This window comes from Sphingomonas sp. LY29, assembly GCF_035593985.1.
In the GTDB taxonomy this organism is placed as follows: domain Bacteria; phylum Pseudomonadota; class Alphaproteobacteria; order Sphingomonadales; family Sphingomonadaceae; genus Sphingomicrobium.
In genome coordinates, this window is sequence record NZ_CP141587.1 from 1778102 (window position 1) to 1833700 (window position 55599).

Annotated in this window: 57 protein-coding genes and 1 tRNA gene (2 of these 58 only partly in view); 32 read left to right on the forward strand and 26 right to left on the reverse strand. The window is 66.6% G+C overall.

Annotated elements, in window-relative coordinates; genetic code table 11:
- Positions 1-275: the final stretch of an ABC-type transport auxiliary lipoprotein family protein gene (locus SH584_RS09010; protein ID WP_324806446.1), read on the forward strand. It extends 310 nt beyond the left edge of the window; only the last 275 of its 585 coding nucleotides appear in the window; the start codon falls outside the window, past its left edge; the stop codon is at positions 273-275.
- A 113-nt stretch (positions 276-388) separates the two neighbouring features.
- Here SH584_RS09010 and pepN read toward each other — a convergent pair whose 3' ends face one another.
- The 3 genes from pepN to SH584_RS09025 all read right to left on the reverse strand — a co-directional run bounded on the left by pepN (position 389) and on the right by SH584_RS09025 (position 3483).
- Positions 389-2989, reverse strand: a complete 2601-nt coding sequence (pepN, locus tag SH584_RS09015) for an aminopeptidase N (RefSeq protein WP_324806448.1) — start codon at positions 2987-2989, stop codon at positions 389-391.
- Between the two features lie 33 nt (positions 2990-3022).
- Positions 3023-3169, reverse strand: a complete 147-nt coding sequence (locus SH584_RS09020) for a hypothetical protein (protein ID WP_322841546.1) — start codon at positions 3167-3169, stop codon at positions 3023-3025.
- Positions 3170-3234: 65 nt separating this feature from the next.
- Positions 3235-3483 (reverse strand): excalibur calcium-binding domain-containing protein, encoded by a 249-nt coding sequence (locus SH584_RS09025; protein ID WP_324806450.1) that lies wholly within the window; start codon positions 3481-3483, stop codon positions 3235-3237.
- Between the two features lie 200 nt (positions 3484-3683).
- Between SH584_RS09025 and SH584_RS09030 the strand changes: the two genes are divergently transcribed.
- Positions 3684-3929, forward strand: a complete 246-nt coding sequence (locus tag SH584_RS09030) for a hypothetical protein (RefSeq protein ID WP_324806453.1) — start codon at positions 3684-3686, stop codon at positions 3927-3929.
- Positions 3930-3989: 60 nt separating this feature from the next.
- On the opposite strand, the gene SH584_RS09035 is transcribed toward SH584_RS09030, so the two are convergent.
- The 6 genes from SH584_RS09035 to SH584_RS09060 are packed head-to-tail and all read right to left on the reverse strand — an operon-like array spanning position 3990 to position 8133.
- Positions 3990-5051, reverse strand: coding sequence for a ribonucleotide-diphosphate reductase subunit beta (locus tag SH584_RS09035; protein WP_322841544.1), 1062 nt, complete (start codon positions 5049-5051; stop codon positions 3990-3992).
- Between the two features lie 3 nt (positions 5052-5054).
- On the reverse strand, positions 5055-5411 hold the full coding sequence (locus SH584_RS09040; protein ID WP_324806456.1) for a hypothetical protein: 357 nt from the start codon (positions 5409-5411) through the stop codon (positions 5055-5057).
- Positions 5411-5722 (reverse strand): hypothetical protein, encoded by a 312-nt coding sequence (locus SH584_RS09045; RefSeq protein WP_324806458.1) that lies wholly within the window; start codon positions 5720-5722, stop codon positions 5411-5413. The genes SH584_RS09040 and SH584_RS09045 overlap by 1 nt, the downstream gene beginning before the upstream one ends.
- Entirely contained in the window at positions 5719-5934 is a 216-nt protein-coding gene (locus tag SH584_RS09050) for a hypothetical protein (protein ID WP_324806459.1), read from the reverse strand. The genes SH584_RS09045 and SH584_RS09050 overlap by 4 nt, the downstream gene beginning before the upstream one ends.
- Entirely contained in the window at positions 5931-6251 is a 321-nt protein-coding gene (locus SH584_RS09055) for a hypothetical protein (RefSeq protein WP_324806461.1), read from the reverse strand. Before SH584_RS09055 ends, SH584_RS09050 begins: the two co-directional genes overlap by 4 nt.
- Before the next feature lies 1 nt (position 6252).
- Positions 6253-8133, reverse strand: a complete 1881-nt coding sequence (locus SH584_RS09060; protein ID WP_324806463.1) for a ribonucleoside-diphosphate reductase subunit alpha — start codon at positions 8131-8133, stop codon at positions 6253-6255.
- A 371-nt stretch (positions 8134-8504) separates the two neighbouring features.
- On the opposite strand from SH584_RS09060, the gene SH584_RS09065 reads away from it, so the two are divergent.
- Positions 8505-9641 (forward strand): glycosyltransferase family 87 protein, encoded by a 1137-nt coding sequence (locus SH584_RS09065; protein ID WP_324806465.1) that lies wholly within the window; start codon positions 8505-8507, stop codon positions 9639-9641.
- A 4-nt stretch (positions 9642-9645) separates the two neighbouring features.
- Here the strand turns inward: SH584_RS09065 and SH584_RS09070 are convergent, their stop codons facing one another.
- Positions 9646-10140 (reverse strand): DUF3617 domain-containing protein, encoded by a 495-nt coding sequence (locus SH584_RS09070; RefSeq protein ID WP_322841537.1) that lies wholly within the window; start codon positions 10138-10140, stop codon positions 9646-9648.
- A 110-nt stretch (positions 10141-10250) separates the two neighbouring features.
- On the opposite strand from SH584_RS09070, the gene uvrB reads away from it, so the two are divergent.
- The 4 genes from uvrB (at position 10251) to SH584_RS09090 (ending at position 13687) form a co-directional block, all read left to right on the forward strand.
- Positions 10251-12443: an excinuclease ABC subunit UvrB gene (gene uvrB / locus SH584_RS09075; RefSeq protein ID WP_324806467.1), complete on the forward strand. Its 2193-nt coding sequence runs from the start codon at positions 10251-10253 to the stop codon at positions 12441-12443.
- Between the two features lie 37 nt (positions 12444-12480).
- The gene (locus SH584_RS09080; protein WP_324806470.1) at positions 12481-12834 is read left to right on the forward strand and encodes a hypothetical protein; all 354 of its coding nucleotides are present in this window, start codon (positions 12481-12483) and stop codon (positions 12832-12834) included.
- Positions 12835-12911: 77 nt separating this feature from the next.
- Positions 12912-13502 carry a hypothetical protein gene (locus tag SH584_RS09085; RefSeq protein ID WP_324806472.1) on the forward strand — a complete coding sequence of 197 codons (591 nt, stop codon included), beginning with the start codon at positions 12912-12914 and terminating at the stop codon, positions 13500-13502.
- Positions 13490-13687, forward strand: a complete 198-nt coding sequence (locus tag SH584_RS09090) for a hypothetical protein (RefSeq protein ID WP_324806474.1) — start codon at positions 13490-13492, stop codon at positions 13685-13687. The genes SH584_RS09085 and SH584_RS09090 overlap by 13 nt, the downstream gene beginning before the upstream one ends.
- 53 nt (positions 13688-13740) lie before the next feature.
- Here the strand turns inward: SH584_RS09090 and SH584_RS09095 are convergent, their stop codons facing one another.
- Together SH584_RS09095 and SH584_RS09100 are read right to left on the reverse strand one after the other, a co-directional pair.
- Positions 13741-15567: an autotransporter domain-containing protein gene (locus tag SH584_RS09095; RefSeq protein ID WP_324806476.1), complete on the reverse strand. Its 1827-nt coding sequence runs from the start codon at positions 15565-15567 to the stop codon at positions 13741-13743.
- 132 nt (positions 15568-15699) lie between these two features.
- Complete coding sequence (locus tag SH584_RS09100) at positions 15700-16056, reverse strand: bleomycin resistance protein (protein WP_324806478.1); 357 nt, start codon at positions 16054-16056, stop codon at positions 15700-15702.
- A 126-nt stretch (positions 16057-16182) separates the two neighbouring features.
- On the opposite strand from SH584_RS09100, the gene SH584_RS09105 reads away from it, so the two are divergent.
- The 6 genes from SH584_RS09105 (at position 16183) to hslU (ending at position 21224) form a co-directional block, all read left to right on the forward strand.
- Positions 16183-16734, forward strand: coding sequence for a glycoside hydrolase family 108 protein (locus tag SH584_RS09105; RefSeq protein ID WP_324806480.1), 552 nt, complete (start codon positions 16183-16185; stop codon positions 16732-16734).
- A 70-nt stretch (positions 16735-16804) separates the two neighbouring features.
- Positions 16805-17218, forward strand: coding sequence for a holin family protein (locus SH584_RS09110; protein WP_324806482.1), 414 nt, complete (start codon positions 16805-16807; stop codon positions 17216-17218).
- Between the two features lie 101 nt (positions 17219-17319).
- Positions 17320-18183 (forward strand): alpha/beta hydrolase, encoded by an 864-nt coding sequence (locus SH584_RS09115; RefSeq protein WP_324806484.1) that lies wholly within the window; start codon positions 17320-17322, stop codon positions 18181-18183.
- A 54-nt stretch (positions 18184-18237) separates the two neighbouring features.
- Positions 18238-18783 (forward strand): ATP-dependent protease subunit HslV, encoded by a 546-nt coding sequence (gene hslV, locus SH584_RS09120; RefSeq protein ID WP_324806486.1) that lies wholly within the window; start codon positions 18238-18240, stop codon positions 18781-18783.
- Positions 18784-18823: 40 nt separating this feature from the next.
- Positions 18824-19891: an FAD-dependent oxidoreductase gene (locus SH584_RS09125; protein WP_324806488.1), complete on the forward strand. Its 1068-nt coding sequence runs from the start codon at positions 18824-18826 to the stop codon at positions 19889-19891.
- A 31-nt stretch (positions 19892-19922) separates the two neighbouring features.
- The gene (gene hslU / locus SH584_RS09130) at positions 19923-21224 is read left to right on the forward strand and encodes an ATP-dependent protease ATPase subunit HslU (RefSeq protein ID WP_324806490.1); all 1302 of its coding nucleotides are present in this window, start codon (positions 19923-19925) and stop codon (positions 21222-21224) included.
- On the opposite strand, the gene SH584_RS09135 is transcribed toward hslU, so the two are convergent.
- Positions 21212-21922, reverse strand: a complete 711-nt coding sequence (locus SH584_RS09135) for a TIGR02117 family protein (protein ID WP_324806492.1) — start codon at positions 21920-21922, stop codon at positions 21212-21214. The genes hslU and SH584_RS09135 overlap by 13 nt on opposite strands.
- 169 nt (positions 21923-22091) lie before the next feature.
- Positions 22092-22168, reverse strand: a tRNA-Pro gene (locus SH584_RS09140).
- Between the two features lie 164 nt (positions 22169-22332).
- On the opposite strand from SH584_RS09140, the gene yajC reads away from it, so the two are divergent.
- The 9 genes from yajC to SH584_RS09185 all read left to right on the forward strand — a co-directional run bounded on the left by yajC (position 22333) and on the right by SH584_RS09185 (position 31315).
- The gene (gene yajC / locus SH584_RS09145) at positions 22333-22662 is read left to right on the forward strand and encodes a preprotein translocase subunit YajC (RefSeq protein ID WP_324806494.1); all 330 of its coding nucleotides are present in this window, start codon (positions 22333-22335) and stop codon (positions 22660-22662) included.
- Positions 22662-24254: a protein translocase subunit SecD gene (secD, locus tag SH584_RS09150; protein ID WP_322841522.1), complete on the forward strand. Its 1593-nt coding sequence runs from the start codon at positions 22662-22664 to the stop codon at positions 24252-24254. The genes yajC and secD overlap by 1 nt, the downstream gene beginning before the upstream one ends.
- A gap of 14 nt (positions 24255-24268) precedes the next feature.
- Positions 24269-25219: a protein translocase subunit SecF gene (gene secF / locus SH584_RS09155; RefSeq protein WP_322841521.1), complete on the forward strand. Its 951-nt coding sequence runs from the start codon at positions 24269-24271 to the stop codon at positions 25217-25219.
- Positions 25220-25330: 111 nt separating this feature from the next.
- The gene (locus tag SH584_RS09160) at positions 25331-26119 is read left to right on the forward strand and encodes an outer membrane protein assembly factor BamD (protein WP_322841520.1); all 789 of its coding nucleotides are present in this window, start codon (positions 25331-25333) and stop codon (positions 26117-26119) included.
- A 34-nt stretch (positions 26120-26153) separates the two neighbouring features.
- Positions 26154-27806, forward strand: coding sequence for a DNA repair protein RecN (recN, locus tag SH584_RS09165; protein WP_324806499.1), 1653 nt, complete (start codon positions 26154-26156; stop codon positions 27804-27806).
- A complete protein-coding gene (locus tag SH584_RS09170; protein ID WP_324806501.1) occupies positions 27803-28498 on the forward strand; it encodes a dienelactone hydrolase family protein in 696 nt (231 codons plus the stop codon). Before recN ends, SH584_RS09170 begins: the two co-directional genes overlap by 4 nt.
- On the forward strand, positions 28495-29001 hold the full coding sequence (locus SH584_RS09175) for a DUF1697 domain-containing protein (protein ID WP_322841517.1): 507 nt from the start codon (positions 28495-28497) through the stop codon (positions 28999-29001). The genes SH584_RS09170 and SH584_RS09175 overlap by 4 nt, the downstream gene beginning before the upstream one ends.
- Positions 29002-29027: 26 nt before the next feature.
- Positions 29028-31022, forward strand: coding sequence for an NAD-dependent DNA ligase LigA (gene ligA, locus SH584_RS09180; protein WP_416385176.1), 1995 nt, complete (start codon positions 29028-29030; stop codon positions 31020-31022).
- The gene (locus SH584_RS09185; RefSeq protein WP_324806506.1) at positions 31022-31315 is read left to right on the forward strand and encodes a hypothetical protein; all 294 of its coding nucleotides are present in this window, start codon (positions 31022-31024) and stop codon (positions 31313-31315) included. Before ligA ends, SH584_RS09185 begins: the two co-directional genes overlap by 1 nt.
- Here SH584_RS09185 and SH584_RS09190 read toward each other — a convergent pair.
- The 4 genes from SH584_RS09190 to SH584_RS09205 are packed head-to-tail and all read right to left on the reverse strand — an operon-like array spanning position 31299 to position 35177.
- Positions 31299-32189, reverse strand: coding sequence for a 50S ribosomal protein L11 methyltransferase (locus SH584_RS09190; protein ID WP_324806508.1), 891 nt, complete (start codon positions 32187-32189; stop codon positions 31299-31301). The genes SH584_RS09185 and SH584_RS09190 overlap by 17 nt on opposite strands.
- On the reverse strand, positions 32186-33094 hold the full coding sequence (bla, locus tag SH584_RS09195; RefSeq protein WP_324806510.1) for a subclass B3 metallo-beta-lactamase: 909 nt from the start codon (positions 33092-33094) through the stop codon (positions 32186-32188). Before bla ends, SH584_RS09190 begins: the two co-directional genes overlap by 4 nt.
- Entirely contained in the window at positions 33084-33791 is a 708-nt protein-coding gene (locus SH584_RS09200) for an SDR family NAD(P)-dependent oxidoreductase (protein ID WP_324806512.1), read from the reverse strand. The genes bla and SH584_RS09200 overlap by 11 nt, the downstream gene beginning before the upstream one ends.
- A 39-nt stretch (positions 33792-33830) precedes the next feature.
- Positions 33831-35177 carry a methyl-accepting chemotaxis protein gene (locus SH584_RS09205; RefSeq protein ID WP_324806514.1) on the reverse strand — a complete coding sequence of 449 codons (1347 nt, stop codon included), beginning with the start codon at positions 35175-35177 and terminating at the stop codon, positions 33831-33833.
- A 154-nt stretch (positions 35178-35331) separates the two neighbouring features.
- Between SH584_RS09205 and sdhC the strand changes: the two genes are divergently transcribed.
- From sdhC to SH584_RS09230, 5 genes are all read left to right on the forward strand, one after another.
- Positions 35332-35742 carry a succinate dehydrogenase, cytochrome b556 subunit gene (sdhC, locus tag SH584_RS09210; RefSeq protein WP_322841510.1) on the forward strand — a complete coding sequence of 137 codons (411 nt, stop codon included), beginning with the start codon at positions 35332-35334 and terminating at the stop codon, positions 35740-35742.
- On the forward strand, positions 35739-36137 hold the full coding sequence (gene sdhD, locus SH584_RS09215) for a succinate dehydrogenase, hydrophobic membrane anchor protein (RefSeq protein ID WP_322841509.1): 399 nt from the start codon (positions 35739-35741) through the stop codon (positions 36135-36137). The genes sdhC and sdhD overlap by 4 nt, the downstream gene beginning before the upstream one ends.
- Positions 36134-37933, forward strand: a complete 1800-nt coding sequence (sdhA, locus tag SH584_RS09220; protein WP_322841508.1) for a succinate dehydrogenase flavoprotein subunit — start codon at positions 36134-36136, stop codon at positions 37931-37933. The genes sdhD and sdhA overlap by 4 nt, the downstream gene beginning before the upstream one ends.
- Before the next feature lie 160 nt (positions 37934-38093).
- Positions 38094-39485 (forward strand): cell envelope integrity protein CreD, encoded by a 1392-nt coding sequence (creD, locus tag SH584_RS09225; protein WP_324806517.1) that lies wholly within the window; start codon positions 38094-38096, stop codon positions 39483-39485.
- Positions 39486-39529: 44 nt separating this feature from the next.
- Positions 39530-40390 carry an LOG family protein gene (locus tag SH584_RS09230; RefSeq protein WP_324806519.1) on the forward strand — a complete coding sequence of 287 codons (861 nt, stop codon included), beginning with the start codon at positions 39530-39532 and terminating at the stop codon, positions 40388-40390.
- On the opposite strand, the gene SH584_RS09235 is transcribed toward SH584_RS09230, so the two are convergent.
- The 4 genes from SH584_RS09235 to SH584_RS09250 form a co-directional block, all read right to left on the reverse strand.
- On the reverse strand, positions 40391-40837 hold the full coding sequence (locus SH584_RS09235; protein ID WP_324806521.1) for a DUF1801 domain-containing protein: 447 nt from the start codon (positions 40835-40837) through the stop codon (positions 40391-40393).
- 12 nt (positions 40838-40849) lie between these two features.
- On the reverse strand, positions 40850-41548 hold the full coding sequence (locus SH584_RS09240; RefSeq protein WP_324806523.1) for a c-type cytochrome: 699 nt from the start codon (positions 41546-41548) through the stop codon (positions 40850-40852).
- Between the two features lie 73 nt (positions 41549-41621).
- A complete protein-coding gene (gene nudC, locus SH584_RS09245) occupies positions 41622-42476 on the reverse strand; it encodes an NAD(+) diphosphatase (protein WP_324806525.1) in 855 nt (284 codons plus the stop codon).
- Positions 42466-43488 carry an A/G-specific adenine glycosylase gene (locus SH584_RS09250; RefSeq protein ID WP_324806527.1) on the reverse strand — a complete coding sequence of 341 codons (1023 nt, stop codon included), beginning with the start codon at positions 43486-43488 and terminating at the stop codon, positions 42466-42468. The genes nudC and SH584_RS09250 overlap by 11 nt, the downstream gene beginning before the upstream one ends.
- 27 nt (positions 43489-43515) lie before the next feature.
- Between SH584_RS09250 and SH584_RS09255 the strand changes: the two genes are divergently transcribed.
- The 3 genes from SH584_RS09255 to SH584_RS09265 are packed head-to-tail and all read left to right on the forward strand — an operon-like array spanning position 43516 to position 48263.
- A complete protein-coding gene (locus SH584_RS09255; RefSeq protein WP_324806528.1) occupies positions 43516-44073 on the forward strand; it encodes a DUF721 domain-containing protein in 558 nt (185 codons plus the stop codon).
- A gap of 5 nt (positions 44074-44078) precedes the next feature.
- Positions 44079-44834, forward strand: coding sequence for a DsbA family protein (locus SH584_RS09260; RefSeq protein WP_324806529.1), 756 nt, complete (start codon positions 44079-44081; stop codon positions 44832-44834).
- A 27-nt stretch (positions 44835-44861) separates the two neighbouring features.
- A complete protein-coding gene (locus SH584_RS09265; RefSeq protein ID WP_324806531.1) occupies positions 44862-48263 on the forward strand; it encodes a chromosome segregation SMC family protein in 3402 nt (1133 codons plus the stop codon).
- On the opposite strand, the gene SH584_RS09270 is transcribed toward SH584_RS09265, so the two are convergent.
- Complete coding sequence (locus SH584_RS09270) at positions 48264-49403, reverse strand: PepSY-associated TM helix domain-containing protein (protein WP_324806533.1); 1140 nt, start codon at positions 49401-49403, stop codon at positions 48264-48266. It abuts the gene before it with no gap.
- Positions 49404-49546: 143 nt separating this feature from the next.
- Here SH584_RS09270 and SH584_RS09275 point away from each other — a divergent pair, with 143 nt between their 5' ends.
- Positions 49547-51703 carry a TonB-dependent receptor gene (locus SH584_RS09275; RefSeq protein ID WP_324806535.1) on the forward strand — a complete coding sequence of 719 codons (2157 nt, stop codon included), beginning with the start codon at positions 49547-49549 and terminating at the stop codon, positions 51701-51703.
- Between the two features lie 10 nt (positions 51704-51713).
- A complete protein-coding gene (locus SH584_RS09280; RefSeq protein WP_324806537.1) occupies positions 51714-52403 on the forward strand; it encodes a Fe2+-dependent dioxygenase in 690 nt (229 codons plus the stop codon).
- Here SH584_RS09280 and SH584_RS09285 read toward each other — a convergent pair.
- The 3 genes in view from SH584_RS09285 to SH584_RS09295 are tightly spaced (at most 35 nt apart) and all read right to left on the reverse strand, a layout consistent with a single transcriptional unit that may run on beyond the window.
- Positions 52400-53860, reverse strand: a complete 1461-nt coding sequence (locus tag SH584_RS09285; protein WP_324806538.1) for a UdgX family uracil-DNA binding protein — start codon at positions 53858-53860, stop codon at positions 52400-52402. The genes SH584_RS09280 and SH584_RS09285 overlap by 4 nt on opposite strands.
- Before the next feature lie 2 nt (positions 53861-53862).
- On the reverse strand, positions 53863-54348 hold the full coding sequence (locus SH584_RS09290) for a hemerythrin domain-containing protein (RefSeq protein ID WP_322841494.1): 486 nt from the start codon (positions 54346-54348) through the stop codon (positions 53863-53865).
- Positions 54349-54383: 35 nt separating this feature from the next.
- On the reverse strand, positions 54384-55599 hold the 3' portion of the coding sequence (locus SH584_RS09295) for a putative DNA modification/repair radical SAM protein (RefSeq protein WP_324806541.1). It continues 29 nt past the right edge of the window; the window shows 1216 of its 1245 coding nt (coding positions 30-1245); its start codon lies off the right edge, out of view; it ends in the stop codon at positions 54384-54386.

Below are 55599 nucleotides of genomic sequence, written 5' to 3' on the forward strand. Positions count from 1 at the left end.
CGACCAGCCGCGTTGTGCTCGATCCGCGCCAGGCTTCGCTCGATCCGGGGCTGAAGCTGACCGGCAACCTCACCCGCTTCGGCTATGACACCGCCACCCAGTCGGTGGTCGTGCGCTATGACGGCGCGCTGTCGCGCGATGGTGGCACCCGCGTCGAAACGCGCCGGTTCGAAGCCAGCGTTCCCGCCGACGGCACCGCGCTCACGGTCGGGCCGGCGCTCAACGCCGCCGCCAACCAGGTCGCGTCGCAGATCGCGAGCTGGGTCGCCAACTGATGAGCCGCAACGCGAAGATGGCCATCTTCGCGATTGTGATGATCGCCCTGATCCTGCTGGCGGGCAAGTGCGCCTATGGCGCCGGCGAGTGGCTCGGCGCGCACTAGGCGGCGTCAGCCGAGGCTCTTCGACGCCTGCTCGAACGTGTCCTTCGACAGGCCCGGTGTCGCCACGATCCGCTCCAGCTCGGCCCGCATCAGCGGGGCGCGACCCGGCTCCATCCGCCGCCAGCGGCCGAGCGCGGGCACTTGCCGCGCGGCAACCTGCGGGTTGGCGGAATCGATCTCGATGATGCGGTCGGCGAGAAAGCGATAGCCGCGACCCGACGCATGGTGGAACACCCACTGGTTGGCGGCAAAGTTCGCCACCAGCGCGCGCCAGCGGTTGGGGTTGCGCAGGGTAAAGTCGGGATGCTTCGCCAGCGCCTCGACCACGTCGAGCGTATCCTCGCGCTGCGCCATGCCCGCCTGCAGCGCGAACCACTTGTCGAGCACCAGCGTGTTGTCGGCATAGCGCGCATAGAAGTCGTCGAACGCCGCCGCCCGCTCGGGCGCGTCGAGGCTGGCGAGGACCGCGAGCGCGCCTTGCCGCTCGGTCATCGTCGTCGCCGCGTCATACTGCGCCTTCGCCAGCGCCGCGCCGTCGGCGGGGTTGCCGGCGGCGATCAGGCCGAGCGCGACGCTGCGCAGGCGGCGAACGCCCTTGGCCGTCGGCGAAAGGTCGGCGCCATCGGCACGGGCAGCCTGAGCGTCCTTGAGTTCGCTGGCCAAGGCGGCGCCGATCGCGTGGGCGAGCGCCCGGCGGCTGGCGTGGATCGCGTCGGGGTCGACCTGCTCCATGCGGTCGCCGATCAGGCTCTCGCTCGGCAGTGACAGCGCCTCGCCCTTGAACGCCGGATCGAGCGCGTTGGAGGCGAGGGTGCCGCGCACCGCCTCGATCACCGGCGCCGGGTCGACCGGCTGTCCCTGCGCGCCCGCGACAAGCACGCGCATCATCAATTCCTGCACCGCTTCGTAGCGAGCGAACGGGTCGGGATCGACCGCCGCCAGCCGCTCGAGATCGCCCGCTTCACGCGCGACATCGAGGATGACGGGGGCGGAGAAGCCGCGGTTGATCGACAGCATCGGCCGCTCGGTCGCGTCGAACTCGACCGATGCTTCGGCGGTGTCGAGCAACACCAGTCGCTCCTCGCCGATCGCCTCGCGGCTGTCCGCGCCGATCAAGCCAACGCGCAGCGGGAGCACCATCGGCGACTTGCCGGACTGCCCGGGGGTGTCGGGGATCGCCTGCGTCAGGTGAAGCACCGCCTTGCCCGCCGCCGCGTCATGGTCGATCCGCGCGGTGACCTTCGGGGTTCCCGCCTGGCTGTACCACAAGCGGAACTGGCCGAGGTCGACGCCGCTGGCATCCTCCATCGCCTTTACGAAATCCTCGCACGTCGCGGCGGTGCCGTCGTGACGGTCGAAGTAAAGGTCGCTGCCGCGCCGGAACGCCTCGTCGCCAAGGATGGTGCGCATCATGCGGATCACCTCGGCGCCCTTGTTGTAGACGGTCGCGGTGTAGAAATTGGTGATCTCGACGTAGGATTCGGGCCGGATCGGATGCGCCAGCGGCCCGCTGTCCTCTGGGAATTGCGCGGCGCGGAGCAGGCGGACGTCGTCGATCCGCTTGACCGCTTCCGACCCCATGTCGGCCGAAAAGCACTGGTCGCGGAAGACGGTGAAGCCTTCTTTCAGGCTGAGCTGGAACCAGTCGCGGCAGGTGACGCGATCGCCCGACCAATTGTGGAAATATTCGTGGGCGACGACGCCCGCGACATTGTCGAAATCACCGTCGGTCGCGCTGTCCTGGTCAGCCAGTACGTAGCGCGAATTGAAGATGTTGAGGCCCTTGTTCTCCATCGCGCCGAAGTTGAAATCGTCGACCGCGACGATGTTGAACTGACCCAGGTCATACTCGCGGCCATAGACCTCTTCATCCCACGTCATCGCCGCCTTCAGGCTGGCCATCGCATGGGCGGTGCGCGGCAGGTCGTCGGGACGGACGTAGATGGCAAGGTCGACGGTGCGCCCGCTCAACGTGACGAAGGTGTCGCGGTTGGCGGCGAGGTCGGCAGCGACCAGCGCGAACAGATAGCTCGGCTTGGGGAAGGGATCTTCCCACACCGCCCAGTGCGTGCCGCCTTCGCCCTCGCCGGATTCGACCAGGTTGCCATTGGCGAGCAGCACCGGATAGCGCGCCTTGTCGGCGCTCATCCGCACGCGATAGCGCGACAGCACGTCGGGGCGGTCGGGATGGAAGGCGATGCGGCGGAAGCCCTCGCTTTCGCACTGGGTGCAGAGATTCCCGCCCGAGGCGTAGAGCCCCATCAAATGCGTGTTCGCGGACGGGTTGAGCTCGACCTCGGTCTCGATCGTCGCGCTGTCGCCGGCGATGTCGATCACCAGCATGTCACCGTCCATCCGCCAGCGCGCCTCGCCGCCGTCGACAGTAACGCGGAGCGGGGTCAGCTCATCGCCCGCCAGCCGCAGCGGCCGGTCATGCTTGCCATTGCGCGTGACGGTCAGCGTCGAACGGACGCGGGACTTTTCGCCATCGAGCGCGAAGTCGAGCGCGACGTCGGGCACCCACCAATCGGGCGGGCGATAGTCCTTGCGGTGGATGGCGACATGCTCCGGCGAGGGCGGAGCTTCGGGATTAAGGCGGGCGTCCATGTGGCGTGAGGTAGGGAGCCGAGCGCGCTTCGCCTAGTCCTTCTTCTTCGCCGCGGCGCCCTTCTTGCCCAGGATCGACTGCGCCTTGGACGAGGTGCGCGGGTTCGATTTCCCCTCCTTCGCCGCCGCCGCATTGGCGCGCTTCGCGGCGTGACTTCCGTGGCCCTTGGTTTCCGACATCGGTGCTGCTCCTTTGTTCAGGAGCGTAACGCGCGACGGCAAGAATGTGACATCAGATGGATGCTTCAACGAATAGGTTCACAGGCCACACCATCGCCGTCACCATCCATTGTCTCGCGATAGCCTGGCTCGCCAGCTCTGATAGGCGCTTTCCCGAGGGCGCGAACTTCATAGCAACCGCTGTAATGAACTGAAGTTTCTATTCTCTGCGCTTCTTCATCGCTCATGAACATCGCCGGCGGAATTGAAGCCCACGCAAGACCTCCCACGCCGCCTAAAATTACCGCATTGATCAGTATCGCCTTCGCATCCATTCCACGAATATTCCGAGGACCGGTGTAAAAATAATGAAGATCGCCTCACTGATCTTGAGCGAAGACGGTCTTTACGCGAAGGCGTCAAATCCTCGTCGGCAACTCTGGCGAAGGGCAAGCCTTGGTAAAGGTCGTGCGCGCTTGAAGCTGCGTTAAGGGCGCTAACCTGTTCCTAACCGATCGCGGGGTAGGGGGTGGTCATGGCCAGCCCGCTCCCCACCGGAAAGCAATCCGTCAACCTCGCCTCGACCGCGGTGCCCGGATCGCGCATTCGCCGCGACCCGCCGAAGCCGGAAAAAGTGAAGATCGTCGTCGATCCCGAGTCGCGCGACCAGTTCGACGCGATCGTCGGCATCACCGCCTTCGCGCTGGCGATCGCGGTGATCCTGCTTGGGGTAGCGCTATACGGCGGCTGGTCGCCCAGTCAGTACACGCTGGAGATTTGAAGTCGCGGCGCCCGCCGCGACTTCATTCATAATCACCCCGCCGCATATTCGACGGGCGAGCTACTCCGCCGCCACGCCAGCCCGGCTGAACATGTCCCCCTCGCCCTCACCGGCACCTTCGGCGGCAACGTCGTTGCTCGCCTTGGCCTTCTGGCGGACGTCGAAGCGGTTCCAGACATCGTTCCAGTCGCCGCGGGTGGCCGCCTTCGAATATTCCGTCGCGCGGGTTTCGAAGAAGTTGGCGTGCTCGACACCATTGAGCAGCGGGGCGAGCCAGGGGAGCGGGTGCTCCTTGATCCGATAGATCGGCGGCAGGTGCAGCTGGCCCAGGCGCCAGTCGGCGATGTAGCGGATGTACGCCTTGATATCGTCGGCGGTCATGCCTTCGACCGGGCCGTGCTCGAACGCCAGGTCGATGAACGCGTCTTCAAGACGGACGGTCTTGAAGCACTGGTCCATGATCTCGTCCTTGACGTTGGCGGTCAGGCAATCGCGCTCCTTCACGAAGGCGTGATAGAGGCGGATGATGCCTTCGCAGTGGAGGCTTTCGTCGCGGACCGACCAGCTGACGATCTGCCCCATGCCCTTCATCTTGTTGAAGCGCGGGAAGTTCATCAGCATCGCGAAGCTGGCGAACAGCTGCAGCCCCTCGGTGAAGCCGCCGAACATCGCCAGCGTCTTGGCGATGTCCTCGTCGGTGTCGACGCCGAAGGTGTTCAGATAGTCGTGCTTGTCCTTCATCTCCTTATACTGAAGGAACATGCCATACTCGCTCTCGGGCATGCCGATGGTGTCGAGCAGGTGGCTGTAGGCGGCGATGTGCACCGTCTCCATGTTGGAGAAGGCGGCGAGCATCATCTTGATCTCGGTCGGCTTGAACACGCGGCCGTACTTCTCGTGGTAGCAATCTTGCACCTCGACGTCGGCCTGCGTGAAGAAGCGGAAGATCTGCGTCAGCAGGTTGCGCTCATGGTCGCTGAGCTTCTGCGCCCAGTCGCGGCAATCCTCGCCCAGCGGCACTTCCTCGGGCATCCAGTGGATCTGCTGCTGCCGCTTCCAGAAGTCGAACGCCCACGGGTATTCGAACGGCTTGTACTGCTTGCGTGCTTCTAAAAGGCCCATGGGTCAGACTCCTGAAAATTCGATGGCGGTGGCGGCGCCGAGGACGACGGCGCCAAGCGCGACGATGATGATGAGGGCGCGGCGGTTGCGAGCGGTCTGCTGCTCGTCGACCGGCGTGGCGGGGGCGCGGCGCGAGTTGATCAGCAGGACGCCGAACATCGGCAGCATGAACGAGGCCGGTGACGGATCGTCCATCCATCGCGGCAGAACGCCGATCTTGCCAAGCAGGTAGGCCGCGAACAGGGCCACCCCGACGGAGGCGATCGCGACGCCGGCCCACTGCAACCAATTATAAGGACGAAGCGGCGGACCCTGCTCCTCATAGGCGTTCGGATCGAATTGATGCGTGCGATACCCCATCAGCCGGCGGCTCCGGGGAAGAAGGGACGAACCAGCAGCGGCAGCGCGAGCGCGAGGAGGCCGAGCCCGGCGAACAGCGAGACGAGGCGGCGAAGCTTCGGCTGGCGCGCCGACAGCCATAGGACGCCGCCCGCCATCACGAATAGCAGCCCCGCGGCGGGATTGGCGTCGCCAAGGCCGCCAAGGCGAAGCGGCGGGTCGGCCGCTTGGGCCAGCAGCAGCGCGGCGACGATCAGCAGCCCGCCCGCGCCAAGCGCCAGGCCGGCGCGTTGCGTGGGATCGCTGGGAAGGGTAGGGAAGGCCACGGTCATGCCGCGCCCGGCCGGCCGGCGAGCCCGACCGCGAAGATTACCAGCAGCACGCCCAAGGCGGTCAGCATCGTTCCCGACATCCGCCGAACGACCATTCCCGCTTCGCTGCCGCGGCGCGAGCGCGCGAGCAACGTCACACCGATCACCAGTGCGATCGCAGCGGCGCCGAGCATGATGAAGGTCGCAAGGCCGATGTCGGCGAGGCTGGTCACGGCGCGGTCGGTCCCTTGCGCCGGATGATCGCGAACCAGATGAGGCCGATCGCCGCCAGCGCGGGCAGCGCCCACAGCCAGACGAACATGCCAATCTCCGCACCGCCGCCCGACAGCAGCCGTGCGCTGCAGCCCAGCTTCTGGACGTAGCCGAGGTCGCCCGCGCCCGACACGTCGCATTGCGTCGGCCAGGTGACCGCGCCGTCGAGCCACACGCCCGCCAGCGCCCACACCACCGAGGGGATGACGATCGCCCAGAAGCGGCGGCCGCCGACCTGGCGGTAGGTGTCCCGAAGTTCGCCTAGTTCCTTGCGCATCTTACTGGCAGGCCAGACATTCGTCATAGTCGGTCGTTGGCAGCTGGTACTTGGCCGGCTCGGCGGTGTTGTCGGCTTCGACTCCGCCCGCGAAGCCAGCACGCTGCACGCTCTTCGACCGCAAGTAGTAGAGCGACTTGATGCCAAGTTCCCACGCGCGGAAGTGCAGCATCATCAGGTCCCACTTGTCGACGTCGGCGGGGATGAACAGGTTCAGCGACTGCGCCTGGTCGATATAAGGCGTGCGGTCGCCGGCAAGCTCGAGCAGCCAGCGCTGGTCGATCTCGAAGCTGGTCTTGTAGGTGTCCTTTTCTTCCGACGTCAGGAAGTCGAGGTGGGCGACGCTGCCGCCCTGCTCCAGGATCGAATTCCACACCGCGTCACTGTTCTTGTGCTTCTCGGTCAGCAGCTTTTCCAGGTACGGATTGCGGATCGAGAAGCTGCCCGACAGGGTCTTGTGGGTGTAGATGTTCGCCGGGATCGGCTCGATGCAGGCGCTGGTGCCGCCGCAGATGATGCTGATCGACGCGGTCGGCGCGATCGCCATCTTGCAGCTGAAGCGCTCCATCACGCCCATGTCGGCGGCGTCGGGGCACGGTCCGCGCTCCTGCGCCAGCATCATCGATGCCTGGTCGACCTGCGCGCGGACATGCTTGAAGATCTTCAGGTTGAGCGACTTCGCCATCGCGCCTTCGAACGGAAGGCCGCGCGCCTGCAGGAAGCTGTGGAAGCCCATCACGCCAAGCCCGACCGAGCGCTCGCGCTCGCAGCTGTACTTGGCGCGTGCCATCTCGTCGGGGGCGCGGGCGATATAGTCGGACAGGACGTTGTCGAGGAAGCGCATCACGTCCTCGATGAACTGCTTGTCGCCGTTCCACTCGTCCCAGGTTTCCAGGTTGAGGCTGGAGAGGCAGCACACCGCGGTACGATCGGCGCCAAGGTGGTCCTTGCCGGTCGGAAGCGTGATTTCGCTGCACAGGTTCGACGTCGACACCTTGAGGCCAAGGTCGCGATGATGCTTTGGCATGTTCTTGTTCACCGTGTCGGCGAACACGATGTACGGCTCGCCGGTGGCGAGGCGGGTTTCGACCAGCTTCTGGAACAGCGAGCGGGCGTGGACCTTGCCGCGCTCGCTGCCGTCCTTGGGCGAGCGAAGGATGAAGTCCTCGCCCGAGCGGACCGCGTCCATGAAGTCGTCGGTGATCAGGACGCCGTGGTGCAGGTTGAGCGCCTTGCGGTTGAAGTCGCCCGACGGCTTGCGGATCTCCAGGAACTCCTCGATCTCGGGGTGCGAGATGTCGAGATAGACCGCGGCCGACCCACGGCGCAGCGAGCCCTGGCTGATCGCCAGCGTCAGGCTGTCCATCACGCGGACGAATGGGATGATCCCGCTGGTCTTGCCGTTCAGGCCGACCGGCTCGCCGATGCCGCGCACCGCGCCCCAATAAGTGCCGATGCCGCCGCCCTTCGACGCCAGCCAGACATTCTCGTTCCACGTGTCGACGATGCCGTTGAGGCTGTCACTGACCGAGTTGAGGTAGCAGCTGATCGGCAGGCCGCGGCCGGTGCCGCCGTTCGACAGGACCGGGGTCGCGGGCATGAACCACAGCTTGGAGATATAGTCATAGACGCGCTGCGCATGGTCCTGGTCGTCGGCGTAGGCCGACGCGACGCGCGCAAACAGGTCCTGGTAGGATTCGCCCGGAAGCAGATAACGGTCGCGAAGCGTGTCCTTGCCGAACTCGGTCAGCAGGGCGTCGCGGGTCGAATCGGTGACGACGTCGAACGCGCGAGCGTCGATCGTCTTGCTGTCGCGCTTGGGCGCCGCATCGGTGACCAGCACATCGTCCGCGCCGACATCGCTCGAGCTTGCAAAATCCATCGTCATTCCCCGTCCGCTGGGCCGTTCGATGACGGCCTGTTCTATATCTGTTCGACTCGGTGCCATGGCGGCCAGCCTAGCCTATTTGCAGCGGCATTGCGCCTCTTTCGGCGGCTCGTCCCCGATATCCACAGGGCACGAGCAGCCTCATGCGGAAGATAAGCATCTTCCGCCCCAACCACAATTAGTTGAGAGTGACCCCCGTCGCTACACAACAGATAGTGGCTGAATGCGCGCGAAACACAAGATGAAAAACGACGGACCGTGAAAAATTCGGTGTCCCGCTCTGTGGCAAACCGTGCATTAACCGCGAGCAGGCTAAGGCTGCGATATCGGACCGGTGAGCGCCGGACGCGAAGGGGGAAGGCGTTTTGCGGGAACGGGCGATTCGAAATGCCGCATTCGTCATCGCGGCGCTGTTCGGCGGCGTCATCCTCAACGTCTTCTGGATCCTGCTGACCGACCCCAAGGCGGTCGATTTCCTCGCTTATTGGGCGGCGGGAAAGATGGTCCTGGGCGGCGCCGGAGCGGATATCTACGACATCGCGGCGCATCGCGCGGTCGAAAGCCTCGTCGTCGAGCCCGGGTTGATGCCCTTTCCCTATCCGCCGCCATTCGCGCTGCTGGTCGCACCGTTCGGGGCGCTGCCGTTCGGCCCGTCGTTCATCGTGTGGACGGTGCTGACGGGGGCGTTCTACTTATTCGCGTCGCGGCGGTGGATGGCTCCGTCGATCGCGCTCTCCCAGCCGGGCGTCCTCATCAACGGCTTTATCGGCCAGAATGCATTCCTGACTTCAGGCCTGTTCATGGGCGGGGCCGCGCTGCTCGATCGCCGGCCGTTCTTGGCCGGGGCGATCATCGGCCTACTGGTGATCAAGCCGCAACTGGCGCTGATGCTTCCCGTCGCGATGATCGCCGGCCGGCAGTGGCACGCGATCCTTGGCGGTGCGACCTCGGCCGCCGTGGCGCTGCTGGCCGGGCTGCTCGTGCTCGGTCTTGACGGTTACACCGCCTTCTTCGCGCTGCTCGCCGAGCACGCCAACTTCGTCGCGACCGACCGCTGGCCCTGGGCCGAACTGGCGAGCGTCTACGCACTGGTCCGGTCGCTCGGCGTGGGCGCGGACGCGGCGTGGGTCGCGCACGGCCTTGTCGCGCTGGGAGCTGCGACCATGGTCTGGCTGGCCTGGCGCGGCGACCATCCGGGCAAGGTCGCCATCCTCGCGGCGGGGACTCTGCTGCTGCCGCCCTACCTGCTGACCTACGATTGCATTCTCTTGGGATTGGCCGTGGCATGGCTGATCGGCGACGCGCGGCGTCTTGGCCTTGGCGTCGTCGTGTTCCTCTTGTCGCTGGTGCACGTCGGCGGTGTGTTCCGCCTCTATCCGCCGATCAACGGCCTGCCGGTCGCGGCGATGCTGGCGATGGGCGCGATCTTCTGGCTCGGCCGTCGCGCCGAACGGGACGACGGGGCCGAGGCATCGCTGCCCCAGACCCCGTCGACCGTCTGATCATTTAGCCCGCGGCGGGGGCGGGGCAGGCGCCGACGCGCTTGCCGGTGACCTTTTCCTGAAGTTCGTAATCGCCCGTTCCGGTGAAAGTCGAGGCGGCGGTGACCAGCGCTTCGAACCCGTCGGCAGTGTAATTGCCGTCGGCGCCCGCCTGGACCGCGCCCTTGCCCGACCGGGTGCAGCCGTACTGGATCGAGATCCGGCCCGAGCGGACGTAGCTGTTCTGGACGGTACACTTGTCGCCCTTTTCGACGAACATCGCCGGGTCGATCGTGCCGTCGGCGGCAACGCAGGCGCGGCGCGTCGTCTTCTCGCCCTTGGCCTTGTAGGCGGTGCCCGGCGTGGTCTTGTCGAGCGACGCGAGCTTCAGCACTTCGCCGGTCACTTCATATTCGCCGGCCTGAAGCTGCGCTGCCTTTTCGGGCGCGGGTGGCGGCGGCGCCTCGCTTCCGCACGAGGCGGCAAGGACGGACATGGCGGTGATGGCGATAAGACGCATGGATAACTCCCCTGTTGGGGCGTCGAAGATGGGCCCCTTGGCCGCCAGCATATCCACAAGCATCGCCATTACAATTGCCGTTGGCCGATGTCGCACCCATATTCGCGGCCATGGCCATCCAGATCCGTACCAGCCTGTCCGAGCCCGAGACCGGCGAAACCTTCGTTCCCCACCGCCCGCAGCGCCCCACAAAGGCGGAGGGCGGGCGCCGGTTCGTGATCAAGTCGGACTATGAACCGGCAGGGGACCAGCCGACCGCGATTGCCGAGCTGGTCGACGGGATCCGCAACGGCGGCGAGATGAACCAGGTGCTGCTCGGCGTCACCGGGTCGGGCAAGACGTTCACCATGGCCAAGGTGATCGAGGCGGTGCAGCGCCCCGCGCTGATCCTCGCGCCCAACAAAATTCTTGCGGCGCAGCTCTATGGTGAATTCAAGAGCTTCTTTCCCGACAATGCGGTCGAATATTTCGTCAGCTACTACGATTATTATCAGCCCGAGGCCTATGTGCCGCGGTCAGACACCTACATCGAGAAGGAAAGCTCCGTGAACGAGGCGATCGACCGGATGCGCCACTCGGCCACCCGATCGCTGCTCGAGCGCGACGACGTCATCATCGTCGCCTCGGTGTCGTGCCTCTACGGTATCGGCTCGGTCGAAACCTATTCGGCGATGATCTTCGACCTGAAGAAGGGCCAGTCGGCCGACCAGCGCGAGATCATCCGCAAGCTGGTCGCGCTTCAGTACAAGCGCAACGACGCCGCCTTCGCCCGAGGCAATTTCCGGGTGAAGGGCGACAATCTGGAAATCTTCCCGTCGCACTATGAGGACACGGCGTGGCGCGTCTCCTTCTTCGGCGACGAGGTCGAGGAGATCGTCGAATTCGATCCGCTCACCGGCAAGAAGGTCGCCAGCCTCGATTACGTGAAGGTCTACGCCAACAGCCACTATGTGACCCCCGGCCCGACGCTGAAGCAGGCGATGGGCGCGATCCGGCACGAGCTGGAGGAGCGGCTGAAGGAGCTGGAGGCCGAGGGCAAGCTGATCGAGCATCAGCGGATCGAGCAGCGCACCAACTTCGACCTGGAGATGATCGCCGCGACCGGGTCGTGCGCAGGAATCGAGAATTACAGCCGCTTCCTGACCGGCCGCCTGCCGGGCGAGCCGCCGCCCACGCTGTTCGAATATCTGCCCGACAACGCGCTGCTGTTCGTCGACGAAAGCCACCAGACGGTGCCGCAGATCGGCGCGATGGCGAAGGGCGATCACCGTCGCAAGATCACGCTCGCCGAATATGGCTTCCGCCTGCCGAGCTGTATCGACAACCGCCCGCTGCGCTTCAACGAATGGGACGCGATGCGCCCGCAGTCGGTGTTCGTATCGGCGACCCCTGGCAATTGGGAGATGGAGGCGACCGGCGGCGTCTTCTCCGAACAGGTCATCCGCCCGACCGGGCTGATTGACCCGCCGGTCGAGATCAAGCCGGTCGAGGACCAGGTCGACGACCTCGTCCACGAAGCCAAGAAGGTCGCCGCGGCGGGCTATCGCACGCTGGTCACCACGCTGACCAAGCGCATGGCCGAGGATCTGACCGAATATCTGCACGAGGCAGGGCTGCGCGTCCGCTACATGCACTCCGACGTGGAGACGCTGGAGCGCATCGAGCTGATCCGTGACCTTCGGCTGGGAGTCTACGACGTGCTGGTCGGCATCAACCTGCTGCGCGAAGGTCTCGACATTCCCGAGTGCGGCCTGGTCGCGATCCTCGACGCCGACAAGGAGGGCTTCCTTCGCTCCGAGACGTCGCTGATTCAGACCATCGGCCGCGCCGCGCGCAACATCGACGGCCGCGTCATCCTCTATGCCGACCGCACGACCGGCAGCATGGAGCGCGCGCTGGCCGAAACCGGCCGCCGCCGCGAAAAGCAGGAAGCGTATAACGTCGAGCACGGCATCACGCCGGCCACCATCAAGCGCGACATCGCCGACATTATTGCGCACGTCTCGACGCGCGACGGGGTCGTCATCGGCACCGGTGACGAGGATCGCCCGCACCTCGTCGGGCACAACCTCAAGGCCTATATCGCCGACCTCGAAAGCCGCATGCGCAAGGCCGCCGCCGACCTCGAGTTCGAGGAGGCGGGCCGGCTTCGCGACGAAATCCGCAAGCTTGAGGAAGACGACCTCGGCCTTCCACACCAGGAACGCCGCGCGCCGCGCTTCGCGGGCAATTCGACCGAGGGCAAGCCGGGGACCCGCAAGGGCCGCTTCGGCAAACAGGGCCGGACCAAGTTCGGCCGCTGAGGCTTGCGCATCGCGCGCGGGGCCGTAGCGTCGCGCCATGGCGATGTTGCTTGCCCTTGCGCTGATGCAGTCAGCGCCGCTCGACGTCGCCGGTGCGGTCGCTGCGCAGGAGTGCGGGCGCGACCTTAAGGGTGCCGATGCCGTCGTATGCGGACGCCGCGGCCAGCGCGAGCGCTACCGGATGCCCGATCGCGACAAGGGCTGGGACCCCGACGCCGGCGTCGAAAGCGTGATGCGGGAGCGGCACCGCTGGGCCGAAGGCGGGGAGGCGGGCGTCGACAGTTGCGGTCCGGTCGGACCGGCGGGACACACCGGCTGTTTCGCCCGCTCGTTCAACCAGCGGATGCAGCAGACCCAGTGGAAGAGCAACATTCCGACCAAGCGCTGGTAGCCGCCCTCGTCCAGTCGCGGGACAGCCATTGCGGCAGTGCGGGATACGCTTGGGCCGCGACGCGTTAGGCGGCTGAAATGCTCAAATATCTTCCCATCACCCCGTTCGTCCTCGCCATCGTCCTCGTCGCCTGCACCGGCAGCGATCCGGTCGCCGAGGATGCCGCCGCTCCCTCGGAGGAAATGCTCGGCGATGCCGGCGCTGAAGGCCTTGCCGCACCCGCCAACGCGGCGGCGGCCGAGGCCGCGGTGCAGGAGTCGACCCCGCTTCCGCAGAACGGGATGCTGTGGACGCTCAACGGCACCGAGAAGCTCGCGACCTTCGGTGCGGCGGGCGACGCCCCGTCATTCTCGGTTCAATGTCGTCCGGCCAATGGCGGCGGGCGCGAACTGGTGGTGACCCGCGGCGCGCTGGCTCCCGACGGGGAAAAGGGCACCCTCAGTTTCACCGGCAACGGCTCCGCCTCCTCGCTTCCCGTCCGCGGCGTCTCGCCCAAGGCGGGCGAGGCCTATTGGCAGGCGATCGTCAAACCCGGCGATGAAACCCGCGCGGTCGCCCGCGCCTTTGCCGGCGGCGGCGTGGTCCAGATCGGCGTCAGCAACGGCCCCGGCTTGCCGGTCCCCGCCTCGCCCGAGGCGCAGCAGATCCTGCAGGAATGCGCAGCGTGAAGACGATCCTGCTCATCGCCGGCATCGCTGCCCTGTTGATGGGATTGCTGTGGATCGGACAAGGCACTGGCGTCGTCGACTGGCCGTCGTCCGGCTTCATGATCGACCAGCGGCCGTGGGCGCTTCGCGGCGCGCTGCTGGCCGGGCTCGGCGCATTCCTCATCTACCGCGCGCGACGCCGCTAACGAAAAGGGCGACCGTTTCCGGCCGCCCCTTCCTTTTGTCATGACCCGTGAGGTCAGAAGCCGATGCGCACGCCCAGCTGTGCCGAGGTTTCCTCGCCCTGGTCCTTGCCGACCGTCGCCGATCCCGACACGTCGAGGCTAACGTTGCTGAGGATGGCGGCGCTGAAGCCCGCATTGAAGCGGCCGTAGAGCTTCTTCGATCCGTCCTCGAACGCAAAGCTGTTGACGATGATCGGCGAGGCCGTCTGCGCGTAGCGGATCGTGCGCTCGTCGCCGGTGAAGTCCTTTTCGACCATTGCCGAGGCGTAGGGGCGGAATTGCACGCCGTTGCCGCCGAAGTCACCGCGAACTTCCAGGCCCGCGCTGCCGCGGAGCGAGGAGTAGCGGATCGACGAAACGTCGAGCGTCAGCGCATCGTCGCCTTCCTCGGTATAGCCGTCGACCTTGGCGCGGGCATAATCGAGCGCGACCACCGGGCCGGCGCGGAAATTGCCGACGTTGGCGAGGTAACCGACCTTGCCGCCGGCGAGGAAGTGGTTGCCGTCGGCCTCCGCGTCCATGCCTTCGACGACGCCGGTGCGCTGGATGTCGTGGCGGTCCCAGCCATAGCCGGCATAGCCCTGTGCAAAGGCGCCGGCGATGCCGAAGCCAACATAGCCGCCGACTTGATAGGAACGGGTGTCGACGTCGGCCGCATCGTTCCCGAAGTTGGCGCGCGCCTTGCTGACGTTGCCGGCAAGACCGGCGACGCCCGAACCAAAGCCGACTTCGACGCCCAGCGTTCCGCCGACGCCGCTCGCGCGGAACTCGTCGTTATACTGGCCGCGATCGAGGCGGCGGGCGAAGCCGTCGCCGACCGCGAACACCTTGACGCCTTCGGGCAGGTCGCCGTCACGCGGCGCGCCGCCGTCGAGGCGAGCGGTGAGCGTGCGGCCGAACTGGCGCGCCACGTCGAGGCCGAGGTCCGACGGCGCCTGAAGCGTCAGCGGTGCGGTCAGCTGCGCGGCGATATAGCGACCGACGATCGCATAGCCGGCCGAGGTCAGGTGAAGCTGGTCGCCATAGAACAGGAAGGGATTGGCCGATCCGGCGATGCAGGTGGTGTTCGGGAAGGCCGGGCAGGCGAGCCCGGTCAGGCCGTAACCGGCAAAGTCGGCGGTGACCTGGTCGAGCAGGCGGTTGAGATCGAGGTAATGGACCGTCACGCCGTTGGCGGCATAGCCGGCCAGCGTCGATTGCAGCGCGTTGTTGAACGTCGCCGAATAGCTGCTGCGGATCGCCGCGCCGGTCGGGTTCGACGCGATCTCGGGCAGGCGCCCGGTGTCGCCGGCCAGGAAGCTGATGTTGCGCGCACCGGCGTTGACCAGTGCGTTGAGGCCGGTGGTCGCAAAGGCGGCGGAGGTCGTCGCGGCGGCCTGCGCGCCAGCGGCGGTGCCGCCGGTCTGCTGATAGAAGCGCGCGTCGTTGCCGCCGACCGACACGGCCAGCAGGTCGTTGGCACCGAAGGTGCCGCTGACGCGTGGGAAGGCGGCGGGGCCGCCCCCGGCGAGGAAGCTGTTATATTCGGTGATGAAGCCCAGCGGCGGGCCGTTGGTGTTGCGGTTGTCGGTCAGCGCGCCGCCAATCGCGAAATTGTCGATCGGAACGCCCAGGATCGTGCCCAGCGTATCGATATAGTTGGTGCCGCCCGAAAAACGGCCGGTCGGATAGACGATGGTCGAGGCCGGGTTGATCCCGGTCAGCTGGAAGAAATTGCCGTCGTCGGCATAGCTGTCGCCGAACGCGACGATCCGTTCGATGCGCTGCGCCGATGCGGGCGTGGCGATCGTCAACATGCTGGCGGCGAGAAGGCTCGCGGCAAAGAGCTTCTTGGTGGTCATTGGATGCATCCTCCCCTGGCCGCGTCGTTGCGCGGCATTGCCCTCTTCATGCCGTGCGGGCGGAATCAGGACAAGTGATGCGATTGCAACAGTGACGCTACGGCAGGGCGGGAATCCGGGCGCGGCGAGGCGCTAATTTTGCACCATCCGGATCAGCGAGCCGTCGGGATCGACCATGTAGGCGATCGTCAGCCCGCTCGCCTCGCGCCGTGGCGGGTTGAGCCGCGGCTGGCCGCCGCGCTGTTCGGGAATCCCGGCGGCGCGGCAGGCGGCGTATAACTCGTCGAGGTCGTCGACCCGCAAACAGGCACCGAAGCTGCTGCTCAACGGGTCGAGATCGGGAAAGGGAAAGAATTCCAGCGTCATCCCGCCGCGCTTCAGAATCATCCAGCCACTGTCGCGCCACCCCTCGACGAACCCGATCGCGCCATAAAAGGACGAGGTCGCGCTGAAGTCGCGGGCGGGCAGGTTCGGGGTCGCATGATCCATTCCGGCAGACTGTCACGCCCGCTCACGCGCGGCAATGGGAAGAATCCGACTCCGAACTCCCGGGCCCTGTCCTACAGCGAACCAATTAGGATAACGAACTCTCGCCGAATAAACCGGGAGAGTAAGATGGATGCGTGCAACGTTGACGAATTGATCGATGGACTGATCGAGCGCGAAGGGGGCTATGTCGATCATTCTGCCGATCGCGGCGGGGCGACCCGGTTCGGGATTACCGAGGCAGTGGCGCGTGCGCATGGCTACGCCGGGGCGATCGCCCGGCTCCCTCGCGAAGAGGCGGCGGCCATCTATCGCCGGCTCTACTGGTTGCGGCCGAAGTTCGACCAAGTGGCGAAGCGCGCCGCGCGCGTCGCGGCCGAACTGTTCGACACCGGCGCCAATATGGGTCCTGCCGTCGCGACCAACTTCCTCCAGCGGGCGCTGACTGCGCTCAACCGCAATGGCAAGGATTTCGCCGATCTGGTTCCTGACGGGCGAGTCGGGCCACGAACGTTGGGTGCGCTTGATGCTTTTCTTGACGTGCGCGGAGAGGCTGGCGGAGAGACCGTGCTGCTCCGCGCGCTCGAAGCGCTTCAGGGGGAACGCTACCTCCGGCTGGCAGAGAAGCGGCCCGCCAACGAGGCGTTCCTCTACGGCTGGCTCGCGAACCGCATCGGCTAAAGTTCGCAAATCACCGCGCAAAACGCGCCTCACTCCACGAACTTTGTGAACTTAAGACAGGAGACTTCCCATGGCCATTTTCGATGCAATCATCGCGCCCGTTGCGAAGCTGATCGACAAGATCATTCCCGATCCCGCGGCGCGCGACCGCGCCAAGCTCGAACTGATCAAGCTGCAGGGCGACCAGGAACTCGCCGCCGTCGCCGCGCAGATGCAGGCGATCATGACCGAGGCCGCCTCGGCCGACCCGTGGACAAGCCGCGCCCGTCCGGCGTTTCTCTACACGATGTACACACTCATCCTGTGGGCGATCCCGATGGGGCTGATCGCGGCGGCCGATCCCGCCATGGCGAAGGGAATCGGGCAAGGGATGACCGCCTATCTTCGTGGCATCCCGGAAGAACTCTATGCGCTCTTCGGCACCGGCTACCTTGGCTACACCGCCGCGCGGACATGGGGAAAAGTGAAGGACGTCGAGAAGTAAGCGGCACGTCGTCGCCACGACAGCGGGGACCCGGCACGCGTTTGCAAACGTAGTACGTCCGGGTCCTCGCGTCCGCGGGGCGATGAAGCAAGGGTGCCGCGTTGAAGCGTAGATCGATTTTGGGCGCAGGACTGTTCGCCGGACTGGCCGCCTGCTCCCCCGTCAGACTGCTCGATTCCGCAAGCAAGGTCAGCGGCGATCGCGCCCGGCTTGCGGCAGGCGGGGTACGGTTCGGCCCCGACCCGCGTCACCTGCTCGACGTGTGGGTCCCGCGCACGCGCTCGACCGCTCCGCTCCCTGTGGTCGTCTTCTTCTACGGGGGCGGCTGGGTCGCGGGGGAGCGCGGCGACTATGGCTTCGCCGCCCGCGCATTCGCGGCGCGCGGGTTCGTCGCGGTGGTCGCGGACTACCGGCTGGTGCCGCAGGTCCGCTTCCCGACCTTCATTCAGGACGGCGCGCTCGCGATGAAATGGGTGCGCGACCACGTCGCCCAATATGGCGGCGACCCGCGCCGGATCAGTCTGTCGGGCCATTCGGCGGGCGCCTACATCGCCGCGATGCTGACGCTCGACCGCCATTATCTTCGCGACGTCGGGGTCGATCCCGCGATCGTCCGCGCGGCGGCGCTGCTGTCGGGACCGTATGATTTCTACCCCTTCACCGAATCGCGTGGGCGCGATGCGCTTGGGCGTTGGCCGCGGCCGGAGGAAACGCAGCCGATCAGCTTCGCGCGCGCCGACGCACCGCCGATGCTGCTGGGGCACGGTACCGCCGACACGGTCGTGCGCCCCTATAACAGCCAGAAGCTCGCCGACCGCCTTCGTCGCCTCGGCGCGCCGGTCGATTTGCGGCTGTATCCGGGCAAGAGCCACGTCGACACGGTCAAGTCGTTGTCCCCGCTGTTTCGCGGGTCGACGCCCGCGCTGGCCGACAGCGTCGCCTTCCTCACCGCACACAGCCGCTAGCTTGCGCCCCGCCGCCGCCGCACCCACATCGCGCCCCTGAAGATGGGAGCAGGCATGGAAAGCTGGCACGGAACGACGATCCTGGGTGTCAAGGCGAACGGGCGCACCGTCATCGCCGGCGACGGCCAGGTCAGCATGGGCAATACGGTGATGAAGCCCAATGCCAAGAAGGTCCGCCGGCTCGGTGCCGAGGGCGCGGTGATCGGCGGATTCGCCGGCGCGACCGCCGATGCCTTCACCCTGTTCGAACGGCTGGAAAAGAAGCTTGAGGCGCATCGCGGCCAGCTGCTCCGCGCAGCGGTCGAACTCGCCAAGGACTGGCGCACCGACAAATATCTTCGCAATTTGGAGGCGATGATGATCGTCGCCGATGCCGAGACGTTGCTCATCCTGACCGGCAACGGCGACGTGCTCGAGCCCGAGGGTGGGATCGCCGCGATCGGGTCGGGCGGCAACTACGCCCTCGCTGCGGCCAAGGCGCTATCGGACTATGAACCCGACCCGGAAAAGCTCGCTCGCCGCGCCATGGCAATCGCCGCCGAGGTGTGCGTGTTCACCAACGACCGGTTGACCGTCGAAACGGTTGAGAGCGCCAACTAAGACGCGCTAGCGTGGCGGCATGCTGATCGATCGCCGCTCAATGTTGATAGGTTCGGGCGCGGTGGCGCTTACCGGCTGCGCGACCGTCACGCCGGAGCCTGGCTGTTCACCGCTGCGGCCGGTGACCGTCGATGAAGGAAGGATCATCCGCACCGTCGCGGGGCTGCGTCCCTATCGCGCGGCGGGCTTCGTCGTCCGGCGCGAGGCGCTCGGCGACAAGGCGCTGGTTCACAACTACGGGCATGGCGGCGCGGGAATTACGCTCAGCTGGGGAAGCTCGCGGCTCGCGGCCGACCTCGGTCTTCCCGGTCATTCGGGACCGGTCGCGGTGATTGGCAGCGGTGTGATGGGCCTGACGACCGCGCGGTTGGTGCAGGAAGCCGGCTTTCCTGTGCGGCTCTACACGGCGGCCCTTCCGCCGCAGACCACCTCGGCCGTCGCCGGCGGGCAAGTTTCGCCGTTCGGCCACTTTCGCGAAAACATGGTGACGCCGGCGTGGATGGCGCAATTTCAGGCAGCGATGGCCTATAGCTGGACGCGGTTCCAGTCGCTGGTCGGAGATCGCTACGGAATTCGCTGGCTGCCGACCTACGAGCAATCGCGCAACGCCGCGTTCGCCGACGATTGGCTCAACCAATATCATGCAAACGCCCGTCAATTGCGCCGCGACGAACATCCTTTTCCGGTCGAGCATATCGTGCGGTTTGACACGATGTACGTCGAGACGCCCCGCTTCATGGCGTGGCTGAGCGATGAGGTGCTGCGGGCCGGCGGGAGCATCCGAATCCGCAAGTTCGAAACGCTCGCCGACATTGCAGCGCTAGAGGAAAAGCTGGTTTTCAACTGCACCGGGATCGGAGCGCGAACGCTTGTCGGCGACGACATGCTGACGCCGGTGCGCGGTCAATTGGCGGTGCTCCAGCCACAGCATGACGTGCGCTACGCCTTCACCGGCGATGCCGGCTACATGTTCCCGCGGGGCGACGGCATCCTGCTCGGAGGGACCTACGAGCGCGGCGAAGAGGATGCCACTCCACAGCCCTCCGACATTGCGCGCATCCTCGCCTCCCACCGCCGGCTGTTCGACGGATTTCGCTGCACCGCTTGATAAAGCCGGGGCGCGCCTCATCTACGACCCCATGAATGACAATCTTACCCCGAAGGCGATCGTCGCCGCGTTGGACGAGCATATCGTCGGCCAGTCCGAAGCCAAGAAGGCGGTCGCGGTCGCGCTTCGCAATCGCTGGCGCCGCCAGCGTCTCGGCGCCGAACTTCGCGAGGAGGTGACGCCCAAGAACATCCTGATGATCGGGCCGACCGGCTGCGGCAAGACCGAGATCGCGCGGCGGTTGGCGAAGCTTGCCGATGCGCCGTTCGTGAAGGTCGAGGCGACCAAGTTCACCGAGGTCGGTTACGTCGGCCGCGACGTCGAGCAGATCGGACGCGACCTGGTCGAGGAAGCCGTCCGGCTGGAGCGCGAGCGCCGCCGCGAAAAGGTGCGCAAGGCGTCCGAGGACGCGGCGATGGAGCGGCTGCTCGACTCGCTTACCGGCAAGGGATCGAGCGAGGCGACCCGCGCCAGCTTCCGCGCGCGCCACGCCGACGGAAGCCTAGACACCGCCGAGGTCGAGATCGAGGTCAGCGATGCCCCCGCGATGCCGTTCGACATTCCGGGGCAGGGCGGGGTCGGCATGATCAACCTCAGCGACATGATGTCGAAGGCAATGGGCGGCGCGCCCAAGAAGCGGCGCAAGCTCAAGGTGCCCGATGCCTTTGCAAAGCTGGTCGAGGAAGAAGCCGACAAGCGCGTCGACGCCGACGACGTGACCCGCGTCGCGCTGGCGGATGCCGAGGCGAACGGGATCGTCTTCCTCGACGAGATCGACAAGATCGCGGTCAGCGAAGCGCGCACTGGCGGGTCGGTCAGCCGCGAAGGCGTCCAGCGCGACCTGCTGCCGCTCATTGAAGGAACGACCGTCGCGACCAAGTACGGCCCGATCAAGACCGACCATATCCTGTTCATCGCCAGCGGCGCGTTTCATGTCGCCAAGCCCGCCGACCTGTTGCCCGAGCTTCAGGGCCGCCTGCCGATCCGCGTCGAGCTGGCCGCGCTGACGCAGGAGGATTTCGTTCGGATCCTGTCGGCCACGCGCGCCAGCCTGACCGAACAATATCGCGCCCTGCTCGCGACCGAGGAGGTCAGCATCAGCTTCGCCGACGATGGCATCGCGGCGCTCGCGCGGATCGCGGCAGAAGTGAACGACAGCCTCGAGAATATCGGGGCGCGGCGCCTGTCGACGGTGATGGAAAAGCTGCTCGAGGAAATCAGCTTCACCGCCGAGGATCGCAAGGGCGAATCGCTGGTAATTGACGCCGCGTTCGTCGAGGCGCAGCTGGCCGGAATCGCGCGCGATACCGACCTGTCGCGCTACGTTCTCTGATCGGTTGGTGCTGCCTCGCGGTAGCGCCAAGTCAGTCCCTGAACGAAGGGTGCCCATGAAGGCGCTTCGACGCCCGCGAGCCGGAGGCGGCTGGCGACCCACTGGTTGCACGTGTCGATCGCGTTCGCCTTGCCGACGCCCTGGTAGAAGGCGTCGCGCGGGCCGTAGCCGGGATGATCGATGCGGATCGGACGGCCCTTGTCGTCGAGCGTGAAGCCCGCGCGGATCGCCGCCCACAAGCGGCGATATTGCGCGGGGGTCAGCCGGATCGCGCGCGCGGCGTAAGTGGGATCGGCGACCCATTCGACGTGCATCACCCGTTCGCCGCCGGTCGTCGCCGCCCAGATCGTGCGCGGGCTGATGTCGCCCCACGTCGGCGTTTCCAGATAGACGCGCCGTTCGCCCGCCCCGAACGCGACCCAACGCGCGTCCGGCGGCACGTCGGCGAAGTCACGGCGCGGCACCAGCGGCCGCCAGTCGAGGCCTTGGGCACTGGCAGGCAAAATCAGGTCGGCGTGAACGCCATTGCTGGCGAGGTAGATGGTGATCCCGTCCTTGGGCTCTTCCCAGTCGCGGTTGACCGGCACGACCGCGCCGACAAGCGCGGCAAGCAGGTAGAGCGCAGGGATCGCGGCCACCGCGAGCAGAAAGATGCGAAGGCTGGGCTTACGGCGGGATCGGCGACGACGGCGGGGCATGGTGCGGTGATGGCAGAGAGCGGCGCGAAGCGAAAAAGAAAAGCGCCTGCCTCCTAGCCGCCGGCATCAACGACACACCACGGCGTGGCTTGTCGTCGTGCTTCTCCGGCGGCGAGAACTCGCGGCGCAATCGCCGCGGTCCGCCGATGCCGGGATCGAGCAGAGAAAATGGTCGGGGCGACAGGATTCGAACCTGCGACCCCCACACCCCCAGTGTGATGCGCTACCAGGCTGCGCTACGCCCCGACCGAGTCCCACGCAGTCGCGTGGAAGTGCGGGCGCTCTAGTCGGGCACTCGCCGCTTGGCAAGGCGGCGCGCTTTGCAACGACGGTTGCAGCGTGATAGGCGGCCCGCCATATCCTGTGCGCCTGCCTTCGCGCGCCCTTAGCCAAGAGTGTCCATCACGATCATGAACAGCGCTTTCCTCATCGCCGCCGCCGCTCCGTCCGGTGGCGCAAGCTTCATCATCCAGACGATCCCGCTCGTCCTGGTCTTCGTGATCTTCTATTTCCTGATGATCCGCCCGCAGCAGAAGCGGATGCGTGACCATCAGTCGGCCATCATGGCGGTCAAGAAGGGCGACCGCGTCGTCACCGGCGGCGGGCTGATCGGCAAGGTCACCAAGGTCGGCGACACCGAGGTCGAGGTCGAGCTGGCGCAGGGCCTGCGGGTCCAGGCCGTCAAGTCGACCCTCAGCTCGGTTGGCAACGCCGCCGCGACGAAGCCGGCAAACGACTGATGCTCGATTTCCCCAAGTGGAAGGTCTGGGCCGTCAGCCTGGCGATCCTGCTCGGAATCGTGTTGGCCGTTCCCAGCCTGTTTCCCAAGGCAACCGTCGAAGCGTGGCCCAGCTGGGCGCCGAAGGCACAGATCAACTTGGGGCTCGACATCGCCGGCGGAAGCCAACTGTTGCTCGAAGCCGATGTCGCCGACGCCGCCAAGCAGCGGCTGGCGGCAATGGAAGACCAGGTCACCACCGAACTTCGTCGCGGCGAACCGCGAATCCAGATCGGCGACGTGTCGACCAGCGGCGGGCGCCTCAGCTTCGTCGTTCGCGATCCGACCCAGCTCGACATGGCGTTCGAGCGGATGCGCACGCTGACCCAGCCGGTCGGCCTGACCGGCGCGCGTGACTGGGAAGTCAGCACGGTCGACGGCAATCGCATCGTCCTGACTCCGACCGCGAGCGGCGCGGAGACGGCGCTGCGCAACTCGCTGACCGTCGCGCGCGACGTCGTTCGCCGCCGCATCGATCCGGGCGGGACCAAGGAAATCACCGTTATCAACCAGGGCGCGCGGCGAATCTTCGTCCAGGTCCCGGGCGTCGAGGATCCCGAGGCGCTGAAGGCGTTGATCGGGCAGACCGCGCGCCTCGAATTCAAGCTGGTCGCGCTCGACGCCGACCCGGCGCAGGTCGCCGCGGGCCGCGCTCCTCCGGGGGCGCAGATACTGCAGATGGCCGACGGCACCGGCCCGATCGCGGTCCAGCGCCGCGTGATGGTTTCGGGTGAGCAACTGGTCGACGCCAAGCAGAGTTTCGACCAGGACGGCCGCCCGGTCGTTAGCATCACCTTCAACGCCGCCGGCGCTCGCCGCTTCGGCCGGGTGACTCAGGAGAATGTGCAGAAGCCATTCGCGATCATCCTCGATGACAAGGTGCTGTCGGCGCCGAACATCAACGAGCCGATCCTCGGTGGGCAGGCGCAAATTAGTGGTAACTTCACCGTCGAAAGCGCCAATGCGCTCGCGGTCAGCCTTGCCTCGGGCAAGCTGCCGGTGAAGCTGAACGTGATCGAGGAACGCACCGTCAGCGCCGAGCTTGGTGCCGATTCGATCGAGGCGGGCACCATCGCGTCGGTGTTCGCGACGCTTGCGGTGATCGGCCTGATGATCGTCACCTATGGCCGCTTCGGCGTCTACGCGAGCCTCGCGCTGCTGGTGAACGCATTCCTGATCTTGGCGGTCATGGCGCTGTTCAACGCGACGCTGACGCTGCCGGGTATTGCCGGCTTCGTCCTGACGATCGGTGCGGCGGTCGACGCCAACGTGCTGATCAACGAGCGCATTCGCGAGGAATTGAGACGAGGGCGCAAGATGCTCGACGCGCTCGAGACCGGCTACAAGGAAGCCTCGACCGCGATTTTCGACGCCAACATCACCAACACCATCGCCGCGGCGCTGATGCTCTTCTTCGGCTCGGGCCCGATCCGCGGGTTCGCGGTCGTGCTGCTGATCGGCATTATCACGTCGGTGTTCACCGCGGTCAATTTCACGCGCATGCTCGTGTCGCTCTGGGTCAAGTCCAAGCGTCCGCGCACGATCAATATCTGACGGGACGAAGCGACATGAAACTCCTTAAGCTGGTCCCCGACAACACCAACATCGACTTCATGCGGTGGCGGAACGTCGCGATGATCCTGTCGACGCTGCTGACGGTCGCAAGCCTGGTGCTGGTCGGCGTGCGCGGGCTCAACCTCGGCATCGATTTCGTCGGTGGGCAGGTCGTTCGCGCGACTTTCGCGCAGCCGGTCGACATCGAGGACCTGCGCGGCCGCATCGACGGCCTTGGCGTCGGCGAAGCGACGATCCAGGAATTCGGCAACGACCGGACCTACCAGATCCGCCTGCCGCGTCCCGAAGGGCCCGAGACCGCGTCGAACGAGATCGTCAGCAAGGTCCGCACTTTCCTGCCGCAGGAATATCCGGGCGCGGTCGTCAGCGCGGGCGAATCGGTTTCGGGCAAGGTCAGCGGCGAACTGGCGTGGGACGGCGCGCTCGCGATCACCTTCGCGATGATCGGGATCGCGCTCTACATCTGGTTCCGGTTCGAATGGCAATTCGGCGTCGGCGCACTGCTGACACTCTTCCACGACGTGTCGATGGTGCTCGGCTTCTTCTCGCTGACGCAGATGCAGGTCGACCTGAACATCGTCGCGGCGTTCCTCGCGATCGTCGGCTATTCGCTCAACGATACCGTCGTCATCTATGACCGTATCCGCGAGAATATGCGAAAATACCGCAAGATGGAGATTGTCGCGCTGCTCAACTTCTCGCTCAACGAGACGCTGAGCCGCACGATCGTCACCTCGCTGTCGATCATGCTCGCGCTGGCGGTGCTGCTTGCACTCGGACCCGACGTGTTGTTCGGCCTGACGCTCGCGATCCTGCTCGGCACCTTCATCGGTACCTATTCGTCGATCTACGTGTCGGCGCCGGCGCTGGTGTGGCTGGGGCTGAAGCCCGACAGCTTCCTTCGTTCGGAAGACGAGGAAGCGGGCCTGGGCAATCCGGCCTGACGATCATCGCGGGTTCAGCTTGGGCGCGCTTTGCTCACGGACCATCGAAACCATTGCGTGCGGACGATTGGCTGCTTGGCCTTCGCCCGCTCGCGCGCTAGGAACAGGATCATGGTGAACAAGACCCGTCTCGCGGCGCTGCTGCTGCTGCCCGCCCTCGTCGTCACCGCCGGTTGCGCGCGCAATTCGGCCAAGGGCGACACTTCCTATGTCGCGCGCGACGTCAACACGCTCTACAGCCTGGCGAAGCAGCGGCTCGACCAGCAGAATTACGAGGTCGCGGCCAAGCTATTCGACGAGGTCGAGCGCCAGCATCCCTATTCGGTCTGGGCGCGCCGGGCGCAGCTGATGAGCGCCTTCAGCTATTACATGGCGGAGAAGTATCCCGACGCGATCAGTTCGTCGCAGCGCTTCCTGACGATCCATCCGGGCAACAAGGACGCGCCTTACGCCAACTATCTGGTGGCGATGAGCTATTACCAGCAGATCGAGGACGTCAGCCGCGACCAGAAGATCACGCAGCAGGCTTCGGACAGCTTCAACGAGCTGATCCGCCGCTATCCGTCGAGCCGCTATGCCAACGATGCGCGCCTGAAGCTCGACCTGATCAACGATCATCTTGCCGGCAAGGAAATGGAAGTCGGTCGCTTCTACCAGCGCTCGGGCAATTGGCTTGCCGCGGCGACGCGCTTCCGCGAAGTCGTCGACAAGTATCAGACCACCACCCACACGCCCGAAGCTCTGGAGCGGCTGGTCGAGACTTATCTCAACCTCGGTCTCCCCGACGAGGCACGCAAGTCGGCTGCGGTGCTCGGCGCCAACTACCCCGGCAGCAAGTGGTACCAGCGCAGCTACGACCTGATCCAGCGTCACGCCCCGGCGGCCGCGCCACAGGGTTGACCGCGCCGATCGCGCCAACGGGGGCCGCGCGCCGATGCTGAGGCAATTGTCGATCCGCGATGTCGTGCTGATCGACCGCCTCGACCTTGATTTCGAGCCCGGCCTTGGCGTGCTCACCGGCGAGACCGGCGCCGGCAAGTCGATACTCCTCGATAGCCTTGGCCTCGCGCTTGGCATGCGCGCCGACACCGGATTGGTGCGCGCGGGCGAGGCGCAGGCAAGCGTCTCCGCCTCCTTCGAACTTCCCGCCGATCATCCGTCATGGGCGCAGATGGCCGACCAGGGCATCGAGCGCGAGGAAGGCGAGCCGTTGCTCGTCCGCCGCACGCTGAAAGCCGACGGCGGAAGCCGCGCCTTCGCTGGCGGAAGCGCGGTGCCGGCGTCGGTGCTGCGCGAACTGGCGTTCGGCCTGATCGAGATTCACGGCCAGCATGACGATCGCGGGCTGCTCAATCCCAAGGGGCACCGGGACCTGCTCGACCTGTTCGGACGGATCGACCGCAGCCCGGTGGCGGACGCGTGGTCGGCGGTTACGGCTCTGACCGCGCGGCTGGCGGCGACTCGTGAAGCGGTCGAGGCGGCGGCGCGCGACCGCGAATGGCTCGACTTCTCCATCGATGAGATTGCCAAGCTGGGGCCCGAGGAAGGCGAGGAGGAAAGGCTCGCCGACTCCCGCCAGCAGATGAAGGCGGCGGCGCGGATCGAGGATGATCTCGGCGGGCTCGACGGATTGCTGTCGGGGTCGGACGGATCGCTGTCGCAGCTTCGCCAGGCCGCGCGCCGGCTGGAGCGGATCGCCGACGCGCACCCCCTGCTGGGCGAGGCGCTCGCCGCAGCCGACCGCGCGACGATCGAGGCGGCCGATGCCGAACAGAAGGTCGAGGAAGCGCGCCGGGCATTGGCGCATTCGCCGATCGACCTGGAAAGCGCCGAGGCGCGCCTCTTCGACATTCGCGGTCTTGCCCGCAAGCATCGTGTCGACCCCGACAAGCTGCCTGCCCTGCTCGACGACATGCGCGCGCGCCGAGAGTCGATCGACAGCGGCGAAGAGGAAGTGACCGCGCTCGAAGCCGAGCTTTCCCGCGCGCGCGATCGTTTCACGGTGGAAGCTGCGCGCCTCACTGAAGCGCGGACGGCAGCCGCCACGCGGCTCGACGCCGCTGTGGCGAGTGAGCTTGCGCCGCTCAAACTCGACGCCGCGCGATTCCGTACCGCGATCGCGCCGACCGATCCGGGCGCGGGCGGCAGCGACCGCGTCGAATTCGAAGTGTCGACCAACCCCGGCGCACCGTTCGGGCCATTGACCAAGATTGCGAGCGGCGGCGAATTGTCGCGCTTCATCTTGGCGCTGAAGGTGGCGCTGGCGGAAGCGGGCGATGCGGCGACGATGATCTTCGACGAAATCGATCGCGGCGTGGGAGGTGCGGTCGCCAGCGCGATCGGCGAGCGACTGGCCCGCCTCGCCCAAAAGTCGCAGCTGCTCGTGGTCACGCACAGTCCGCAGGTCGCCGCGCGAGCGGCGCATCATTATCGCATCGAAAAGGCGAGCGACGGCACCATCACTCGCACCAGCGTCCGCAAGCTGACCGACGACGAACGGCGCGAAGAGATCGCGCGGATGCTTTCGGGCGCAGCGATCACCGACGAAGCCCGCGCGCAGGCGGCGAAGCTGCTGGAGGCGGCGTGAGGGAGATCGCGCAAGCGCGTGCCAGCAAGGCGGTGCGGCACGAATGGTATCCGGTCGCCGATGCGCGATCGACGATCCTACTCTTCCCGACGGTGCGAGGCATCAGCGAACTCGAACAGCGCTTCGCGACGGAACTCAACGCCAAGGCTCGCTCTGTGTTGCTGGCCGACCTTTACGGTGACCGCTTCACGCCTGAGCGTCGCGACGAGGCTTTCAAGGCGATGGAAGCGATCAAGTCCGATCGCGCGGAAATGCGCGAGCTGCTGCAGTCGGTGCTGGCGACCTTGCGCGAAGTCGATGGCGTAGACGAAACGCCGGTCGTGGCGATCGGATTTTGCTTCGGCGGGCAGTGCGCACTCGATCTGGCGCGCTCGGGCGCCGACATCGCGGGCGTGGCCAGCTTCCACGGTTTACTTGACCCGCCCGGACTGCCGCCGCAACCAATCAGGGCCAAGATCATCGCATTCCATGGCTGGGACGACCCGCTTGCCAAGCCGGAGTCGGTCGTGACGTTGGGCGAGGAACTGACCGTGGCGGGCTGCGACTGGCAGGTTCACGGCTTTGGCGGGGTGGGCCACGGCTTCACCAATCCCGCCGCGACGGGGCAGATGCCGGGGATCGAATATGACGCCGCCGCCGCGCGGCGAAGCTGGGCGATGTTCGACCTGTTCTTGGCCGAGATCGAGTCGTGACCCGCTACGTCGCATTGCTCCGCGCGGTGAACGTTGGCGGGACCGGCAAGCTGCCGATGGCCGACCTGAAGCGTATCGGGGAAGAATGCGGCTTCGCCAACGTCCGCACCTTCATCGCCAGCGGCAATCTGCTGTTCGAAAGCGACGAGGACGAGGCGGCGGTCGCAAAGCGAGTTGGCGACGCGCTTGAGGCGCATGCGGGCAAGCGCATCCCGATCTTCGTCCGCTCGTCCCGCGAAATGGCGGCGACCGCGGCGGGCAATCCCTTCACCGACGACAAGCCGAGTCGGGTGATGGCGCATTTCATCGACGAGGAGCCGGACCAGGCAATGATCGACGCGGCGCGCGACGTCGCCGGGGAGCGGATCGCGCTGGGGCCGCGTTGCCTCTACGTCAGCTATGGCGAGGGCATCGGCAAGACGAAGCTGAAGCTGCCCGCGGTCAAGCACGGCACCGCGCGCAACCTGTCGAGCGTCGCGAAGATGGCGGAGCTGCTCGCGTGAGCGAGGCGGAGGTTGCCAATCGGTTGATGCGGCTGGCGCGCGAGATTGCGCGGCACAATCGCGCGTACCATGACCGCGACGCGCCCGAGATTTCGGACGCCGATTATGATGCGCTGGTGCGCGAGAATGCCGAGCTTGAGGCGCAATACCCGCATCTCGTCCGCGTCGATTCCCCGTCGAAAGCGGTGGGCGCGGCACCATCGTCGAGTCTCGCCAAGGTGCCGCACGCGCGGCCGATGCTGAGCCTGGAGAACGCCTTTTCGGACGAGGAGGTCACGGACTTCGTCGGCCGCGTTCGCCGCTTCCTGTCGCTCGGCCCCGACGCCGAAGTGGCGATGACCGCCGAGCCCAAGATCGACGGGCTGAGTTGCTCGCTGCGCTACGAAGACGGCGCGCTGGTGATGGCCGCGACGCGCGGCGACGGGACGGTGGGCGAGGACGTCACCGCAAACGTGCGCACGATATCCGACATTCCGCAGCAGCTACGCGGCGCGCCGCCGGTGCTGGAGGTGCGCGGCGAGGTCTATATGTCGAAGGCCGATTTCGCCGCGCTCAACGGGCGGCAGGAGGCGGCGGGCGGAAAGATTTTCGCCAATCCGCGTAACGCCGCCGCGGGGTCGCTCCGTCAGAAGGACCCGGCGACCACCGCAGCGCGGCCGCTGCGATTCCTTGCGCACGGCTGGGGCGACCTCAGCGAACCGCTCGGCCACACGCAGGGCGAGGCGATGGCTGCGCTCGCAGCACTGGGCTTTCTAGTCAGCGACCTGCTCCGGCTGGTGGCGACGACCGACGAGGCGCTCGCGCACTATCATGCGATCGAGCATGCGCGCGCCGACCTGCCGTTCGATATCGACGGCGTGGTCTACAAGGTCGACCGCCTCGACTGGCAGGAACGGCTGGGCCAGGTTGCGCGCGCTCCGCGCTGGGCGCTGGCGCATAAATTCCCCGCCGAGCAGGCAGAGACCGAGTTGCTCGCGATCGACATCCAGGTCGGACGGACGGGCAAGCTGACCCCGGTCGGGCGGTTGAAGCCGGTCGGTGTCGGCGGGGTAATCGTCGCCAATGTCACGCTCCACAATCGTGACGAGATCGCCCGGCTGGGGCTCCGCGTCGGCGACCGCGTCCGCATCCAGCGCGCGGGCGACGTCATCCCGCAAGTGGTCGAAAATCTGACTCGCGACACTGCCCGCGACGCGTTCGTCTTTCCCGACCATTGTCCCGAATGTCGGTCCGAAGCAGTCGCCGAGGAGGGCGAGGTCGACGTTCGCTGCACCGGCGGGCTGATCTGCCCGGCGCAGCGGATCGAGCGACTGAAGCATTTCGTGTCGCGCGGGGCGATGGACATCGACGGGCTCGGCGAAAAGAGCATCGTCGAGTTCGTCTCGCTGGGCTGGCTCGACGCACCCGCCGACATCTTCCGCCTGAAGGCGCACTGTGACGATCTGATCGGACGCGAAGGGTGGAAGGAAAAGAGCGTCGACAACCTTCTCGCCGCGATCGAGGCGCGCAAGGGCTTCGACCCGGCGCGCTTCCTGTTCGGACTTGGCATCCGCCACGTCGGCGCGGTGACGGCAAAGGATTTGCTACGCGCGTTCGGGACGATCGAGGCGCTTCAGGCGGCGGCGACCGGAGAGGGAGCGGAGGCCGAACTGTCGGCGGTCGAGGGCGTCGGGCCGGTGGTCGCCGAAGCACTCGCGGACTTCTTCCACGAACCGCACAACCGCGAGGCGCTCGCCGACCTGCTCGCGCTCGCCAAGCCCGCCGCGTTCGTCAGCCAGGCACGCGAAACCGAATGGACCGGCAAGACGATCGTCTTCACCGGCACGCTGGAAACGATGAGCCGCGACGAGGCCAAGGCGCAGGCCGAGCGCCTCGGCGCGCGCGCCGCAGGAAGCGTCAGCGCGAAGACCGACCTGGTCGTCGCGGGGCCCGGCGCGGGGTCGAAGCTGAAGAAGGCCGCTGACCTCGGCGTCCGTGTCGCGACCGAAGCCGAATGGGCCGAGATCGTGGCGAACAGCTGATGCTAGCCCACTTGGCGCTCGCGCTCGCGATCCAGTTGCTGGTCGTCGGGGTCACGCGAAGCTGGTGGGGCGGCGCGATCGCCGGAGCGGGTTGGGCCATCTCACGCGAGATAACGCAGGCCGAATATCGCTGGATCGAGCATCATGGCGACGGTGTTCGCGCCAACATGCCGTGGTGGGGCGGGCTCGATCCGATCGTGTGGCAGAAGGTCGACCCGTGGCTGGACTGGATCGCGCCAACGGCCCTGGTGATCGTGGTCGCCTCGGTCGCGACGATCAGGCGGCGGACTTAGCCTCGAGCACCAGCACGCACCACTCGCCGTCGCCGCGCTCGACGACGTTGCAGCCCTCAGCCTCATAAGCCGCAACCACCGCGTCGGCCTGCGTATCGAGCAAGCCGGCAAGGACGATGCTGGCGTTCGGCGCAACGCTGTTCGCGAAGGCGGGGGCCAGTTCGATCAACGGTCCGGCCAGGATGTTGGCGATAAGCAGGTCGAAGGGCGCTCGCTCGGCGAGCGATGGATGGTCCATCCCGTTGGCGACCGCGAGCGCGAGTTCGCCCTCCCCCTCGCCGACCGGGATTGCGTTGATGCGTGCATTGTCGGCGGTGACGTCGATGCTGATCGGGTCGATGTCGGTGGCGATCGCAAGTGCATCTGGCCACAGCTTCATCGCCGCGAAGGCAAGTAGACCGGTGCCGGTGCCGATGTCGGCGATGTTGGCGTAGCGCTTGCCGCTTTGCTCCAGCCGGTCGAGCGCGGTTAGGCAGCCGGCAGTGGTGTCGTGCTGGCCGGTCCCGAAGGCAAGGCCCGCGTCGATCTGGAAATTGATCGCACCATCGTCGGGCGCGTGGGTGGGCGTGTGTACGAAGAAGCGGCCGGCGCGGATCGGCTCGAGGCCCGCCTGGCTCATCGTCACCCAATCGTCCTCCCCCAGATATTCCTGCTCGATCTCCGACGCCGGGGAGAGGCGGCGAAGCAGGACGAGTTCCCGCGTGGTCGGCTGCTCGGCGAAATAGGCGTGGATCCGCCAGTCGTCGGGTGCGTGCGGGTCAGGCTCGTCGGCGACGATTACCGGCGGCTCATCCGCGAAGGGGAAAAGGTCCTCGCTCTCGGGCAGCGCTTCGGCTTCGGCGCGCGAACAGTGGAGGGTGACTCGCCAGCTCATTTCGCGGCTTCCTTGGCGAGGCGCTCGTCGAGTTTGCGCGTCAGCGTCGCCGCGTAGTTGCGGCACCCATTCTCGTCGAACAGCGGCTGCTTGCCCGTCATCCGTTCCTTCATTGCGCTGGAAGACGGGTGCGGGGTCAATAGGATCTCGCAACGGCTGGCGGCGACCTTGGCGATCGACGCGCGAAACGCGGCAAGCGTCGCGGAATGCGCCGAGAATTTATAATCGTCGCGGCTGACTGGGCTGAGGCTGTCGGCATAGACCATCGTCCGGCACACCGCGCCTTCGCAGCTTTCCCAGCGCCAACTGAGCGCGCCGGGGGTGTGCCCGGGGGTCGTGATCGCGGTGAGCAGCAGATTGCCGAGGCGAACCTCGCCCTTGTCGCCGATCACGCGGCCGACCGTCGCGGCGGGAAAAGGCTTGTGCATCCCGGCTTGCGGGTCGTCGGTGCTGGGCAGGCCGGTGTCGAGCACCCGCTTGGCCGGCGCCGATGCGATCAGGGTCGCGCCGGTCAGCTGCTGGAGGCGCGCGGTGCCGCCGACATGGTCGAGATGCTCGTGGCTGTGGAGCAGATACTTCACGTCGGTCAGCTTGAAACCGAGCGCACGGATGTTGGCGGCGATCACCTCGGCGCCGGCTTCGGTGCCGCCGTCGATGAGGACGTGGCCGTCGCTGCCGGTGATCAGGATCGACGAGATGCCGCAGGTCCCGACTAGGTAGGTGTTCGCGTGGATCCGCACCGCCGGCGCACGCTTGTCCCAGTCGGTCGAGTCGCCGCAGGTCGCGGCCCAGCGCGGGCCGGCCGTCTCGATCGGCGCGCGGGGGCGCTCGACTTGGCGCGGTGCGCGGCCGAGGGGAATGGTGATCTGCTGCGCGGCCGCGAGCAGGACGAGACTAACGAACATAGCTTGCTCCGTTGACGTCGATGACCGCGCCGGTGGCCGAGGGCGGCGCGTCGGTCGCGAGCCAGCGGATCGTCTCGCCGATTTCCTCGGCGCTGGCGACGCGGCCAAGCGGGATGTCGGCGAGCAGCTTGTCGCCGCCGCGGCTCGACAGATAATCCTCGGCCATGCCGGTCATGGTGAAGCCGGGGCAGACCGCGAACGCCAGGATGTTCTCGGCGGCATAGCCGCGCGCGATGCTCTTGGTCATCGCCACCATGCCGGCCTTCGATGCGGCATAGTGCCAGTGACCGGGGCTGTCGCCGCGATAGGCGGCGCGGCTGGCGACGTTGACGATGCGCCCGCCGGGTGTCGCCGACGATCGGAAGTGGGCGATGGCATGGCGGCACAGGTCGGCGCTGGCCTGCAGGTTGATGGTCAGCGTGCGGTTCCACGCCGCATGCCATTCCTCGTCGCCAGCATTGTCGGCGATCGCTTCGAACACGCCGGCGTTGTTGACCAGTACGTCGATCCGCCCGTCGAGCCGGTCGAACGCGGCTTCCCAAAGGGCGCGGGGCGCAGCCGGATCGGTGAAGTCGGCGGCGACCAGATCGGCGTCACCCGCGGTCGATTGGCCGATGACGCGATGACCGGCGTTGCGAAGCGCGGTCAGCGCCGCGGCGCCGATGCCGCGGCTGGCGCCCGTGAGAAGGATATTCATGGGGACGCCTTAGACGAGGCGCCCCATGACTGGGAATGGTCAGGCCGCGAACTTCGACACGAAATCGCTGGTCGTCGCGCGGAAGGTGTCGATCTGATCGCTGAAGCGGCCGAAGCCCTGCTCGACCCCGTCGATGTCGCGCGCGACGCTCTCGGTGTCGCTGCGGATCGCGGCGATGGTCGACGACATCGAATCGGCAGCAAGCGCGGTCTCGTCGACCGCGGCGGTGATCATCGTCACCGTCTGCGCCTGCAACTCCATTGCCTGGCGGATGCGGTCGGCGGAGGTCTGCACTTCTTCGACGGTCTTGCTGATCGACCCGTTGGCTTCGACCGTCTGCTTGGTCGCGGCGGTGATCGCGCTGATCTTCGCGGTGATGTCGTCGGTCGCGCGCGCCGTCTGGCTGGCGAGGCTCTTCACTTCCTGTGCGACGACCGCGAAGCCGCGGCCGGCATCGCCCGCGCGCGCCGCTTCGATGGTGGCGTTGAGTGCGAGCAGGTTGGTCTGCCCGGCAATGTCGCGGATGAGGCCGAGGATCGATTCGATCGCCTCGACATGGTTGCTGAGCGCTTGGCTGACCTTGACCGCGGCCTCGGCCTGTCCGCCGGCACGAAGCGCGACGTCGGAGGCGACTTCGACTTCGGTGCGGGCATCCTCGATCGCGCGGATCAGGCCCGCGGCGGTCTGCGCCGCTTCGCGCATCGCTACCGCCGACTGTTCGGCCGCAGCGGCGACTTCGCTGGTCTTGCCAAGCATGCCGCGTGCCGCCGACGAGGTCGTCATCGCAAGCCCACGAAGCTGCTCGCTCTCGCTGGTGCAGCTCTGCACCACGCTGAGCACCTTGGAATTGAACTCGCCCGCCTGCCGCGCCTGAAGCTGGTCGCTTTCCTTGCGCGTGATGGCGATGGCGTGATGGAAGAAGACGTCGATCTCCAGCATCTGGATCTCGGACAGGGTACGTGCGAGGCGGACCTGGTCGTCGGTCGACTCGGTCGCGGCGCGGATCGCGCGGAACGCTTCCTCGGTTTCCGCCGACAGGCCCGACAACAGGGTCGACAGGGTCAGGCCCGAGCCGAGCGCCTTTTCGACATAGGTGCGCGCGGTATCGACCCATTCGCGGCGGTCGACCCGTTCGAACTTGGCGCGAAGGTAGGGGGTGATCGCGGTCGCATATTGGTCGAGTTGCGCGTCGGTCAGGCGCTCGGCAAGCTCGGGCGATCGAGCGTACTGCTTCCAGAATTCGCGGGCGATGGCGGTGTCGGCCGGGGCGATCGTCGCCCACAGCTCGCGGGCGCGCTGGGGGAGGTCGCCGGTCGTGTCGTAGAAGCCCAGGCCCCGCGGCAGGTCGTAGTCGCCGTTGCTGGTTTCCTGCATCGCTGTCGCCATGACCGTATCGTTCCTTGAAAGTGAGGTATTGCGTTCGTCGGCTCCGCTATGGCCCGCCATTGGTTAAGAGCCGGTTAGCCCCTCGCAATCTTGCCAGCGTCGCCGATGATGCTAGGGGGTGCGGGACATTTCTCATGCGCGAAAACGAGGATCCATGACCCCGACGCACCCGCGGCCGCTGTCGCCGCACCTGACGATCTGGAAATGGGGGCCGGGCATGCTGGTCTCGATCCTTCACCGCGTGACCGGAAGCGGGCTCACCGTCGCGGGTCTCGGCCTGCTCACCTGGTGGCTCGCGGCGCTGTCGGGCGGCGAGGAAAGCTACGCGCGCTTCAGCTCGGTGATCGGCTACGCGCCCGCCGGAATCCCGCTGGCGATCATCGTGCTGGTCGCGCTGACCTGGGCGTTCTGGCAGCATTTCTTTTCGGGGTTGCGTCACCTCGTGCTCGATACGGGTGCGGGTTATGAGCTGAAGGTCAATCGCTTCTGGGCGATCATGACGATCGCGCTGTCGATCTTCGCCACCGCCGTGACGTGGTTCATCCTGTTGGGGGTCGGTCGATGAGCGTCGAAAGCAGCGCCACGCCGCTTGGCAAGGTTCGCGGCCTTGGACCGGCGGGCCATGGCGGCCATCACTGGCTCGAAGAACGCTTTACGAGCGTGGTCCTCGTCCTGCTTTCGCTGTGGCTGGTCTTCTCGCTGCTGATCCTCCCCGATTTCGATCGCGGAACGCTGCTCGAATGGCTCGGCTCGGCGTGGGCGTCGGTGCCGATGGGCCTGTTCGTCTTCTACGCGTTCAAGCACGGGCTCGACGGCCTCAAGGTCGTGGTCGACGACTATGTCCACCACGAAGGCAATCGCGTCGCGGTCCACTTCATCCTCACCATCCTGGCGATTGCCGGTGGCGCCGCGGCGCTGCTCGCGCTCGCCCGCATCGCCCTTGGAGCCGCCGCGGCATGACCTCCTACAAGATCATCGACCATGTTTACGACGTCGTCGTCGTCGGTGCCGGCGGATCGGGCCTTCGCGCGACGATGGGCGCCGCGGAAAAGGGCCTGAAGACCGCGTGCGTCACCAAGGTCTTCCCGACGCGCAGCCACACCGTCGCGGCGCAGGGCGGGATCGCCGCCAGCCTCGGCAACATGGGACCGGATCACTGGACCTGGCACATGTACGACACCGTCAAGGGGTCGGACTGGCTGGGCGACCAGGATGCGATCGAATATCTGTGCCGCGAGGCGCCTGCGGCGGTATACGAGCTGGAGCATGCCGGCCTGCCGTTCAGCCGCACCGACGAGGGCAAGATCTACCAGCGTGCCTTCGGCGGCATGACCCAGAACATGGGCGAAGGCCCGGCCGCGCAGCGCACCTGCGCCGCCGCCGACCGCACCGGCCACGCGATGCTTCACACGCTCTACCAGCAGAGCCTGAAGTATGACGCCGACTTCTTCATCGAATATTTCGCGCTCGACCTGATCATGGAAGACGGCGTGTGCCGCGGCGTCATCGCGATGAACCTCGATGACGGCTCGATCCACCGCTATCGCGCGCAAGCCGTGGTGCTGGCGACCGGCGGATACGGTCGATGCTACTTCTCGGCGACGTCGGCGCACACCTGCACCGGCGACGGCAATGCGATGGTGCTCCGTGCCGGCCTGCCGCTCCAGGACATGGAGTTCGTCCAGTTCCACCCGACCGGAATTTACGGCGCGGGCGTGCTCATCACCGAGGGCGCGCGCGGCGAGGGCGGCTACCTGACCAATTCCGAAGGCGAGCGCTTCATGGAGCGCTACGCGCCGTCGGCGAAGGACCTCGCCAGCCGAGACGTCGTGTCACGTTCGATGGCGATGGAGATCCGTGAAGGCCGCGGCGTCGGCGAGCATAAGGATCACATCTTCCTTCACCTCGACCACATCGATCCGAAGATTCTGGCCGAGCGGCTTCCGGGCATTTCCGAAACCGCGAAGATCTTCGCCGGGGTCGACCTGACGCGCCAGCCGATCCCGGTCACGCCCACGGTCCACTACAACATGGGGGGAATCCCGACCAATTATCACGGCGAGGTCGTCCACCTGAAGAATGGCGAGCCCGACACCGTCGTGCCCGGCCTGTTCGCGGTCGGCGAAGCGGCGTGCGTCAGCGTCCACGGCGCCAATCGCCTGGGCTCGAACAGCCTGATCGATCTGGTCGTCTTCGGCCGCGCCGCCGGTCTTCGCCTGGCGGAAGTAATTAAGCCCGGCGCGGCGCAGCCGACGCTGGCCAAGGAATCGGGCGCGATCGCGGTCGAGCGGCTCGACAAGTTCCGCCACGCCGACGGTAACACCACTACCGCTTCGATCCGCGAGGAGATGCAGCGCACGATGCAGGCCGACTGCGCAGTGTTCCGCACCGAAAAGACGCTGGCCGAAGGCGTCGCCAAGATCGACGCAATCTATGGCAAGCTGGCCGACGTGCGCATCGCCGACCGCAGCCTGATCTGGAACAGCGACCTGATCGAGACGCTCGAGCTCGACAACATGCTCGGCCAGGCGGTGGTGACGATGCATTGCGCCGCCAACCGCAAGGAGAGCCGCGGCGCACACATGCACGAGGATTTCCCCGATCGCGACGACGCCAACTGGATGAAGCACACGATCGCGACATTCGACGGCTGGGGTGGCAAGGGCGGATCGGTGAAGATCGACTACCGACCGGTCCACGACTACACGCTCACCGACGAGATCGATTACATCAAGCCGAAGGCGCGTGTGTACTAAGTCACTGCCAGCGTTGAGAAAATGCAGGGCGTCCGGAGCAATCCGGGCGCCCTGATCTTTTGAGCGAGCCGACGAACCGTGCCAAAATAGCGACGAACGGTTGACGACGAACCGTGCATTCCCGTAGACGAACCGAGTTCCAACCACGGGAGACGACGTCATGTATGCATCGGACGGGCAGAAAACCCCGGGCCGCAAACTGCTGTTTGCGGTCCTGATCGGATTGGCGCTCGCCATCCCGCTCTTCTCGGTTTGGCTGCTGATCTACGACCGGCAGAACCAGTCGAACGAAGCGCGGCAATCGATTACCGAAGGATGGGGCGGGCCGCAGACGATCAGTGGGCCGGTGCTCGTCATTCCCTATCGGACCACCGCGCAGGAAAGCATCGGCGACGGGATCAACCGCGTGACGACCAGCCGCGAAGTGTGGCGCGAACTGACGCTGGAGCCTGAGGCCGCCGACATCGCGACCACGATCGAACCCGAGCTTCGCAAGCGATCGATCTACGAAGCGGTGGTCTATTCCGCCGGAGCCAAGGGCGCTGCGCGTTTCGCCTTTCCGCCCGACCTCGCGCGTTTCGGCGTGGCGCCGGCGCAGATGGATCTGGCGCGCGCCAAATTGCGCTTCGGCCTCAGCGACCCTCGCGGGCTGGGCGCAAACCCCAAGGTGACGGTCGACCGGGTCGCGGCGCGGTTGCAGCCGGGCGGCGGAAGCGGTCCCGGACGCGGCTTCTTTGCCTTCGTCGATGCGACGCCTCTGATCGGGCGGCCGATGGCCGTCACCTTCGACTATGGCTTTCGCGGCAACAGCAGCCTCGGCCTCGCGCCGCACGCCGGTGACACCCATTGGGCAGTGAAGAGCAGCTGGGCCAGCCCGTCGTTCAAAGGCGACTTCCTGCCCGGCATCCGGCGCGTCGCCAAGGATGGCTTCGCTTCCGATTACCGCATCGGCAATCTCGCGCTGGGCCGTTCGCTGATCTCGACCGCCGACAAGGGACAAAGCAACATCACGGCGGGGCAGGGACTTCCAGAAGCGCCCGTGGCCGTCGACGGAGCGCGTCAGGTCGCTGAGGTCGCCTCGATCGAGCTGGTCCAGCCGGTCGACCTCTATTCGCGCATCGACCGGGCGACGAAGTACGGCTTCCTGTTCATCGGCTTTACCTTCGTCGCGCTGTTGATGTTCGACATCATCGGTGGCGTGCGCGTGACGGGGGTCGAATATCTGCTGATGGGGGCGGCGATCGTGCTGTTCTTCGTCCTCCTGCTCGCCTTTGCCGAGGTGATCGGGTTCACCGCCGCGTACATCGTCGCGTCGCTGGCGATCGCGGGATTGAACACGGCCTATTCGGCGGCCGTCCTGGGCAGTTGGAAACGCGGCTATGTGATCGGGGGGCTGCTCGTCGGTCTGTATGCCGTGCTCTACATCCTGCTCGGGCTTGAGGCGTTCTCGCTCCTGATCGGGTCGCTGCTTCTGTTCGCGGCCCTGGCGGCGGTGATGTACGCTACCCGCCGCATCGACTGGAGTGGCTCTTCGAAGGAAGTCGTCGCCTAGGGGACTGGTCGAGGGGAGCGTCGCCAGCTAAGGCCGCTCCCCTCATGACCGACAACACACCCCCCAAGCGGATTTTCCCGACCTCGAAGGTCGATGCCGCCGCCGCCAAGCATGTTCCTTCGTCGCCGCAGACCGAAAGCGCCGCCTACAAGCTGGCGTTTCAGGACAACGACTTCCTCTTGCGCGAAGATCTGCGCGCCGTTCGTTTCCAGCTTGAGCTGCTGAAGCCCGAATTGCTGATGAACGAGGCCGACATCGCCTCGACCTTCGTCTTCTACGGATCGGCGCGCGTGCCGGAGCCTTCCAAGGCCAAGGCGCTGCTCGATGCAGCGAAATCCGACTGGGACCGCACCGTCGCGACGCGGCTGGTCGAAAAGTCGCATTATTACGACGAGGCCAAGAAGCTGGCTGGAATGGTCAGCCGCTTTCCGGTCGACGACGATGGCCAGCGTCATTTCGTCGTCTGCTCCGGAGGCGGTCCGTCGTTCATGGAAGCCGCCAACCGCGGCGCGACCGAGGCCGGGCAGGAGTCGATCGGGCTCAATATTGTGTTGCCGCACGAACAGCTGCCCAACACCTACGTTACCCCCGATCTCAGCTTCCAGTTCCATTATTTCGCGCTTCGCAAGATGCACTTCCTGCTTCGTGCGCGTGCGGTCGCGGTATTCCCGGGCGGGTTCGGCACCTTCGATGAAATGTTCGAGCTGCTGACCCTGATCCAGACCGGAAAGGTTCGCCCGCTTCCGATCCTGCTGTTCGGCAAGGAATTCTGGAACCGCGTCGTCGACTTCCACGCGCTGGCCGAGGAAGGCGTGATCTCGCTTCACGACCTCGACCTCATCACATGGTGCGAAACCGCCGACGAAGCGTGGGACGCGGTCCGCGCCCACTACGAACTCACCTGATCAGCGGGCCCTTGCCGCCTCGGCGATCGCGACGAACTGCTGCGGTGTAGCCGATGCGATCTCCTCGTTGATCGCGTCGAGCGGGAGGTCGTCGGCGCGTTTGAAGCGCAGGCACGACTTGCCCATGTCGAGCTTCTTTCCCGCGTCGGCCGCGACCACTTTCAGGCGTTCGGTCCGCTCGGCGCTCGAATAGGCGCAGTTGAGGTACAGGCTGTTGGCGTTCTTCTGCGCGGCGAGTGCGACATAAGCGAGCGGCTGGCCGTTGTAGGTCGGGCCGGAGACGGCGAGTGGCACGTCCCAGCAGATCATTCCCCACGCCATGCGCTCGTCATAGCCGGGCGGGATGGCATCGTTGACGAGGGCGCGAACGCGCTCGATCTCGACGCGGCGATCCGGGTCCAGTTCGGCAAGATAGTCGGCGACGGTGGCCGCTTTTGAGCTGACCACCGCGCCAGTCCCTTATTGGCTGATCGGAGCGGCGTCGCCGCCGGTGCTCTTCTCGCCGCCCTTGGCCGCCTGCATATCGTTCAGGACCGGCTGGTCGGGAGCTTTTGCGGCACCAGCATCTTCGGCTTCCGCAGCGGCCTTGTCGCCCGCGGCCGGATCGGCGGCACCCGCGGGCGCACCTTCAGGCGGCGCGGCCGGAAGCGGCAGCGGCGACGGGCTCTTGCTGTTCAGGAAGGCAATGACGTTGGCGCGCTCTTCCGGGTTCGACAGGCCGGCAAAGGTCATCTTGGTGCCCGGCGCATATTTCTTCGGGCTGGCGAGCCATTCGCTCATCGAGGTCCAGTCCCAGGTGCCCGGGACGCCCTTCAGCGCGGGCGAATAGGCGAAGCCCGGGACGTGGCCGTGCGGCTTGCCCAAGGTCGCCCACAGGTTCGGGCCAAGGCCGTTGGCGCCGCCCTGGTCGACGGTGTGGCAGGCGGTGCACTTCTTGAACACCTGCTCGCCTTTCGCGACGTCGGCGGTGGCAAGGTAGAATTCGATCGGCTTGGCGGCTTCGCCGCTCGCGCCTTCCTCGACCACGCCTTCAATCGGGTAGCCCATCTCCTCGGGCCGCTCGCCCTTGAACGATTCGCCCGCCACGATCGACGATCCCAGGGCGACGATTCCGGCAAACAGGACCCAGCCGGCAATAGTATTGTTGCGATCGTCCATGAAACCCCGTGCGGTCACGCCGCTGGCTTAAAGTGAAAGTTGCTTGCGCCTTTACGGCGGCAAAGGCGTCACTTCAAGCGTCCAGCCACCACGCAAGCAGCGTATGCGCGATTGCCGCCGGCGGCGGGGGCAGGAAGGCCGGATCGGGCGCCCCGCTCAGCGCCGCTTCGACCTCTTCGCGCGTGAACCAGCGAGCGTCGTCCAGTTCGTTCGTGTCGATCGTCAGCAGGTCGTCGTCGGCGATGCCATGAGCGCCGATCATCAGCGACGAGGGGAAAGGCCAGGGCTGGCTGGCGACATAGGTCACTTCGCGCACTGCGATGCCCGCTTCTTCCTTCAGTTCGCGCGCGACGGCGGCCTCGATCGTCTCGCCCGGTTCCACGAAGCCCGCCAGCGCCGAATAACGTCCGGGCGGGTAGGACGGCTGGCGTCCGAGCAGCAGGCAATCCCCATGGCTTGCCAGCATGATCACCACCGGGTCGACGCGCGGATAATGTTCGGCGCCGCAAGCGGGACAGGCGCGCGACCAGCCGCCGCGGTTGGGCGCGGTGGCCGAACCACAGACCGAGCAATGGCCGTGACGACGATGCCAGTTGGCGAGGCTGAGGGCCGCGGCAAAGGTCGGCGCATCGTCTGCGTGGAGTAGCGACAGCAATCCGAAATGCGACCGCGCATGCTCGGCAACCTCGAGCGGCGGCAGGGTCGAGAAGCGCGGCGCGACACCGTCGAGCCCGAGGAAGAGTGGCGCTTGGCCCCCGAATGGCTCCCAACGCAGAGAGCCCTTGTCGTCGAGGCTGGGGGCACCATCGGTCCAGTGGAGGCAGCGGGCATCGCTTCGCCGGGCAAGCGCCCGGATTGCGTCGGGATCGCCGCGAAGATGGTCGGCGCGATCAAGCCCGGGGCCGGCAAAGAAAGGATCAGGCCGCATCGGCGTTACGCCCCCCGATCACTGCCGCCACCGCTCGCGCGTATAGCGTCGGCAGCCCTGCGTCGGAAATCCGGTCGAGCGGGTGCCACCACCCTTCGCCGTGCGGCTCGGACTTCTCGACGAGGTGAAGGTCGAGCGTGAAGTGGGTGAAGCCATGCGCGACGCTGGCAAGCGCCGAATCGACGGGCTCTTCCTCCTGCCACTCCGGCCCCGGAAGCGCCGCCATCCCGCCCAGCATCCCCCGATCTGGGCGTCGGACGAGCCACAACTCGCCGTCACGCTCGGTCCACCAGGCGACCCCATGCTTGTGCGGTCGTGCCTTTCTGACCTTCGGCGCCGGAAAGGCTTCCGGATCGCCGCTCGCGAAGGCGAGGCAATCGTCATGGAGTGGGCAGGCGAGGCACGCCGGCGCTTTCGGCCGGCAGATCGTGGCGCCAAGGTCCATCATCGCCTGCGCGAAGTCGCCAGGACGATCGGCGGGGGTCATTGCGTCGGCAAGCCGGCGGATCTCCGGCCTGATCTCGGCGATCGGTCGGTCGAGGCCGTGGAGCCGCGCGACCACTCGCTCGACATTGGTGTCGACCACCACCGCGCGCTCCCCGAACGCGATCGCGGCGACTGCGGCGGCGGTGTAGGCGCCAAGTCCGGGCAGTTCGCGAAGCTCTGCTTCGGACGTTGGAAACCCGCCGCGCGCGGTCACTTCGCGGGCGCAGGCGATCAGGTTGCGGGCGCGGGCATAATATCCAAGACCGGCCCACTCGCCGAGCACTTCGGCGTCGTCGGCCGCCGCGAGGTCTTCGCTCGTCGGCCAGCGATCGAGGAAGCGCTCGAAGCGTGGTCGGACCGTGGCGACCGTGGTCTGCTGGAGCATCACCTCCGACAGCCACACGCGATAGGGATCGGGCGGCGGCGAACCGGGCGGGCTTCGCCACGGCAATTCGCGGGCGTGGGCGTCATAATGGGCGAGCAGCCGGGACGCGGGAGACGATACGCTTTGCGCACTGGCGAGCATGGCAAGCCTATGGCATGGTCCGCCGCGATGGCGAAGTCCCCGCGTACCCCCAAGGCCGAAGACGCCCCGCGCCGCGGCCATGCGCGCGCGGCGGGCGACCTTGTGCACGACATTGCCGGATCGACCTTCAAGCGCTTCGGTTTCGTCCAAGGCGCGGTGGTCAGCCGCTGGGCGGAGATCGTCGGCGAACGCTACGCCAAGGTCTCCACGCCCGAATCGATCCGTTTCCCCGGCGGCGCCAAGTCGGGCGGAACGTTGACCCTGTTCGTCGAGGGCGCGCATGCCCCGCTGATCCAGCATCTGGCGCCGATGATCGCCGAGCGGGTCAATCGCTTCTTCGGTTACGAAGCCATCGCCAAGATCGCTTTTCGCCAGGGCCGCGCCCCGCGCCCGGCGCCGTCGCCGGTGCGGCCGACACCCGCGCCGATCCCCGCCGCGCTGGGAGAAGGGCTACGCGAGATTGCCGATCCCGAGCTTCGCGCCTGCCTCGAATCGCTTGCCTCCAGCCTTGCCGGATCGACCGGTAAGCCGGTGGTCGAAAAACTCGTCCCCATTATCCTGACTTCCATCACCCGGAGCGAATGAACGACATGAAGACTGCTGCCATCATCCTTGCCGCCTCGACCGCGCTGATCGCGACCGCCTGTAACAGCGAGCAGACGGCCAACAATGTCGCGGCGCCCGAAGTCACCGCAGCGCCGGTCCCGGCGCCCAACAACGGCGACTGGTCGACCGTCGTCGCCAAGACGCCCGAGGGCGGCTTCGCGATGGGCAACCCGCAGGCGCAGGTGAAGCTGGTCGAATTTGCATCGATGACCTGCTCGCACTGCGCCGAGTTTGAGGAGCAGGGCGTCAAGCCGCTGATCGACAATTACGTCAAGAAGGGCCTCGTCAGCTACGAGCTTCGCAACTACGTCCGCGACCCGTTCGACATGACCGCGTCGCTGCTGGCGCGCTGCAGCGGCGAGGCCGGTTTCTTCGGCCTCACGCGCAACCTGTTCGCCGACCAGGCCGACTGGATCCAGAAGATCCAGACCGCCGACCCCGCGCGCCTGCAAGCGCTCCAGTCGATGCCGCCGGCACAGCAATTCTCCACCATCGCCGACCTTGGCGGGCTGAAGCAGTACGCTTCGATGCGCGGCGTCCCGCGCGCCAAGGCCGACCAGTGCCTGGGCAACGAGGCAGAAGTGAACCGGCTGGTCCAGATGAACAGCGACGCCACCTCGCAGTACAACATTCCGGGCACGCCGACCTTCCTGATCGGCGGCGAAGTCGTCGAAATCCAGGCGGGCACCCCGACCTGGACCCAGGTCGAGAACGCCATCAAGACCGCGCTGGCCGGGTAAGGCCGCAATACCGGGGGGTTCGACAGGTTGCGCTTTCGAAGGCTGAAACTCAGCGGCTTCAAGAGCTTCGTCGAGCCCGCCGAACTGCGCATCGAACCGGGGCTGACCGGCGTGGTCGGCCCCAATGGGTGCGGCAAATCCAACCTGCTTGAGGCCATCCGCTGGGTGATGGGCGAGGCGAGCGCCAAGTCGCTTCGCGGTGGCGGGATGGAAGACGTCATCTTCGCCGGCACCGCGACCCGCTCGGCGCGCGACTTCGCCGAGGTGTCGCTGCTGATCGAGCAGCCCGGCGACGGCGAAAGCGAAGTCACCCGCCGGATCGAGCGGGGGGCGGGTTCGGCCTATCGTATCGACGGCCGCGATGTCCGGCAGAAGGACGTGTCGCTGCTGTTCGCCGATGCCGCCACTGGCGCGCATTCGCCGGCGCTGGTCAGCCAGGGGCGGATCGGCGCGGTGATCGCCGCCAAGCCGGTCGAACGCCGCCAGATGCTCGAGGAAGCGGCGGGCATTTCCGGCCTTCACGCCCGGCGCAAGGACGCCGAGTCCAAGCTGCGCGCGACCGAAGCGAACCTCCAACGGCTCGACGAATTGTTGTCCGACCAGGAAGCCCGCGCCGCCTCGCTGCGACGACAGGCGCGTGCGGCCGAGCGCTATCGCTCACTGACCGACAAGATCCGCCTGTCCGAGGGCAAATTGATTTTTGCGCGCTGGGCCGAATCCGACCGCGCGGCGGTCGCGGCTGGGAACGAGGCGAAGGCCGCGGAAGGCGACGTGACGCGCCTGGGCGACGCAAGCCAAGTCGCGCAACGGTTGCAGGAAACGGCGGCGACGGTGCTCGGGCAGCGTCGCGATGCAGCGGTCGCGGCGCGCGATTCGGGCCGCAACCTCGCCCACCAACTCGCCACGGCCCGCGCGCGCCGCGACACGGTCGTTCGACGCCTTGCCGAACTGGAGCGACTGGCGGGGTCGCTCGCCACCGACACCGCGCGCGAACAGGCGCTCAAGGCCGACGCCGCGCGCGCGGTCGCCGCGCTCGATGCCGAGCAGGAAGCGATCGATGCGCGGCTCTCAGATGCCGAGACGATCGCTGCGCGGATTGCGGGCGAACTCAACCAGGCCGAAGCGGCCTCGCGGGAAGCCGAGGCTGCGCTTGCCGAGCTGCTCGCGAAGCAGGCCGCGATGCGCGCCGAACGACGCGTGGCCGAGGCCGCGGTCGAGGCGGCGCAGAGCCAGGCGCGGCGAGTGGGGGCCGATCAGGCGAGGCTGGCCGAGCAAAGGGCAAACCTTGGCGACGGAGCCGACGAGCGCGCGTCGATCGAGGACGCGGAACGGCGGCTGTCCGCTGCCTCCGACGCCCTGGCAAAGGCCGAGGCGGCCCTCGACCAAGCCGAACGCGGACGCGCCGCGGGTGCTGAGGCACGCGATCAGGCCGAGAGCCGCCTGGCTGCCGCTCGGGCCGCGCAAAGCGCCGCCGCTGCTGAGCGGAGCGCCTTGGCGCGCGCGCTGAACCTAGGGCGCGGGGCCGCGCTGGCCGAACTCCGCGCCGACCCGGGATATGAGCGCGCGCTGGCGGCGGCGCTGGGCGACGATATCGAGGCCGCCCTTGGCGACGAGGGGCCGCGCCGCTGGCAGGGGAGCGATCCGCTTCCCGGCGATCCGGCGCTCGTGGGCGGGCTCGAACCGTTGATCGATCATGTCGCCGCGCCGCCGCAGCTTCGCCGGAGGCTCTCGCAGGTCGGCGTCGCCAATACCGACGATGGCCAGACGCTGGCAGTCGGGCAGCGGCTGGTGACGCGCGACGGCGTAGTCCGCCGCTGGGATGGCTTCGTCAGCGTCGGCGTGGGGGCCGCGGCGGCGGAACGGCTGCTGCGCGTCAACCGGTTGGCGCAACTCGACGACCAGATGCCCGCGCTCGACGCCGACGTCGCGGATGCGATCGCCGCGCGCGATGCGGCGGCGGCGGCGGTCGAAGAGCAACGACGTGCAGGCGAAGAGGCACGAGCCGCCGCCGCCTCGGCCGAACGGGAAATCCGCGACGCCAACCGGGCTAGCGATTCGGCGACGACCGCGCTCGAACGGCTGGATGGGCAGCGGTCGGCCATCGACGAACGGCTGGCGGATCTTGCGCCTCTGGCCGAAGCTTCTCTGCAGGCGCGCGACGCGGCCGCCGCCGCGCTTGCCGCACTGCCCGATCCGGACACGATCCAGGCCGACGTCGATCGCGCTCGCCAGACGGCATCGAACGCAGGCGAGACCGTCGCGGACTGCCGCGCGCGTTCGGCGACGCGGGCGCGCGAGACCTCGGCGGACCGCGAACGCCATGCGGCGGCGGGACGCGAAAAGGGCGAGTGGCGCTCGCGCGGGCTTCAGGCCGAACAGCGGCTGGCGGAGACGTCGGGACGCGCGATGGCGCTGGAGGAAGAGCAAGAGGAGCTTGTCGACCAGCCCGCCGCGCAGGCCGTCGAGATCGAACGGCTCGAGCAGGAGAGCGCCGCGAGCGAGGCGGCGATCCGCGAAGCGGCGGAGGCCGAGCGCGACGCGCAGGAGGCGGTCGCGGTGGCGGGAAGGGCGCTTGCCGATGCGGCGGAAGCGTTCGCCGCAGCGCGCGAGGCAAGGGCAGGCGCGGTCGCGCGGGCCGAAGCGCAAATCGGACGGCGCGAGGAATATGCGCGCATCTGCGGCGAACGGTTCGAATGCCCGCCGCCGTTGCTTCCCGAACGGCTGGGCTTCGATTCGGCCTCGCTTGGCGACCCCGATGCCGAAAAGGAATTGCTCGACCGCCTAACGGCCGAGCGGGAGCGCATCGGCCCGGTCAATCTCGTGGCTGATCAGGAACTGGCCGAGCTCGACAGCAGCCGCGAGTCGAACGTCGCCGAAAAGGAGGAGCTGGCGCAAGCGATCCTGCGGCTGCGCGGATCGATCGGCAGCCTCAATCGCGAAGGACGCGTCCGTCTGCTCGCCGCGTTCAAGCAGGTCGACACCCATTTCCGCAGCCTGTTCACGACGCTGTTCAATGGCGGTCAGGCGCATCTCGAACTCATCGAAAGTGACGATCCGCTGGAGGCTGGACTGGAGATCATGGCGCAGCCGCCGGGCAAGCGCCTGTCGGCACTGACGTTGCTGTCGGGGGGCGAGCAGGCGCTGACCGCGGTCGCGCTGATCTTCGCGCTGTTCCTCACCAATCCCGCGCCGATTTGCGTGCTCGACGAGGTCGACGCTCCGCTCGACGATGCCAATGTCGAGCGCTTCTGCGACCTGCTCGCGCGGATGAGCGGCGAGACCGACACCCGCTACCTGATCGTCACGCACAATGCGGTGACGATGAGCCGCATGGACCGCCTCTACGGCGTGACCATGATCGAAAAGGGCGTCAGCCGGCTGGTGTCGGTCGACCTGGGCGGCGCCGAACAATTGCTCGCCGCTGAATGATCACTCCGCCGGGGTAAGCGCCGCCCGGCCGTCGCGATAGGCGCGTGCACGGGCCCGAGGCGCGCGCGATCGCCACCAAATGATAATGCCGGTGATCGACAGCGCGGCCGGGATGATCCCTCCCAGGAAGATCACGATCTGCCAGACGATGCCCATTCCGGTGCCGTCGTGCCAGCGGCGCATCGTGCGCGCGAGCGTCTCTGGCTTTGGCGCGGAGGGCGGCGTCACCGCTCCATCGGCATCCGCGATCAAGACTTCGGCAGGGCCGCCCGCTTTGCGCGCGAAGCCGATCTTCCATTCGGGCGTCTGATCGGTCGGCCAGTTGACGACCGTCAGCGGCCCGGTGGCGTGGGCAGTGGCGGCGGTCACGGCGTCCGACGCGGTCATCTCGGTCGTGGCAAGCGGTACCGCCCGCATCGCGCGCTGGCGATCGGGCGCCGGGCCCGACGAGGCGCCGCGTTCGAACTGGCCGAACACCTTGGGGAAGGAGATCCACGCGCCGGTGAAGGACAGCATCGCGAGCGGGATCAGGATCCAGAATCCCATTTGGTAGTGGAGGTTGGCGTTGGTCGAGTTGCGTCGCTTCCAGCGCAGTCCGCGCGTGAACGATCCGCTCAGCGGCCACCACAGCCAGATGCCGGAAATCGACGACACCAGCATGAACACGCCGATCCAGCCGACGATGGTGCGGCCCCAGCCGGGGACCATCAGGCTGCCGTGGAGGACGTGCATCACCTGCACGACGCCGCTGCTCGCCTTGGCGCGGTCGATCAGCGACGCGTCTATGGGATTGAGCCACAGGTTGGTCCGTTCGGGACGCCCGCCGCCCGCGCCTTCCGGCAGGGGCTTGGTCGCGGTGACCTGCACCGGCGCGTTGTCGGAGTTGAAGCGCACGGCGGTGACGATCTCGCCGTCCTGCAGTGCCGATCTGGCCGCGGCGGCATAGGCATCCGGGGTCAGGACAGCCGGGCCGAGCGTCTCGAAGCGCTGCGGCTCGAGCGTTTCCTCCAGCCAGTCGTGCCAGACCAGCGCGGAGCCCGTCAGGCAGATCGGAATGATGAGAATGGCGAGCGTCAGCCCGATCCATTTGTGGACCTGCAGCCAGCCGGCGCGGAGTTGCTTCTTCGTCGACTTGGCCAAGGCTCATTCCCGCATGGTCGTGGAGATCAGGCCGATATGCATAGCCGCGAAATTAGCGCTTGCAAGCTTATTGCGAACGATTATCAGCAAGTCAGTTTTCGCGAATGTTTCGCAATAGCAGGAATCACCAGATGGCTCGGGGCATGCACGCAGGGATCACGTCGACTCGAAAGGCAGTGTTGGCGTTCGCCGGTTCGACCTTACTCATCGGATCTGGCGCGCAGGCCGCCGACGTTGTCGACAACGCCCCCGATGCCGACGAGGCGAAGGCGCAGAGTGTCACCGTCACCGGCGAGCGCTACCGAATCAACACCCTCAACAGCCGACTTGGCGACGTCCGCGACGCGCCGCAGTCGATCAGCATCATCCCGCGGGCGGTGATCGAACAGCAGTCCGCGACCAACCTTCGCGACGTGCTTCGCAACGTCACCGGCATCAGCTTTGCGGCAGGCGAAGGCGGCGGTGGGCCCGGCGGCGACAACCTGACCCTGCGCGGGTTCGCGGCCCGCAACGACATCTTCGTCGACGGCATCCGCGATTTTGCCAGCTACACCCGCGACACGTTTAACGTCGAACAGGTCGAGGTGGTGAAGGGTCCCGCATCGGCGCAGACCGGTCGCGGGTCGACCGGCGGCTACATCAACCTGTTCACCAAGCAGCCGCAGGCGCGCAGCTTCGTCGGCGGCACGCTCGGCCTCGGCACTCTGGGCTACTACCGCGGGACGGCCGACCTCAATCTTGCGGGAAGCGATCTCGGCGTCGGCGGCGGTACCGCGGCGCGGGTGAACTTGCTTTTCCATGACGTGAAGACCCCGGGGCGCGATCATGTCGATACCAAGCGCTACGGCATCGCCCCGTCGATCGCGTTCGGCCTCGGCGGCTCGACCCGCGCGATCGTGACCGCGATGCACCTTCGTCAGAATAATGTCCCCGATTACGGCATCCCGTTCGTCCCCGCGACGCACACCGGCCTGGTCGAATTTCGCGACCGCCCCGCGCCGGTCGATTACGACAACTATTACGGCTTGCTCGATCGCGATCGTGAGAAGCTGCGCACCAACATCCTGACCTTCGCGGTCGAACATGACCTGTCGCCGGGCATGCGCATCGCCAACACGACGCGATACGGCCACGCGACGCGCGATTCGATCTATTCGGCGCCGCGCTTCGACGGGAACACGACGCAGATCGTGCCCCAGACCCAGTCGCGCGACACCCTCGACAAGTCGCTGGTCAACCAGACCAACCTGTTCGCCAAGTTCGCCACCGGATCCATGCGCCACGACCTGATCGCGGGGATCGAGATCGCGCGCGAGACCAGCCGCAACCAACCGCGAACGATCACGGCGGGCACCTCCACCGACCTGTTCGATCCCGACCCTAACCGGCCGTGGATCGGCACGATCGTGGACACGCCCGGCGGCCCGATCCGTGCCAGCGCCGACACGCTCGCCGCTTACTTGTTCGACACGGTGCACTTCAGCGAAAAGCTGCTGCTCAGCGGCGGTCTGCGCTGGGAGCGGTTCAAGAGCGCATTCGACGCAGTCGCGCCGTCGCCCGAACTCGGCCGGACCGACGAGACGCTGACATGGCGCGCGGGCCTGACCTACAAGCCGATCAGTAACCTCGGCTTCTATATCGGGGCGGGGACGTCGGTGAATCCGTCGATCGAGAATATGACCCAGACCACGCCGACCGCCGCGGTGGTCGCGCTGAAGCCCGAGCGAAGCCGCACGATTGAGGTCGGGGCGAAGTGGGACGGACTGGGCGGCAAGCTGCTGCTCAACGGCGCGCTGTTCCGGATCGAAAAGACCAATGCGCGGACGCCGGGTCAGCTGGGCGAGGCCCCAACCGTGCTCGAGGGCGAGCAACGCGTCGACGGGATCGAGCTTGGCGCGACCGGCTGGCTTGCCAAGCGCTGGCAGTTGATCGCCGCCTACACCTACCTCGACAGCGAAGTGATTAAGTCGAACACCGCGACCGAGATCGGCAATCGGCTGCAGAACGTGCCGACGCACAGCGCCACGCTATGGTCGAATTACGAGCTTCCGTTCGGCGTCGAGATTGGCGGCGGCGCGCGCTATGTCGGCCACCGCTACACCAATGTTGCCAACGTCCGCCGCGTCGACGACTATTGGCTGTTCGATGCGACCGCGGCGTACAATTTCGACAAGCAGACGTCGTTGCGGGTGAACCTCTTCAACCTCACCGACGAACGCTATATCGACCAGGTCGGCGGCGGGCACTTCGTCCCCGGCGCGGGGCGCTCGGCAGTGGCGACCCTCGCCTTCCGGCTTTAGGGTTAGCGCCATGTTGATCGCCATCCCTTCGGTACTGAGCGCGGATCAGGTGCGCGAGGCGCGCGGCCTGCTCGATGCGGCGGCGTGGGAGGATGGACGGTCGACGGCAGGCGGACAGTCCGCGCTCGCCAAGCGCAATGCCCAACTGTCGGCGGACAACGCGGCCGCGCGAACGATCGGAGCGACGATCCTGCAGGCGCTGTCGGCAAACGGACTGTTCATGTCGGCCGCCCTACCGAAGAAGATCTTTCCGCCGCTGTTCAACCGCTACGAGGCGAGCGAAGGGCATCACTTCGGCGATCATGTCGACAATGCGATCCGCTTCCTTCCGGGTGGAGAGGGGCGCGTTCGGACCGACCTGTCGGCAACGCTGTTCCTGGCGGAGCCCGACGACTACGACGGCGGCGAACTGGTGATCGAGGACAGCTACGGGTCACACAGTGTCAAGTTGCCCGCAGGCGATATGATTCTCTACCCCGCCACCTCGCTTCATCGCGTCGAGCCGGTCACGCGAGGGGCGCGGGTCGCTTCCTTCTTCTGGATCGAATCGATGGTCCGCGACGACGGGCAGCGCACTCTGCTGCTCGACATGGATGCGGCGGTGCGGACGCTGGCGAGCGAGGTCGGGGACGATCATGCGGCAGTCGTGTCGCTGACCGGCACGTATCACAATTTGTTGAGGCGCTGGGCCGACAGCTAGGCGGCGAGCGCGGCGGCGCGTTCCCCGATCCGCTTGAGGTCCGACACGAAGCGGGCGCGCTCGGTGCGGCGGGCCTCCTCGTCGGGCAGGCGGAGCAGGAAGCTGGGATGCACCGTCACCCAGCATTCGCTCCCGTCCGCCAAGGTCAGCGGCTCATCGCGAACGCGGCTGATCGTCACCGTCTTTCCGGTGAGCGACCGGGCGGCGGTGGCGCCCAGCGCGACGGTCAGTGCAGGTCGGATCAGCCCGCGCTCCTGTTCCTGCCACCAGCGGCAGGCGTCGATCTCGCCGACGTCGGGGCGCGAGTGGATCCGTTTCTTGCCCTTCAGCACGAACTTGAAATGCTTGACCGCATTGGTGACATAGGTGCGCTTCCGGTCGATCCCCGCCGCTTCGAGCGCCGCGTTGAAGACTTCACCAGCAGGGCCGACGAACGGCTTGCCTGCCAGATCCTCCTGGTCGCCCGGCTGCTCACCGACGAAGATGATCGACGCATCGAGCGGCCCTTCGCCGAACACCGTCTGCGTGGCACATTGGTAAAGGTCGCAGCGCGTGCAATGCGCCGCCTCGTCGCGAAGCGCTTCCCAACTTGCGCGGATGTTCGATCGCGGCATCGGCTCCTGACCCCTCGACGTTTCGATCCCCGGCGCGGTGGGCGCCATCTCCAACATCGCCGCCTCGCGCTTTTGCGCGCCCGCGATCAAGTCGCCGATCAGCGCGGTCTCGGGCATGTTCTTCCAATATTTCTTGGGCATTTCCTTGGTCATCGCCTTCACCTTCACCCGCGCCGGATTGAAGATGCTCGCGTAATAGGTTTTCCACGTCTCCTCGACCGGATCGCCGTCGGGGGCCTCCGCGCGCGTAGCGCCGGGCCCTTCGGTCAGCTTCTCTCCGTCCCAGTGGATGGTGAGTTGGGGCGTCAGGATCGACCAGCGCATGTTGGCGAAGCGGCGCATGAAAAAGCCGGCCTCGCGCCGGACGATGTGATGATCGGGCTCGAACCAGGCAACGAAACGCGCGCCATCCTCCTCCTCGATTTCACGGAAGCGGACGAAGGCGTGCATCTTGTGGGCGTCGCGCCGGACTTCCTTGGCGAGCCGCTCGATCCGGTCGAGCAGCGGATCGGCGCGATCCTCCATCGCTCGGCGGTTGCTGCGAAGCTTCAGCAGTATCTCGTACAGCAGAGCGAAGCGCTCAGGATCGGAATGACAGATCGCCGCCTTGGCGACGTCGATAAACCCGCGGGGCACGGCGAAGCTGGGTCCGTCGGGCGGCGGCAGCGTGTCGGGCAAGGCCGCGAACAGGTCCGCCTCGCCCCCATTCACTTCCCAGCGGATCGCGCTTGGCGGAACGCCCGCTTCGGCAAGCCCACGGGCCGCATCACGCCATCCGGCGAAGTCGTCTTCGTCGGACAGCGAGACGCGATGCGCGTCGACCATCGGGCCTTCGCGCAGCATGGTTATTCGCGGTCGTCGCCCTCGTCGGCACCGGCTTCGGCGCGCGCGACTTCCTTGGGCTTTCGCTTTTCGAACAAGGCGCGAAGCTCGACGACCTTTTCCTCGCTCAGCCCCTCGGCCGCGGTCGGAAACATCTCTTCCTCTTCCTCGTCGATGTGATGGGTGTACTCGTCTTTCAGCGTCTTGAACTTGGTCAGCCAGCCCGACGAACCCATGTCCATCTCGGCCAGCTCCTCGAGCATGTCGCCGATTTCCTTATGTTCGCTGACCGAATGCACCGCATCGTGACGCAATTCCTCACGCGCCAGCATCGTCGCATAAAGCGACTCCTCTTCGGCGGCGGCGTGCGCGGTCACTTCAATTTTGAAAGTATCGAACAGCTCGCGCCGTTCGTCGCTGTCGCCGCTGGTCTCGACGATCTTGTCGAGCAATTCGCGATGACGGTCGTGGTCCTGCTTCAGTCGGTCGAAAATGTCGGCACTTGCCATGGTCTGTTCCTTCCCTCGATCGAAGGCCCAACCGTTCACGCGGCGAACAGGTCCAATTGAGTCTCGCGCGGCGCAATTAATGCCTTCAGGTCGGCGCGGTCGGTCAGCAGTGTCGGGCGCCAATCCGACGTGACGATGAAGGGGCGGACTTTGGCGATCGACACTGTCAGCCGACCGACGTCGGCCAAGGTCATCGATCGCCAACGGCGTGACGATAGGATCCGACCGACCGCCTTCGTGCCTAGTCCCGGAACGCGCAGCAGCTGCTCCTTCGACGCGCGATTGACGTCGACCGGGAAGCTTTCGCGAAACTTCAGCGCCCAGGCGAGCTTCGGGTCGATGTCGAGCGGGAGCATGCCGTCGGCGCCCGCCGCGCTGACCACCTCCTTCGGCTTGAACCCGTAGAACCGCATCAGCCAGTCGGACTGGTAAAGCCGGTGCTCGCGCATCAGCGGCGGTCGCTTCAGCGGCAATACCGCGCTTGGGCTGGGGATGGGGGAGAAGGCCGAATAATAGACTCGGCGAAGCGAAAAACGATCGTAGAGCTGGCTTGCGCGCATCACAATGTCACCGTCATTGGCGGCGTCGGCCCCGACGATCATCTGCGTCGATTGGCCAGCGGGCGCGAACTTGGGTGCGGAGCGATACTTCTTCCGCGCATCCTTTCCGTCCTCGATCCCCAGCTTCATGTCCTTCATCGCGCCTTCGATCCGCGTCGCGCTCTTTTCCGGCGCGAGCCTTTCGAGCCCGCCGACGGTGGGAAGCTCGACGTTGATCGACACGCGGTCGGCATGAAGCGCGGCAAGACGGACCAATTCGGGATCGGCATCGGGGATGGTCTTCAGGTGGATGTAACCGCGGAAATTATGATCCTCGCGCAGCGACCGCGCCACCTCGACCAATTGCTCCATCGTGTAATTGGACGACTTGATGATGCCCGAGGAGAGGAACAGCCCCTCGATATAATTGCGCTTGTAGAAGGACAGGGTAAGGTGGACGACCTCCTGCGCGGTGAAGCGCGCGCGTCGGACGTTCGAGCTCTTGCGGTTGATGCAATAATGGCAATCGAAGATGCAGCTGTTGGTCAGCAGGATCTTCAGCAGGGAAATGCAGCGGCCGTCGGGCGCGTAGGCGTGACAGATGCCCATCCCCTCGGTCGACCCGACCCCCTTACCGCCCCGGCTGTCTCGCTTCGACGTTCCCGACGATGCGCAACTCGCGTCATATTTCGCTGCATCGGCGAGAATCGCC

Coding starts and splice junctions, on each gene's coding strand:
- SH584_RS09035 (WP_322841544.1), bottom strand. CDS start 5,051: ATGGGCCTTTTAGAAGCACGCAAGCAGTACAAGCCGTTCGAATACCCG.
- SH584_RS09030 (WP_324806453.1), top strand. CDS start 3,684: ATGGCCAGCCCGCTCCCCACCGGAAAGCAATCCGTCAACCTCGCCTCG.
- secD (WP_322841522.1), top strand. CDS start 22,662: ATGCTCGATTTCCCCAAGTGGAAGGTCTGGGCCGTCAGCCTGGCGATC.
- SH584_RS09070 (WP_322841537.1), bottom strand. CDS start 10,140: ATGCGTCTTATCGCCATCACCGCCATGTCCGTCCTTGCCGCCTCGTGC.
- SH584_RS09040 (WP_324806456.1), bottom strand. CDS start 5,411: ATGGGGTATCGCACGCATCAATTCGATCCGAACGCCTATGAGGAGCAG.
- SH584_RS09125 (WP_324806488.1), top strand. CDS start 18,824: ATGTTGATAGGTTCGGGCGCGGTGGCGCTTACCGGCTGCGCGACCGTC.
- SH584_RS09285 (WP_324806538.1), bottom strand. CDS start 53,860: ATGCTGCGCGAAGGCCCGATGGTCGACGCGCATCGCGTCTCGCTGTCC.
- SH584_RS09230 (WP_324806519.1), top strand. CDS start 39,530: ATGACCGACAACACACCCCCCAAGCGGATTTTCCCGACCTCGAAGGTC.
- SH584_RS09095 (WP_324806476.1), bottom strand. CDS start 15,567: ATGACCACCAAGAAGCTCTTTGCCGCGAGCCTTCTCGCCGCCAGCATG.
- SH584_RS09275 (WP_324806535.1), top strand. CDS start 49,547: ATGCACGCAGGGATCACGTCGACTCGAAAGGCAGTGTTGGCGTTCGCC.
- SH584_RS09020 (WP_322841546.1), bottom strand. CDS start 3,169: ATGTCGGAAACCAAGGGCCACGGAAGTCACGCCGCGAAGCGCGCCAAT.
- bla (WP_324806510.1), bottom strand. CDS start 33,094: ATGTTCGTTAGTCTCGTCCTGCTCGCGGCCGCGCAGCAGATCACCATT.
- SH584_RS09250 (WP_324806527.1), bottom strand. CDS start 43,488: ATGCTCGCCAGTGCGCAAAGCGTATCGTCTCCCGCGTCCCGGCTGCTC.
- SH584_RS09105 (WP_324806480.1), top strand. CDS start 16,183: ATGGATGCGTGCAACGTTGACGAATTGATCGATGGACTGATCGAGCGC.
- SH584_RS09085 (WP_324806472.1), top strand. CDS start 12,912: ATGCTCAAATATCTTCCCATCACCCCGTTCGTCCTCGCCATCGTCCTC.
- sdhC (WP_322841510.1), top strand. CDS start 35,332: ATGACCCCGACGCACCCGCGGCCGCTGTCGCCGCACCTGACGATCTGG.
- SH584_RS09045 (WP_324806458.1), bottom strand. CDS start 5,722: ATGACCGTGGCCTTCCCTACCCTTCCCAGCGATCCCACGCAACGCGCC.
- SH584_RS09200 (WP_324806512.1), bottom strand. CDS start 33,791: ATGAATATCCTTCTCACGGGCGCCAGCCGCGGCATCGGCGCCGCGGCG.
- SH584_RS09110 (WP_324806482.1), top strand. CDS start 16,805: ATGGCCATTTTCGATGCAATCATCGCGCCCGTTGCGAAGCTGATCGAC.
- hslV (WP_324806486.1), top strand. CDS start 18,238: ATGGAAAGCTGGCACGGAACGACGATCCTGGGTGTCAAGGCGAACGGG.
- SH584_RS09090 (WP_324806474.1), top strand. CDS start 13,490: ATGCGCAGCGTGAAGACGATCCTGCTCATCGCCGGCATCGCTGCCCTG.
- SH584_RS09205 (WP_324806514.1), bottom strand. CDS start 35,177: ATGGCGACAGCGATGCAGGAAACCAGCAACGGCGACTACGACCTGCCG.
- SH584_RS09190 (WP_324806508.1), bottom strand. CDS start 32,189: ATGAGCTGGCGAGTCACCCTCCACTGTTCGCGCGCCGAAGCCGAAGCG.
- sdhA (WP_322841508.1), top strand. CDS start 36,134: ATGACCTCCTACAAGATCATCGACCATGTTTACGACGTCGTCGTCGTC.
- nudC (WP_324806525.1), bottom strand. CDS start 42,476: ATGCGGCCTGATCCTTTCTTTGCCGGCCCCGGGCTTGATCGCGCCGAC.
- SH584_RS09280 (WP_324806537.1), top strand. CDS start 51,714: ATGTTGATCGCCATCCCTTCGGTACTGAGCGCGGATCAGGTGCGCGAG.
- SH584_RS09290 (WP_322841494.1), bottom strand. CDS start 54,348: ATGGCAAGTGCCGACATTTTCGACCGACTGAAGCAGGACCACGACCGT.
- SH584_RS09080 (WP_324806470.1), top strand. CDS start 12,481: ATGGCGATGTTGCTTGCCCTTGCGCTGATGCAGTCAGCGCCGCTCGAC.
- creD (WP_324806517.1), top strand. CDS start 38,094: ATGTATGCATCGGACGGGCAGAAAACCCCGGGCCGCAAACTGCTGTTT.
- pepN (WP_324806448.1), bottom strand. CDS start 2,989: ATGGACGCCCGCCTTAATCCCGAAGCTCCGCCCTCGCCGGAGCATGTC.
- ligA (WP_416385176.1), top strand. CDS start 29,028: ATGCGGCTGGCGCGCGAGATTGCGCGGCACAATCGCGCGTACCATGAC.
- recN (WP_324806499.1), top strand. CDS start 26,154: ATGCTGAGGCAATTGTCGATCCGCGATGTCGTGCTGATCGACCGCCTC.
- SH584_RS09240 (WP_324806523.1), bottom strand. CDS start 41,548: ATGGACGATCGCAACAATACTATTGCCGGCTGGGTCCTGTTTGCCGGA.
- yajC (WP_324806494.1), top strand. CDS start 22,333: ATGAACAGCGCTTTCCTCATCGCCGCCGCCGCTCCGTCCGGTGGCGCA.
- SH584_RS09055 (WP_324806461.1), bottom strand. CDS start 6,251: ATGCGCAAGGAACTAGGCGAACTTCGGGACACCTACCGCCAGGTCGGC.
- uvrB (WP_324806467.1), top strand. CDS start 10,251: ATGGCCATCCAGATCCGTACCAGCCTGTCCGAGCCCGAGACCGGCGAA.
- secF (WP_322841521.1), top strand. CDS start 24,269: ATGAAACTCCTTAAGCTGGTCCCCGACAACACCAACATCGACTTCATG.
- SH584_RS09135 (WP_324806492.1), bottom strand. CDS start 21,922: ATGCCCCGCCGTCGTCGCCGATCCCGCCGTAAGCCCAGCCTTCGCATC.
- SH584_RS09100 (WP_324806478.1), bottom strand. CDS start 16,056: ATGGATCATGCGACCCCGAACCTGCCCGCCCGCGACTTCAGCGCGACC.
- SH584_RS09060 (WP_324806463.1), bottom strand. CDS start 8,133: ATGGATTTTGCAAGCTCGAGCGATGTCGGCGCGGACGATGTGCTGGTC.
- SH584_RS09185 (WP_324806506.1), top strand. CDS start 31,022: ATGCTAGCCCACTTGGCGCTCGCGCTCGCGATCCAGTTGCTGGTCGTC.
- SH584_RS09260 (WP_324806529.1), top strand. CDS start 44,079: ATGAAGACTGCTGCCATCATCCTTGCCGCCTCGACCGCGCTGATCGCG.
- SH584_RS09160 (WP_322841520.1), top strand. CDS start 25,331: ATGGTGAACAAGACCCGTCTCGCGGCGCTGCTGCTGCTGCCCGCCCTC.
- sdhD (WP_322841509.1), top strand. CDS start 35,739: ATGAGCGTCGAAAGCAGCGCCACGCCGCTTGGCAAGGTTCGCGGCCTT.
- SH584_RS09255 (WP_324806528.1), top strand. CDS start 43,516: ATGGCGAAGTCCCCGCGTACCCCCAAGGCCGAAGACGCCCCGCGCCGC.
- SH584_RS09025 (WP_324806450.1), bottom strand. CDS start 3,483: ATGGATGCGAAGGCGATACTGATCAATGCGGTAATTTTAGGCGGCGTG.
- hslU (WP_324806490.1), top strand. CDS start 19,923: ATGAATGACAATCTTACCCCGAAGGCGATCGTCGCCGCGTTGGACGAG.